Annotated in this window: 50 protein-coding genes and 1 tRNA gene (1 of these 51 only partly in view); 22 read left to right on the forward strand and 29 right to left on the reverse strand. The window is 64.2% G+C overall.

What is annotated here, in order from left to right:
• From PQR02_RS10745 to mpl, 14 genes are all read right to left on the reverse strand, one after another.
• On the reverse strand, positions 1–701 hold the 5' portion of the coding sequence (locus PQR02_RS10745) for an arabinose ABC transporter substrate-binding protein (protein WP_408229523.1). Its footprint begins 298 nt before the window's first position; only the first 701 of its 999 coding nucleotides appear in the window; the start codon lies at positions 699–701; its stop codon lies beyond the left edge, outside the window.
• A gap of 133 nt (positions 702–834) precedes the next feature.
• On the reverse strand, positions 835–1,611 hold the full coding sequence (locus tag PQR02_RS10750) for an SDR family oxidoreductase (protein ID WP_408229526.1): 777 nt from the start codon (positions 1,609–1,611) through the stop codon (positions 835–837).
• A complete protein-coding gene (locus PQR02_RS10755; RefSeq protein WP_408229529.1) occupies positions 1,608–2,288 on the reverse strand; it encodes a 2-dehydro-3-deoxy-6-phosphogalactonate aldolase in 681 nt (226 codons plus the stop codon). Before PQR02_RS10755 ends, PQR02_RS10750 begins: the two co-directional genes overlap by 4 nt.
• A 36-nt stretch (positions 2,289–2,324) precedes the next feature.
• Positions 2,325–3,386 (reverse strand): 2-dehydro-3-deoxygalactonokinase, encoded by a 1,062-nt coding sequence (locus PQR02_RS10760; protein ID WP_408229532.1) that lies wholly within the window; start codon positions 3,384–3,386, stop codon positions 2,325–2,327.
• Complete coding sequence (locus PQR02_RS10765; protein ID WP_408229535.1) at positions 3,383–4,339, reverse strand: IclR family transcriptional regulator; 957 nt, start codon at positions 4,337–4,339, stop codon at positions 3,383–3,385. The genes PQR02_RS10760 and PQR02_RS10765 overlap by 4 nt, the downstream gene beginning before the upstream one ends.
• A 446-nt stretch (positions 4,340–4,785) precedes the next feature.
• On the reverse strand, positions 4,786–6,111 hold the full coding sequence (locus PQR02_RS10770; protein WP_408229662.1) for an MFS transporter: 1,326 nt from the start codon (positions 6,109–6,111) through the stop codon (positions 4,786–4,788).
• Between the two features lie 40 nt (positions 6,112–6,151).
• Positions 6,152–7,375 carry a tricarballylate utilization 4Fe-4S protein TcuB gene (tcuB, locus tag PQR02_RS10775; protein WP_408229538.1) on the reverse strand — a complete coding sequence of 408 codons (1,224 nt, stop codon included), beginning with the start codon at positions 7,373–7,375 and terminating at the stop codon, positions 6,152–6,154.
• The gene (gene tcuA / locus PQR02_RS10780; protein ID WP_408229541.1) at positions 7,362–8,798 is read right to left on the reverse strand and encodes an FAD-dependent tricarballylate dehydrogenase TcuA; all 1,437 of its coding nucleotides are present in this window, start codon (positions 8,796–8,798) and stop codon (positions 7,362–7,364) included. The genes tcuB and tcuA overlap by 14 nt, the downstream gene beginning before the upstream one ends.
• 247 nt (positions 8,799–9,045) lie before the next feature.
• A complete protein-coding gene (locus tag PQR02_RS10785; protein ID WP_408229544.1) occupies positions 9,046–9,966 on the reverse strand; it encodes a LysR family transcriptional regulator in 921 nt (306 codons plus the stop codon).
• Between the two features lie 38 nt (positions 9,967–10,004).
• On the reverse strand, positions 10,005–10,727 hold the full coding sequence (gene mtgA, locus PQR02_RS10790) for a monofunctional biosynthetic peptidoglycan transglycosylase (RefSeq protein ID WP_408229547.1): 723 nt from the start codon (positions 10,725–10,727) through the stop codon (positions 10,005–10,007).
• Between the two features lie 49 nt (positions 10,728–10,776).
• Entirely contained in the window at positions 10,777–11,640 is an 864-nt protein-coding gene (gene aroE / locus PQR02_RS10795; RefSeq protein ID WP_408229550.1) for a shikimate dehydrogenase, read from the reverse strand.
• Entirely contained in the window at positions 11,637–13,757 is a 2,121-nt protein-coding gene (locus tag PQR02_RS10800) for a ribonuclease catalytic domain-containing protein (protein WP_408229553.1), read from the reverse strand. The genes aroE and PQR02_RS10800 overlap by 4 nt, the downstream gene beginning before the upstream one ends.
• 212 nt (positions 13,758–13,969) lie before the next feature.
• A complete protein-coding gene (locus PQR02_RS10805; protein WP_408229556.1) occupies positions 13,970–14,572 on the reverse strand; it encodes a YqiA/YcfP family alpha/beta fold hydrolase in 603 nt (200 codons plus the stop codon).
• Complete coding sequence (mpl, locus tag PQR02_RS10810) at positions 14,569–15,963, reverse strand: UDP-N-acetylmuramate:L-alanyl-gamma-D-glutamyl-meso-diaminopimelate ligase (protein WP_408229559.1); 1,395 nt, start codon at positions 15,961–15,963, stop codon at positions 14,569–14,571. Before mpl ends, PQR02_RS10805 begins: the two co-directional genes overlap by 4 nt.
• 200 nt (positions 15,964–16,163) lie before the next feature.
• On the opposite strand from mpl, the gene PQR02_RS10815 reads away from it, so the two are divergent.
• The 10 genes from PQR02_RS10815 to PQR02_RS10860 all read left to right on the forward strand — a co-directional run bounded on the left by PQR02_RS10815 (position 16,164) and on the right by PQR02_RS10860 (position 24,443).
• Positions 16,164–16,817, forward strand: coding sequence for a UDP-N-acetylmuramate--alanine ligase (locus PQR02_RS10815; RefSeq protein ID WP_408229562.1), 654 nt, complete (start codon positions 16,164–16,166; stop codon positions 16,815–16,817).
• A gap of 11 nt (positions 16,818–16,828) precedes the next feature.
• Positions 16,829–17,380, forward strand: coding sequence for a TlpA family protein disulfide reductase (locus PQR02_RS10820; RefSeq protein ID WP_408229565.1), 552 nt, complete (start codon positions 16,829–16,831; stop codon positions 17,378–17,380).
• Between the two features lie 194 nt (positions 17,381–17,574).
• Complete coding sequence (gene aroQ / locus PQR02_RS10825; RefSeq protein ID WP_408229568.1) at positions 17,575–18,030, forward strand: type II 3-dehydroquinate dehydratase; 456 nt, start codon at positions 17,575–17,577, stop codon at positions 18,028–18,030.
• A 68-nt stretch (positions 18,031–18,098) separates the two neighbouring features.
• Positions 18,099–18,566 (forward strand): acetyl-CoA carboxylase biotin carboxyl carrier protein, encoded by a 468-nt coding sequence (gene accB, locus PQR02_RS10830; RefSeq protein WP_149673415.1) that lies wholly within the window; start codon positions 18,099–18,101, stop codon positions 18,564–18,566.
• A gap of 115 nt (positions 18,567–18,681) precedes the next feature.
• A complete protein-coding gene (gene accC, locus PQR02_RS10835) occupies positions 18,682–20,049 on the forward strand; it encodes an acetyl-CoA carboxylase biotin carboxylase subunit (RefSeq protein WP_408229572.1) in 1,368 nt (455 codons plus the stop codon).
• A gap of 3 nt (positions 20,050–20,052) precedes the next feature.
• Positions 20,053–20,955 (forward strand): 50S ribosomal protein L11 methyltransferase, encoded by a 903-nt coding sequence (prmA, locus tag PQR02_RS10840; protein ID WP_408229575.1) that lies wholly within the window; start codon positions 20,053–20,055, stop codon positions 20,953–20,955.
• 48 nt (positions 20,956–21,003) lie between these two features.
• On the forward strand, positions 21,004–22,332 hold the full coding sequence (locus PQR02_RS10845) for a zinc-ribbon and DUF3426 domain-containing protein (protein ID WP_408229578.1): 1,329 nt from the start codon (positions 21,004–21,006) through the stop codon (positions 22,330–22,332).
• Between the two features lie 72 nt (positions 22,333–22,404).
• Positions 22,405–22,905, forward strand: a complete 501-nt coding sequence (tpx, locus tag PQR02_RS10850) for a thiol peroxidase (RefSeq protein WP_149673419.1) — start codon at positions 22,405–22,407, stop codon at positions 22,903–22,905.
• 97 nt (positions 22,906–23,002) lie between these two features.
• Complete coding sequence (locus PQR02_RS10855) at positions 23,003–23,941, forward strand: carbohydrate kinase family protein (protein WP_408229583.1); 939 nt, start codon at positions 23,003–23,005, stop codon at positions 23,939–23,941.
• A gap of 25 nt (positions 23,942–23,966) precedes the next feature.
• Complete coding sequence (locus PQR02_RS10860; protein WP_408229586.1) at positions 23,967–24,443, forward strand: outer membrane lipoprotein; 477 nt, start codon at positions 23,967–23,969, stop codon at positions 24,441–24,443.
• Between the two features lie 231 nt (positions 24,444–24,674).
• Here the strand turns inward: PQR02_RS10860 and PQR02_RS10865 are convergent, their stop codons facing one another.
• From PQR02_RS10865 to PQR02_RS10895, 7 genes are all read right to left on the reverse strand, one after another.
• A complete protein-coding gene (locus tag PQR02_RS10865; RefSeq protein ID WP_408229589.1) occupies positions 24,675–25,337 on the reverse strand; it encodes a histone H1-like DNA-binding protein in 663 nt (220 codons plus the stop codon).
• 30 nt (positions 25,338–25,367) lie between these two features.
• On the reverse strand, positions 25,368–25,685 hold the full coding sequence (locus PQR02_RS10870; RefSeq protein WP_408229592.1) for a hypothetical protein: 318 nt from the start codon (positions 25,683–25,685) through the stop codon (positions 25,368–25,370).
• A gap of 86 nt (positions 25,686–25,771) precedes the next feature.
• Positions 25,772–27,004, reverse strand: coding sequence for a ribonucleotide-diphosphate reductase subunit beta (locus tag PQR02_RS10875; protein ID WP_408229595.1), 1,233 nt, complete (start codon positions 27,002–27,004; stop codon positions 25,772–25,774).
• Positions 27,005–27,655: 651 nt separating this feature from the next.
• Positions 27,656–30,655: a ribonucleoside-diphosphate reductase subunit alpha gene (locus PQR02_RS10880; RefSeq protein ID WP_408229598.1), complete on the reverse strand. Its 3,000-nt coding sequence runs from the start codon at positions 30,653–30,655 to the stop codon at positions 27,656–27,658.
• A 528-nt stretch (positions 30,656–31,183) separates the two neighbouring features.
• Positions 31,184–31,780 (reverse strand): 1,6-anhydro-N-acetylmuramyl-L-alanine amidase AmpD, encoded by a 597-nt coding sequence (gene ampD / locus PQR02_RS10885; RefSeq protein WP_408229601.1) that lies wholly within the window; start codon positions 31,778–31,780, stop codon positions 31,184–31,186.
• Positions 31,777–32,067, reverse strand: a complete 291-nt coding sequence (locus PQR02_RS10890) for a PP0621 family protein (RefSeq protein WP_408229604.1) — start codon at positions 32,065–32,067, stop codon at positions 31,777–31,779. Before PQR02_RS10890 ends, ampD begins: the two co-directional genes overlap by 4 nt.
• Before the next feature lie 10 nt (positions 32,068–32,077).
• A complete protein-coding gene (locus tag PQR02_RS10895) occupies positions 32,078–32,995 on the reverse strand; it encodes a cytochrome C assembly family protein (RefSeq protein WP_408229607.1) in 918 nt (305 codons plus the stop codon).
• Between the two features lie 81 nt (positions 32,996–33,076).
• Here PQR02_RS10895 and ffh point away from each other — a divergent pair, with 81 nt between their 5' ends.
• Complete coding sequence (ffh, locus tag PQR02_RS10900; RefSeq protein WP_408229610.1) at positions 33,077–34,444, forward strand: signal recognition particle protein; 1,368 nt, start codon at positions 33,077–33,079, stop codon at positions 34,442–34,444.
• A gap of 141 nt (positions 34,445–34,585) precedes the next feature.
• Positions 34,586–35,137 carry a hypoxanthine-guanine phosphoribosyltransferase gene (locus PQR02_RS10905; RefSeq protein ID WP_042320806.1) on the forward strand — a complete coding sequence of 184 codons (552 nt, stop codon included), beginning with the start codon at positions 34,586–34,588 and terminating at the stop codon, positions 35,135–35,137.
• A gap of 159 nt (positions 35,138–35,296) precedes the next feature.
• Here PQR02_RS10905 and PQR02_RS10910 read toward each other — a convergent pair whose 3' ends face one another.
• Together PQR02_RS10910 and PQR02_RS10915 are read right to left on the reverse strand one after the other, a co-directional pair.
• A complete protein-coding gene (locus PQR02_RS10910; RefSeq protein ID WP_408229613.1) occupies positions 35,297–35,896 on the reverse strand; it encodes a MarC family protein in 600 nt (199 codons plus the stop codon).
• Between the two features lie 12 nt (positions 35,897–35,908).
• Complete coding sequence (locus PQR02_RS10915) at positions 35,909–37,645, reverse strand: proline--tRNA ligase (RefSeq protein ID WP_408229616.1); 1,737 nt, start codon at positions 37,643–37,645, stop codon at positions 35,909–35,911.
• A 302-nt stretch (positions 37,646–37,947) separates the two neighbouring features.
• Here PQR02_RS10915 and PQR02_RS10920 point away from each other — a divergent pair, with 302 nt between their 5' ends.
• Entirely contained in the window at positions 37,948–38,688 is a 741-nt protein-coding gene (locus PQR02_RS10920) for an RNA pyrophosphohydrolase (RefSeq protein ID WP_408229665.1), read from the forward strand.
• A 76-nt stretch (positions 38,689–38,764) separates the two neighbouring features.
• A complete protein-coding gene (locus PQR02_RS10925) occupies positions 38,765–39,322 on the forward strand; it encodes a CNP1-like family protein (protein WP_408229619.1) in 558 nt (185 codons plus the stop codon).
• Between the two features lie 117 nt (positions 39,323–39,439).
• Here PQR02_RS10925 and proB read toward each other — a convergent pair whose 3' ends face one another.
• From proB to rplU, 4 genes are all read right to left on the reverse strand, one after another.
• A complete protein-coding gene (gene proB, locus PQR02_RS10930; RefSeq protein ID WP_408229621.1) occupies positions 39,440–40,558 on the reverse strand; it encodes a glutamate 5-kinase in 1,119 nt (372 codons plus the stop codon).
• A gap of 70 nt (positions 40,559–40,628) precedes the next feature.
• Complete coding sequence (gene cgtA / locus PQR02_RS10935; protein ID WP_408229624.1) at positions 40,629–41,753, reverse strand: Obg family GTPase CgtA; 1,125 nt, start codon at positions 41,751–41,753, stop codon at positions 40,629–40,631.
• Positions 41,754–41,982: 229 nt separating this feature from the next.
• Positions 41,983–42,246, reverse strand: coding sequence for a 50S ribosomal protein L27 (gene rpmA, locus PQR02_RS10940; protein ID WP_149673435.1), 264 nt, complete (start codon positions 42,244–42,246; stop codon positions 41,983–41,985).
• Between the two features lie 25 nt (positions 42,247–42,271).
• Positions 42,272–42,583 (reverse strand): 50S ribosomal protein L21, encoded by a 312-nt coding sequence (gene rplU, locus PQR02_RS10945; protein WP_007180329.1) that lies wholly within the window; start codon positions 42,581–42,583, stop codon positions 42,272–42,274.
• A 239-nt stretch (positions 42,584–42,822) separates the two neighbouring features.
• On the opposite strand from rplU, the gene PQR02_RS10950 reads away from it, so the two are divergent.
• The 7 genes from PQR02_RS10950 (at position 42,823) to PQR02_RS10980 (ending at position 47,860) form a co-directional block, all read left to right on the forward strand.
• The gene (locus PQR02_RS10950; RefSeq protein ID WP_408229628.1) at positions 42,823–43,815 is read left to right on the forward strand and encodes a polyprenyl synthetase family protein; all 993 of its coding nucleotides are present in this window, start codon (positions 42,823–42,825) and stop codon (positions 43,813–43,815) included.
• Positions 43,816–43,863: 48 nt separating this feature from the next.
• A tRNA-Pro gene (locus PQR02_RS10955) sits at positions 43,864–43,940 on the forward strand.
• Positions 43,941–44,106: 166 nt separating this feature from the next.
• Complete coding sequence (locus PQR02_RS10960; RefSeq protein WP_408229631.1) at positions 44,107–45,678, forward strand: tyrosine-type recombinase/integrase; 1,572 nt, start codon at positions 44,107–44,109, stop codon at positions 45,676–45,678.
• 142 nt (positions 45,679–45,820) lie between these two features.
• The gene (locus PQR02_RS10965) at positions 45,821–46,069 is read left to right on the forward strand and encodes a DUF2442 domain-containing protein (protein WP_408229634.1); all 249 of its coding nucleotides are present in this window, start codon (positions 45,821–45,823) and stop codon (positions 46,067–46,069) included.
• A gap of 199 nt (positions 46,070–46,268) precedes the next feature.
• Positions 46,269–46,517 (forward strand): hypothetical protein, encoded by a 249-nt coding sequence (locus PQR02_RS10970; protein ID WP_408229637.1) that lies wholly within the window; start codon positions 46,269–46,271, stop codon positions 46,515–46,517.
• 417 nt (positions 46,518–46,934) lie between these two features.
• Positions 46,935–47,510 (forward strand): hypothetical protein, encoded by a 576-nt coding sequence (locus tag PQR02_RS10975; RefSeq protein WP_408229639.1) that lies wholly within the window; start codon positions 46,935–46,937, stop codon positions 47,508–47,510.
• A gap of 92 nt (positions 47,511–47,602) precedes the next feature.
• The gene (locus PQR02_RS10980) at positions 47,603–47,860 is read left to right on the forward strand and encodes a hypothetical protein (RefSeq protein WP_408229641.1); all 258 of its coding nucleotides are present in this window, start codon (positions 47,603–47,605) and stop codon (positions 47,858–47,860) included.
• A gap of 39 nt (positions 47,861–47,899) precedes the next feature.
• Here the strand turns inward: PQR02_RS10980 and PQR02_RS10985 are convergent, their stop codons facing one another.
• Positions 47,900–48,598 carry a hypothetical protein gene (locus PQR02_RS10985; RefSeq protein ID WP_408229644.1) on the reverse strand — a complete coding sequence of 233 codons (699 nt, stop codon included), beginning with the start codon at positions 48,596–48,598 and terminating at the stop codon, positions 47,900–47,902.
• A gap of 392 nt (positions 48,599–48,990) precedes the next feature.
• Here PQR02_RS10985 and PQR02_RS10990 point away from each other — a divergent pair, with 392 nt between their 5' ends.
• Positions 48,991–49,554, forward strand: a complete 564-nt coding sequence (locus PQR02_RS10990; RefSeq protein WP_408229647.1) for a Uma2 family endonuclease — start codon at positions 48,991–48,993, stop codon at positions 49,552–49,554.
• 127 nt (positions 49,555–49,681) lie between these two features.
• On the opposite strand, the gene PQR02_RS10995 is transcribed toward PQR02_RS10990, so the two are convergent.
• On the reverse strand, positions 49,682–50,287 hold the full coding sequence (locus tag PQR02_RS10995) for a M48 family metalloprotease (protein ID WP_408229668.1): 606 nt from the start codon (positions 50,285–50,287) through the stop codon (positions 49,682–49,684).
• Between the last annotated feature and the right edge of the window lie 55 nt (positions 50,288–50,342).

Genomic DNA, 50,342 nt, shown 5'->3' on the forward strand with positions numbered 1-50,342 from the left:
CCTTCGTCGTTCAGCGCGTAGGCAACCCAGTGCTTGTACTGCGGGTTCTTCGTCAGCGCGATGTTGGCGGCGTTGAACGCGTTTTCCGTGTCGGTCTTCGCTTGCGGCGCGGCGATGATGTTCGCCTTCGGGAAGCCGGCGGCCACCAGCGCGTCGGTCGCGCCAGTGGTCCGGTCATGCGCGGTCGGCAGCTGTTCGTAGGTCACGTCGATCGCGCCGACGTCCTTCATGTCCCAGCCGCGCTTCTTGATTTCCGCAGCCAGACCGTCGCCGACCTGCTTGCCGATGTTGTACGCCGAAATGCCCATGTGCGGCACCGATGCGATCGGCTTGCCCGCGCCATCGACCAGACGGTCGTCCACCGTCATCATCTTCAGGCCGTCGGCCTTCGCCTTCGCGACGATGCCCGGTCCGAGCTTGACATCAGGCGTGCAGATCACGAAGCCTTGCGCCTTCTGCGCCGACAGATTGTCGATTGCGCTCATCACCTTCTCACCCGACGGCGCGCCGATCTTCACCAGCGTGAAGCCCTTTTCCTTGGCGGCGATCTCGGCGAACTTCCATTCGTCCTGGAACCAGGGTTCTTCAGGCTGCTTCACGAGGAAGCCGATCTTGACCGGGTCGGCGGCTTGCGCGACCGGCGCGCTGAAGAGCACACCCGTCGCCGCTGCTGCCAGCGTGAGGAAAATTCTACGTTTCATGATGCGTGTCTCCTGACTAATTGATAACGAGAAGGTAAGCGGCCGCGTCTTCTTGTACCGGTGATGACACACGCGGCCAGCGCGTCGTCCGGTGTACTCTTTGCGCCCCTGCGCAACCTGCGTGCTGCAAAAATCAGTCGTGGTATAGCGCCGAGCGGCCGCCATCCACGGTGATGCAACTGGCGTTGATGAACGGCGCTTCGTCCGACGCGAGAAACACCGCGGTCATCGCCACTTCTTCCGGGCGGCCGATGCGCTTCATCGGTTGCAAGTCGAGCGTCGCCTGCTGGGCGGCGGCCGGATCGGCTTGCTGGTTCCACCAGTCGTGCGTCAACTGCGTTTCGATGTAGCCCGGCGCGATCGCGTTGACCCGTACGTTGCGCGGCGCGTATTCGATGCCGAGCGCGCGCGTCAGGCCGATCACACCGTGCTTGGCGACCGGATACGGGAAACAGCCCGGAATGATCTTGAACGCGTGTGTCGATGCGATGTTGACGATGCTGCCCGCGCCGCGTTCGACCATGCCCGGCAACACCGCGCGGCAGCCGTTCCACACGCCGTCGAGATCGACCGCGAAGCAGCGGCGCCAGTCGTCGTCGGTCATGGTCAGCGGATCGCAGAACACGTTGATGCCGGCGTTGTTCACCAGCACGTCGAGCGCGCCGAAGGCCTGCTCCGCCTCGCTCACCGCCTGCCGGACCGACGCCGACTGCGTGACGTCCGTGTGCAGCGCGAGCACGCGTGCGCCGGTTTGCGCCTTGATATGCTCGGCCGTCTGCTGCGCGGTGTCGATCTCCAGTTCCGCCAGCACGACCGACGCGCCCTCGCGCGCGAACGCGAGCGCGATCGCCGCACCGATGCCGCGCCCGGCGCCGGTGATCAACGCGGCTTTGCCGGCGAGTCGCTTCATTTCTTCACGCCCGCGCGGGCGATCCGCAAACCGTTGATGAACGCCTTCGCATGCGAGGCGGTCACGGCCGCGCTCTGGCCCGGCTTGTACAGCGCCGAGCCGAGGCCGAAGCCGTTCGCGCCGGCGCTCAGAAACGGCCCCATGTTGTCCGGCGTGATGCCGCCGACCGGCACCAGCGGCACCTGCGCCGCGATCACCGCGCGCCACGCCTTCACGACCTGGCAGCCGAGCTGTTCGGCGGGGAACATCTTCAGCACGTCCGCGCCGTTCTTCAGCGCGACGAACGCTTCGGTCGGCGTGGCGACGCCCGGCGCGCAGGCGAGGCCTTGCGCTTTCGCGGCGAGCACGACCTCAGGGTCGCTATGCGGCATGACGATCAGTTCGCCGCCCGCCTGCTTCACGTCGTTGACGAAACCCGGATGCAGCACCGTGCCCGCGCCGACGATCGCATCGGCCGGCAGCACCTTGCGGATCGCGGCGATGCTGTCGAACGGCTGCGGAGAATTCAACGGCACTTCGACGATGCGAAAGCCCGCTTCGTACAGCGCCTGGCCGTGATCGGCCGCATCGGCGGGCGTCACGCCGCGCATGATCGCGATCAGCGGACAGATTTCGAAGGCCGCGATCAGCCCCGCGTGCGGCATGTACGGAGCGGGCAGATTAAGGTGAGGTTGCATGTCGGTTCCTTGTTTCGTGAGCGGCGGTGCGGCCGGTCAACCCGCACGCGCCGCGTGGGCGGCCGGATTGACGAGCCCCGCCTGCGACGCGACGCGCCATAGGCCGCGCTCGGTGGCCTGCTTCACCAACGTCGCCTGGGTGCAGCCGAATTGCGTGAGCGCGAGGCGATAACGCTCGCACAACGCTTCATTGCCGATCAGGCGCAGGCTCTGCGCGGCAAGCGTGTTCTGCTGTTGCGTCAGCACGGCTTCGAGGCCGGCCAGTTCATGTCCGATCAGCAAGCCCGACAGATAGTCGGGCTGCGCGTCGCGCGCGAGCTGTCCGGTGAGGCCGAGCGTGCGCGCGCTGAAGACGGTCGCGAGCAGACCCGCCTGGCCCTTCTCGCGGGCAATGCTCACACCATGCAGGAATGCTTCGGTATCCGGACGATCCGGCGTCACCATCGTGCGCCCGAGGATCGTATGCTCGCGCAGCGCCGCGAACACTTCGCCGGTCATGAACGTATGAAAACGCTCGATCCGCCCCGCCTGCACGACCGCCCATTTCGCGTGCGTGCCGGGCAGGCCGATCAGCGCGCGCCTGCCGATGTCGGCGGCGTTCGCGTCCTCGCTGAGCGCGCCGAAAATCTGCGTCTCTTCGCCGCGCATCACGTTGGGCAGTTCGCCGCGTTGCAGGACGCCCGGCACGATGTGCAGCGTCGCACCGCACGCCGCCTTCACGCGGACGATGCCGGCCACCAGCGCATCGGCGTTCGCCGGCGCGTCCACATACGGCGCTTCGACCCAGCCCTGCGCGCTGCCGACCATCCCCGCCGCGATCACCGGCACGGCCGGAGCGTATTGGAGCCAGACGCCGCACGCGTCGTCGAAGGCCGCGTCGAAGCCGCCCTGTTCCGCGCGGCGCGGCAGATTCATGATGCCGGCCGTCGACGCGCGCGTTGCCAGCACCTGGCCGTCGGCGTCGAAAAGATAGGCGCGCAGCGAGGTCGTGCCCCAGTCGAGCGCGATCAGCGCGGCGTGCGCGAGGCCGGCAGCGGCGTCGGCGACGCCCGCAACCGGGTGAGCGCTTGCCGGTGTGGGAGAACCCGCTCGTTTCATCGCTTGATCCTGCGGGTGGTCGGCTGCGGAGCGCGCCAACCGAGTTCTTCCGAGATCGCGCGGGCTTCGCGCTGCACGACCGGAATCAGTTCGTCCATGCGTTCGAGCGGCATGTACGGGATCGTGCTCGCCACCGACAGCGCCGCCACCACCGCCCCCGACGCATCGCGCACCGGGGCCGCGACGCAACGGATCGCCGCTTCGTTTTCTTCGAGGTCGAAGGTGTAGCCGCCGGCGGCGTAGCTGGTCATGCGCTGCATGAAGGTCGGCGCGTCGGGGCGGTTGTCCGGCTTGAACGTGACACTGGCGAGCGCGCGGCGCGACGCGTCGAACAGCGACTGCCAGACATCCGGCGTGAGGTCGAGCATCATCGCCTTGCCGATTCCCGTCGACGCCAACGGCATCCGGTGACCGACGCGCGAGCGCATTTCGAGGCCGCGAGTGCCGGGAATCTTGTCGATGTACAGCACGTCGTCGCCATCGCGCACGCCGAGGTGGATCGTGTCGAGCGTCTGCTCGGCAAGCGACTCCAGATGCGGACGCGCCACCGCGGTCAGCGGCATCTGCTCGAGCGCGATGGTGCCGAGCTCGATCAGCTTCGGGCCGAGCAGGTAGCCGCCTTGCACCTGACGCAGATAACGCGCCTGCACGAGGCTGCTGACCAGCCGGTGCGTGGTGCTGCGGGTCGTGCCGAGCGCAGCGCCGAAGGTCCGCAGGTCACGCACGCCGGCGGCAGCGGCTTCGAGAATCGCCAGGCCGCGCAGCAGCGTTTGCGTGCCGGCCTGTTGCGGCGTGATGTCCAGCAGCGTGCTAGGCAGCGCGATGCCGTCGACGGCGGGCGGTTGAGCGCCGGCGCGCGGCGTCCTGGCCGCCGGAGCCTGAGGCGCCGCCGCGCTGGTCGCTTGATCGGCTTCGGACGTGCTCTCGGCGTGAGTGGGCATCGCTTTGTTCATGGCGATTGGCTGTGGGTGGTTTTTGCGCTTACCGCGCGGGGCCGGAGGAAAAGCCGTGAAGATTCGCGATGCGGCGGGCGCAATGGCTCCGCCTTTGACTGGTAGGCATGGTTTGGCCTCGTCTCCGGTTTTTTGCTTGTCGCTGTTCGCGTGGTCAGATTGCTGGGCTCTCTGACTCGCGTTGCATTGTGGTTTGGATTGTAGGGCTGTTTTTGAGAAATCTCCAATATGTGAATGTGAGATTCATATAATGGGATTTGTTAGTTTTGAGGGATTCGGGCCGCGCGCACTCCGACCTCGTGCGAGTGGCTTTGGTTCGCCCGCCCGGAGCGCAAAAAAGCCCGCACGGAAGGCGGGCCTGGCAGGCTGGCGGCGCAGTTGCAGCGGACGCTTGCGCCAGTTTGGCGTGGTTCGCTGGCGCGGGCCGTTGACATGGATTTCGCGGGTTACGTCGACGTCACGCCACCCCGCCAGCTGCTTCCCACCCCACCCCGCCGATAAAGCACCAACGTCGCGACCAATCCACACACAGCCGCAAAGCTGAGCCAATACCCTGGCGCTGCCCTGTCGCCCGTCACCTGAATGAGATAAGTCGACACCGCCGGCGTGAATCCACCGAAGATCGCCGTAGCAAGGCTGAACGCGAGCGAGAAGCCCGCCACCCGAACGTTCTCCGGCATCACCTCGGTGAGCGCGGCAACCATTGCGCCGTTGTACATGCCGAAGAAGAACGAAAACCACAGCAGCACGGTCAGCATGCGCACGAAGCTGGGCGACGCCGCCAGCCACCATAGCGCCGGATACGCGGTCAGAATCGCAAGCACGGTAATCGCGATCAGAATCGGCCGGCGACCGATGCGATCCGACAGCGCGCCGCCAATCGGCAGCCAGATGAAATTGCCGATGCCGACGCAAAACGTGACGATCAGACTGTCGGCGGTCGAGAGCTTCAGCACGGTCTTGCCGAAGGTCGGCGTATAAACGGTGATCAGATAAAACGTGGTGGTGGTCATCGCGACGAGCAGCATGCCCGCGAACACGACCTTCCAGTTCTGCAACAGCGTGCCGAACACCTCGCGCGCGTTGGGGCGATGCCGTTGCGCCTTGAATTCCTCCGTCTCCTCCAGCGAGCGGCGCAAAGCAAATAGCAGCGGCACGATCGCGCAGCCGATGAAGAAAGGAATGCGCCAACCCCATGCACCAATCGTCGCGGCTGTCATCCAGTGATTGAGGCCGTAGCCGAGCGCCGCCGCGATGACGATCGCCACTTGCTGGCTCGCCGACTGCCAGCTCGTGTAGAAACCCTTGCGGCCCGGCGTCGCGATCTCGGCGAGATAGACGGACACGCCCCCGAGTTCCGCACCCGCGGAAAAGCCCTGCAATAGCCGTCCCAGCAATACGAGACCTGGCGCCAGCATACCGATCGATGCATAACCCGGCACACATCCGATCAGGATCGTCCCGCTCGCCATGATCGCGAGCGTCACGATCAAGCCCTTGCGCCGGCCCACCTGGTCGATGTACGCGCCAAGAAAAATCGCCCCGAGCGGTCGCATGAGGAACCCCGCGCCGAACACCGCGAACGTGAGCATCAGCGACGCGAAATCGCTGTTCGTCGGGAAGAACACCTTCGAAATGTACGGCGCGTAAAAGCCGAATAGAAAGAAGTCGAACTGCTCCAGAAAGTTGCCACTGGTCACGCGCAATACCGCGCCGACCTTCGACACTCGGGACGTGGCCGCGTCATTCGCGACTGGGGCTGTGGGGTTCATCATTCAGGTCTCCGTTATTTTCTTTGCGACGCTTCGGCGCTCAGTCGGCGCCGGCTTGCAAGCCGCTGCTGCGGCGTTTTTCGATCGCGGACTTGAGCAAGGCCGCACTGCGATAAATGCCGTGCGCGAATTTTCCATACGGCAGCGTGGCAAAGAGCGCCATCACCACACCCAGGTGCGACGCGAGCAACGCGGGCATCGCCGGCGTGTCGCGGCCGAGCAGTAGCGCGAGGCCCGTGGCGCTCGTCAGCAGCAGCAACGCGATGAAGCCGCGATCCATCGGCCGTTGTTTTGCATCACCGCTCTCGGGGTTGCGCCGCAGGTTGAGCCACAGCAGACCGGCCGGGCCGATCAGCAAGCCGATGCCGCCCAGCGAGCCCAGCACGACCGGCAGACTGAGCATCGGATAAGGCGCCTCTTCATGCAGCACGTAGTGGTAAAGCGTCGCCACGGCCGTAGCGGCGAAGCACAGCATGAAGCCGTAGAACGTGAAGTGATGGAAACGCCGGCGCGCGAGCGTGAAGCGGTCGTCCGATTCGTTGCAGCCGTCGCCGTGTCCGCCGTCGAGGTAGGTGAGGGCCAGCACGTTCCTCGTCGCCTCGAAGATCGCCGGCGCCGACGCCGTTCCCGCCGACACGTCCCGCCAGAATCGCGTCACGCCGATACCCAGCGCAAACACCGCGAATCCGAATATCGCGCCGAAGATCGCGGCAAGCAGGTGATGGGAGAAGATCGCGTAGAAGCCGGATGGCTGTGCGCCGTCACGGTAGCCGAGCAGCGAGCCCGTCAGCGCGGTGCCGAGTATCAGGAACAGCGCAAGCCCGGCCGCCAGCGCCAGTGCCACGGTCAAGCCGTTGCGTTTGTACAGTGCGCCCATCATCGGCGGCCACGCGTACTCGGTGTAGGTTTCGAGCCGCACTTTCGCCATCGCCTGCGGGACGTTCACCGCGAATTCGTGAGGGGGCGCGTACTGGCAAGCGTGATAGCACGCGCCGCAGTTGTGGCAGAGGTTGGCCAGGTAGTTCACGTCGGCCTTGCCGAATTCGAGCCGGCGTGTCATCGCCGGGAATACCGCGCAGAAACCTTCGCAGTAGCGGCACGCGTTGCATATTTGCATCTGCCGCGCGACCTCGGCTTCGTCGCCGCTCAACGGAAGAACCCGGATGACTCTCGACCGCGGATCGCGTTCAGAAGGATAGTCGGCGCGGCCGGGAGAGTTCGCCAACTCCTGCGCTTCACGCGCAAGCGCTTCAATTTTCTGCACTGAGAACTCCTGATGATTCGCGCGCGGATCGAGCCGCTTCTGCCGACCGTGCCGCCCGCGCAGCCTCGGTGCCGGCGATGCGTCCAAACGCAGTGCCGATCGACATCCCGACCCCTGCCGTATAGCCTTTGCCGAGCACGTTGCCCGCCATCATCTCGCCCGCGACGAAGAGGTTCTGGCTCGGCTTGCCGCCAAAATGCACCTGAGCGCGGTCATTGACCTTCAGGCCCAGATAAGTGAACGTGATGCCGGGCTTGAGCGCGTAGCCATAGAACGGCGGCGTGTCGACAGGCCGGGCCCAATGGGTCTTCGGTGGGACGAGAGCCTCGGTGTGGCAGTCGTCGAGTGCCGTGTGGTCGAACGTGCCGACCCGGCATGCGTCGTTGTATTCGGTGACGGTTTGCACGAACGCCGCTTCCGGAAGACCCAGCTTGCGCGCTAGTCCCGCCAGGGTGTCCGACTGCTCGCCGGGAAACACCGGCGGCATGAAGCGGCCGACCGCCTTGGCGTCGATGATCGAGTAGCCGGTCTGGCCAGGCTGCTGGGCGACGAGGCGTCCCCAGATCGCGTAACGCTTGGGCCAGAAGTCCTCGCCCTCGTCGTAAAACCGCATGGCGTCGCGATTGACGACCACCCCCAGCGACACACAGTCGATCCGCGTGCAGATGCCGCCGTCATAGAGCGGCGCACGCGCGTCGATCGCGACGCAATGCGACTGCGACGGGTCGCCGATCGCATCCGCGCCGGCGTCGATCATGTACTTCAGCAGCACGCCCTTGTTAAAACGCGTGCCGCGGATCAGAAAGTTATCCGCCGGCCATTCGCCGCGCTCGTTCTGCCCCCAGGCCTCTCTCAGCCATTCGCGATTGGATTCGAAGCCGCCTGCCGCCAGCACGCACGTACGCGCCTCGAAACGACGGCCCGCACTGCGCGCCGCGACGAAGCGGCCGCCGTCCAGCTCGATCGAGTCGACCGGTGTGTCGTAAAGAATCTGCACGCCCAATGCTTTGGCGCTGCGGTAGTACGCGTTGACGAGCGCTTTGCCGCCGCCCATGAAGAACGCGTTAGTGCGCGCGACGTGCAGCGCGCCGGACAACGGCGGCTGAAACCGCACGCCGTGCTTGCGCATCCACGGACGGCAGGTTGCGGACGCCCGGATCACGAGACGCGCGAGATGCTCGTTCGTGATGCCACCGGTCACCTTCAACAGGTCGCGCCAGTATTCTTCTTCGGGATACGTTTCGACGAGCACGTCCTGCGGCGCATCGTGCATGCAGCGCAGGTTACGTGTGTGTTGTGAGTTGCCGCCCCGCCACTCGCGCGGGGCCGATTCGAGCAGCAATACCGACGCGCCCGCTTCGCGCGCCATCAGCGCAGCGCACAGCGCGGCATTGCCTCCTCCGATTATGAGCACATCGACCATCTAGCTTGTCTCCTGTCGATCGGAGTTGGCGCTTTAGCGCTTACTCCGATCCCATGCAATCGCGGTCGATCGGAGTTGGCGCTTTAGCGCTTACTCCGATCCCATGCAATCGCGGTCGATCGGAGTTGGCGCTTTAGCGCTTACTCCGATCCCATGCAATTGCTGTCGAGGCGAACTGTAATCATCGACGGCGAACGCCGCCATCAGCAAACCGGCTAGGGGTCTTCAGTTTTTGTGAACAGGCGGCTTATCTGAGTTTCGCGCCGGGCCAGCGGCCCTCGCTCACCAGCGTGCGGGCGACATCCGCGAGCACGACGCGCGCCGCCAGCGCGGCGGGCGACAATTCGTCATCGGACACGCTGACCAGCAGATTCGCCCTGACCGCATCGGCGTCCACGATGCGGCTACTGGCGAGCATCGCGTTCTCGGAACGCGCAAGCGCCGCGCCGGGCTGGATGGTCGCGCCAAGACCGCCGCGCACCGCGTCCATCAGCATCGCGAGACCGTCCGCTTCGGCGGCGAGATGCGGCTCGTACCTGGCGCGCTTGAAAGCGGTGGTCAACAACGCCCGCAAGCCATGCGAGCCGCTTGGCAGGATTAGCGGAAGCTGGCCGAGCTTCGACAGACGCACCTCGGGTTCCGTCGGCATGCCGGGCAGATCGCGCGGGCCGATCACGAACAGCCGCTCGTCGAGCAATGGCATCACGCTCCAGCGTTGGGTGGGCGCCTCCTGAAACAGGATTGCCAGATCGATGGTCCGCGCGCCGAGCATCGACGCGAGATAGCCGGACAGGCTTTCGACCATGCGCAGGCGGATGTCCGGATAGCGATCGCGCATCGCACGCACGAACGGCAAGCCGAGCACGCCGGTGGTGCTGGGCGGGAGTCCTACGCTGACGTGTCCGGACAGGCGAGCTTCGCGCGCGGCGAGCGCGGCGGCGTCGATATGGCGCAGCGCCAGTTGCGCCTGCCGCCAGAACGCGCGCCCGGCGTCGGTCGGCACGACGCCGCTCGACGTGCGCTGCAGCAGGCGGGTCGACAGTTCGCTTTCGAGCCGGCCGATCTGCTGGCTCAACGCCGATGTGACGACGCCCAGTTCGAGCGCCGCCTTGCCCATGCTGCCGTGTTCGATCACGCTGATAAAGTAACGTAGCTGTCGCAGTTCCATCGGAATTTCCCGCGCGGCGCGGCGCGTGCAAAAAATGCTTATTCCGGCAATTCGGCCGCGCCCATGCGCCGCGCGATCACGCGCGCGCGTTGAGCCAGATAGGCGGATCCCCGGTGCTCGTCGAAATATTTGGGCCGCGGCAGCATCACCGCGAGGCGCGCCGACTGCGCCGCGTTCAGCTTGCTCGCCGATGTCTTGTAGTAATACTGAGCGGCGGCCTCGGCCCCATACACGCCGTTGCCCCACTCCACGGAGTTCAGATAGATCTCGAAGATGCGTTGCTTATCCATCAAGGTTTCGAGCATCCAGGTGATGATCAGCTCCTGGCCCTTGCGGATATAACTCTTCTCACGCGAGAGAAACAGATTGCGCGCGAGCTGCTGGGTGATCGTCGAACCGCCGCGCACGATCCTGCCCTTCGCCTTGTTGCGCTCCCACGCTTGCAGGATCGCGTCGGTCTCGTAGCCGTTGTTGTTGACGAAATTCGCGTCTTCGGAAGCGATGGTCGCGCGCTTCAGATTGCGCGAGATCTGCTCATACGGCACCCACGTATGCTGCACCGACAAATCCGGCCGATCCTGCGCCAGGCGCCAAGCGTCCGAGCGCATGAACGCGGTCGAGCGCGGATTCACGTAATTCCACACCGCGATCTGCGTGAAGTAGAACGCCTGCGTTGCGAGCCACGCGATCACCAGCACGGCGCCCAGATAAACCATCCATCGCACCGGACCGGGCCGGCTTGCGCGCCGCGTTGCTGTCATCGTGCGTTCAGTTCTCGAGTGAGTGAGTTCCGCCAGGCGCCGCGCTGGTCTAAGGGTGCGAGGGCGCCGTCAGCAGCGCCCGCAGTTCGGCGAGCACCGGCGCGCCGGCCGGCCGCACACCGCGCCACACGTAAAACGATTCGGCGGCCTGTTCGACCAGCATGCCGAGACCGTCGGCGCCGCGCGCGCCGAGCTTGCGCGCGTGTTCCATGAAGACCGTCGGATGCGCGCCGTACATCATGTCGTACGCGAGCGCGCCGGTGCCGAACGCACGGTCGTCGCATTCGGGCAACGACGCGTCGAGGCTTCCCGCCGTCGCGTTGACGATCACGTCGTAGGTGCCCGCTTCGATCGCGCGCGCGCTGCCGCCCGTCAGACGGCACCCGGCGTCGCGCGCGGCCTGCGCGAACTGATCGACCAGCGCTTCGGCCTTCGCCGCAGTGCGGTTGACGATCGTCAGCGTGTGCGGCATGCGCTCCAGCATCGGCAGCACCACGCCGCGCGCGGCGCCGCCCGCGCCGAGCAACAGAATGCGCGCGCCCTTCAGCGATACGCCGATATTCACCTCGATGTCGCGCACCAGACCGAAGCCATCCGTGTTGTCGCCGTAAACGCCGTTCGCGTCGATGCGCAACGTGTTCACCGCGCCGGCCGCCGCCGCGCGCGGCGAAAGCGTGTCGGCGAAAGCGTGCGCGTCGAGCTTGAACGGCACGGTCACGTTCAGGCCGCGCCCGCCCGCTTCGATGAACGCGCGCACGTGCGGCACGAACGCGTCCACCGGTGCGAGCAGGTGCCCGTATTCGACCGGCTCGCCGGTTTGCGCGGCGAAGCGGCCGTGGATGAACGGCGACTTGCTGTGACCGACCGGGTTGCCGATGACCGCGTAGCGGTCGCGGGTGGCGGTGGTGCTCATCGTCCCGGCTCCGCGATGTGCTGATCGGCGGCGGAGCTTGCGTCGGTGTCGCCGTCGTCCGCCGCACTTGCGTCGTCGGCGGTGCCGTCGAGTTCGGCTTCGGCTTTGGCCTCGGCTTCGCCTTCCGCGCTGGCGTCGGGTGCGTCGATGATTTCCTCGTCGCCTTCATCGCCCTCGTCGGCTTCCTCGGCTTCGCCGCCGCTCGTCACGGTCGGCGCGTCGAGCACGTGCAGGAGACGCACGGACGCTTCGACAGTCAGCTCGTCGAGCGACATCACTTCCATCTGCAAACGCGTGCCGCGGGCGTGCACGCCGAGACCCGGCACATGCAGCAGCAACGGAATCTCTTCGAGGCGCACCAGATCGCCCTTCACCACCGACGCCACAACCTGCTTGCGGTTCTCCTGCTTCAGCCAGCGCAGACACCAGAAGTACTCCATGCGACGCTGATGATCGGCGTACGCGGTGTAGGTGTCGTCGAAGCCTTGCACGACGGCGAACAGATCGGCGTCTTTGGGCTTGAACGGCGCGGCCAGTTTCGCGGTCACGCCGTGCTGCACGCAGGCGATCAGCTGCCACTGGTTCACCAGGTCGACGTAACGGCGCAGCGGCGAGGTGCTCCACGCGTATTGGGTGACACCGAGGCCCTCGTGCGGCGCGGCGTTGGTCTGCATGCGCGTGCGCTTCGGGCCGCTCGGCGCGCCAAACGCGCGCTGCGTGCGGTAGATGCCCGGCACGCCGTGGTCATGCAGGAACGCGCCCCACGACGAGTTCGCGAGAATCGCCAGCTCGGCGACGATCGTGTCGAGCGGCGAACCGCGCCGGCGCGGCGTGATCGTGATGTGCTCGCCTTCCACATAGAAGTTGAAGTCGGTGTTGCGCTGCACTTCGCGGCGCAGACCGTAGCCGGCGCGCGCAGCCTGGCGTTTTTCGAACAGCGCCTGCGCGAACGGCCACAGCACTGCAATGTCGTCCTTGTGCGGATAGTCGCCGGTGCCGGCGGCGAGCGCCTCTTCGGTGACGAGTTCGTCGAGCGTGTTGTGGCGCAGATTGCTCTTCACGAACACGCGCTCGGCGCGCGTTTCGCTCACGACGATCTCCTGCGTCTCGCGATTGACGATCACATACAGCGAAAGCGCCGGCCGCAAGCCGCCTTCAGCCAGCGTGAACGCTTCGACGACGCTATCGGGCAGCATCGTGATCTTGTCGCCCGGCATGTAGACGGTGGACAGACGCGTGCGCGCGATCGCGTCGACCTCGTCGCCACGCTGGATGCCGAGCGCCGGCGCGGCGATGTGCACGCCGATCCGCACGCGGCCGTCGGCGAGGTGCTCGACGGAGAACGCGTCGTCGATTTCCGTGGTGGTAATGTCGTCGATCGAGAATGCCTCGACGTCCGCTTCGGGCAGATCTTCCGGCAAGCCGCCGACGGTGACCGGCGCAAAGCCGGTGCCGTGCGGGAAAAATTCGGCGAGGAACTTCGCTTCGTGCAGCGCGCGCGCCGACGGAATCGCGCCGCATTCGAGCATCAGGCGCGCCTGCGAAATGCCGCGCGCCGCCGCCGCGCCCTCGAGCGCCTTGTATTCGATCGTGTTCTTGTCGGGCTTGGTGAGCAACGCGAGCGCGGTCTTGCCGATGAAGGCTTCGGGCAGCCGCCCGGCTTTCAGTTCCTCCTCGTAGCCTTGCTGCACCAGCGCCTGCTGACGTTTGCGCTCCAGACCGGCGAGCGCCATCTTCAGCTGTTCCTGCGGCGCGCGCTGATACATGCCGCGGCCCTTGCGGCGGAAGTACACCGGCGCGCCGTGCATGCGCAGCACCAGCGCGGCGCGCTCGATCGAACCGAAGCTTTCGCCGAAGTACTCGGCGCCCAGCGTGGCGAACGGGAATTCGTCGTCAGGCGCGCACTCCCACAGGAAATCGAGGTCGATGTCCTGCGCGGCGGCGTCGGCCTGCTGCATCAGTTCGGCCGCGCTCGGCTTGTCGAATTCGATCAGCACGTCTTTGGCGCGCACCTTCGCGCGCCGGCCGCCCGGCAACTCGACCTGAAACGCGTCGCCCTGGCGCGACAGCACGCTGCCCGCCTTGAAACTGCCCGATTCCTCGAAGAAAACGTTCACTCAATACTCTCGTTCTGTCTTGCATCTGCCGGCGCGCCCCGATCCGTTTCAGCGATCGGTCACTGCGTGCGCGGCACGGCAACGTGTTCGTGGTTGTGGATCCGCGGCGCGATACGCGGGCGCCGGCGGGTTGAATCTGGTGACGGGGAGCGGCCTGCGAGGACCGCTCGCCTTAGTTTGCGTCTGTTTGCGGCTGTTTGCGGCGCTTGGCCTCAGGCCGCCTCGCGCGGCGCCGGCGGCTCGACGTCTTCGGCGTCGCAAAACGCCAGCACTTCGTCGACGTACTCCGCGAACTCGCTGATCGCGTGGTCGCTTCCTTCGATCAGCGTAGTGCGTGCGCCCGGATAATGGGCGAGCATTTCGCGGTAGTCGAGCACTTCGTCGCCGGTGGCGGCCAGCAGATAGTAGCGTTCGGGCCGCGTGATCGACGCGACGCCGAGCGCGCGCAGCTCGTCCAGATGATAGGGCTCGACGACGATGCTGCCGCCGCCGTGCCACAACGGCTGCGCGCCGAGATACGCACTCAGATCACGCTGCGGGACGACCGCCGGGTTCAGCAGCACGGCCGGCCAGCCATGTTTCTCCGCCAGATGCGTGGCGAAATAGCCGCCCAGCGAGCTGCCGATCAGCGTCACGCGATTCGTGCCGGCCGCAGCCACCAGCGATTCGGCGAGCGCCACCGTCTCAAACGGCGAGACGGGCAGCATCGGGCAGCACCACTCGTCGGCGCGGCCCAGTTCGGCAAGACGCGCCGCCAGCACGCGCGCCTTGAACGAATTGGGTGACGAGCGGAAACCGTGCAGATAGAGAATCACGAAGTGCCTCGCGCGGAAAGGGCGTCGAGCAGTTTCTGATGCACGCCGCCGAAGCCGCCGTTGCTCATCACCAGAATCTGATCGCCGGGGCGCGCTGCGTGGACCACTGCTTTGACCAGCGCGTCGAGATTGTCGAAGGCCTGCGCCTTGCCGCCGAGCGGCGCGAGCGCTTCCTTGAGATTCCAGCCGAGCGCGTCGCGTCCGCTCGGCGCGCCGTAGCCGAACACGAGATCGGCATCGGCGAGGCTGGCGGGCAATTGCGCTTTCATCACGCCCAGCTTCATCGTGTTCGAGCGCGGCTCCAGCACCGCGAGAATCCGCGTGTTGTCGCGGCCGACGCGCGCGCGCAGGCCGGCCACCGTGGTGTCGATCGCGGTCGGGTGATGCGCGAAATCGTCGTATACGGTCACACCGTCGACGCTGCCGCGCACTTCCATGCGCCGCTTCACATTGCGAAAGCTCGCCAGCGACTTCGCGGCCTGCGCCGGCGGCACGCCCACGTGCCGCGCGGCGGCGATCGCGGCCAGCGCATTCATGCGATTGTGCTCGCCCTGCACCTGCCACTCGACCACGCCGACGCGCTCGCTGTTGTGATACACCGCGAAGCGCTCGTCGACCGGCACGCCGGTTTCGGCGGGCAAGGTTTCCCAGCCGCCCTGCACGCCGAAGCGCTCGACTTCGCTCCAGCAGCCGCGCGTCAGCACGCGCTCCAGCGCGTCCTCGCGGCCGTTCGTCACCACCCGGCCGATGCTGGGCACCGTGCGGATCAGGTGATGAAACTGCGTTTCGATTGCGGCCAGATCCGGGAAGATGTCGGCGTGATCGAATTCGAGGTTGTTCAGCACCGCGGTCTTGGGCCGGTAATGAACGAACTTGGAGCGCTTGTCGAAGAACGCGGTGTCGTACTCGTCGGCTTCGATCACGAAGAAGCTCGAATGGGTGAGCCGCGCCGACACGCCGAAATTCAGCGGCACGCCGCCGATCAGGAAGCCCGGGTTGAGGCCCGCGTCTTCGAGCAGCCAGGTGAGCATCGAACTGGTGGTGGTCTTGCCGTGCGTGCCGGCCACCGCCAGCACCCATTTGCCGTTCAGCACGTGCTCGCCGAGCCACTGCGGCCCGGACACATAGGGCAGACCGCGGTCGAGGATCGCTTCCATCAGCGGGTTGCCGCGCGATACGACGTTGCCGATCACGAACAGATCCGCGTTCAGGCCGTTCAACTGGTCCGCGTCGTAACCCTCGATCAGACGGATGCCTTGCGCCTCGAGCTGCGTGCTCATCGGCGGATAGACGCCGGCGTCGCAACCGGTCACGGTGTGGCCCGCGCCGCGCGCGAGCACTGCGAGACCGCCCATGAACGTGCCGCAGATGCCGAGGATGTGGATGTGCATAAGCCTGTCGTGCCGCGCGGGCGTTTTTTGCGAGGAATGGAGGTGCAAAAGCGGCCGGAACGACCGTCTGCAAAGGACGCTATTGTAACCGACAGCTTACGCTCGCCCATGAACGCGGGCCCGCGCCGCGCCGCCTGGGCGTTCGTCCCGTCCCGCCCCGCCCAGAAAGGCGCATCGTCAATCTCTAGTATGATTGACGGATGATTCGCAAATCACATTTCGATCCGCAGCGCGTGCGCGAGGAAATCGCCATCGCGGCTGCGCGCATGATCGCCGAAGACGGTCTGGACTACGCTACGGCCAAGCGCAAAGCGGCCCGGCAAGTCGTCGGCGAGACTCGTATTGCCGGCGAATGGCTGCCGGATAACGACCAGATCGAGGCAGAGATCCGCGAGTATCAGTCGCTCTTTCAGGGCGACAGCCAGCCGGCGCTGTTGCGGCGCCTGCGCCTCATCGCGATCGACTGGATGGAGCGGCTCGCGCCGTTCAACCCCTATCTGACCGGCGCGGTGCTGGGCGGCACGGCGGGGGAACACTCGGACGTGCATCTGCAGGTGTTCTGCGACAACCCGAAGGAAGTCGCCATCTATTTCCTGAACGCCAACATTCAGTACGACGTGTCGGAAACGCGGCATTTCGCCGGACGGGGCTATGTCGAGACACTGAGCTTCCTGTGGCGCCCGGAGAACGAAGGGCGTAATGCGGAATCGGCCGGCATTCACGTCGCGCTGTACGAGACCGACGACCTGCGCGGCGCGGTCCGCGCCGACGCACGCGGCCGCACGGCCCGGGCGAACCTGCAGGCGGTCCAGGCGTTGCTCAACAGCGGCGAAGTCACCCCTTCCACTAATTAGACAGACCGACAATGACTACGAGACGGATTCTGGCGGGCGCGCTGGTTGTAATCGTCGCTGCGGGCGGCGGCGTGCTGGCCAACCATTGGCTCAACGGCGGGACCGAAGAAGTGGCCCACGCGGCCCAGGCCGGTTCGCAGCAAAGCCCGGTCGAGCAACTGTGGGCCGCGCCGGTCACGAACGTCGACGGCAAGGCGCAGTCGCTAAGTTTGCTCAAAGGGCACCCAATCGTCGTCAACTTGTGGGCGTCGTGGTGCGGCCCTTGCGTCGAGGAAATGCCTGCGCTGTCGCAACTTCAACGCGAGTACGCCAAAAAAGGCATCCAGTTCGTCGGACTTGGCGTGGATTCCGACAAGAACGTGCAAGCCTTCCTGCAGAAAGTGAAGGTGGCCTACCCGGTCTACGTGACCGGCTTCGGCGGCGCCGACCTCGCGCGCGCGTTCGGCAATAACGCGGGCGGCCTGCCGTTCACGGTCGTGATCGACGCCAAAGGCAATGTCCGCTCGACAAAATTAGGCCAGATCGACCCCGCGGCCCTCAGACAGACGCTCGACGCCCTTTAAGTTTCACATTCTTTTGGCGTTCAGTTCCGCGCGGAACGCGCAAAAATACGCGCATTTCAAGCGAAATTGAGAGAAGATGGGCGCCCCGCACGATGACGGTCCGACGCCGGCGTCGCTCCATACGTGTGGGAAACTAGACAAGTTTCTCTAATCAGCGCTAAAGTGCGCCCAATTCCACGGAAAAAGAAGCGACCATGACGCGACTGCTGGTACTGCACGGACCCAACCTCAACCTTCTCGGCACCCGGGAACCCGAGGTTTACGGTCACGTGAGCTTGCCGCAGATCGATCAAGCGCTGGCCGACCGCGCGGCGGACGCCGACGTCGAGCTGGCGTCGTTCCAGAGCAATCACGAAGGCGCTCTGGTCGATCGCATCCAATCCGCGCGGGCTGAAAAAACCGATTTCATTCTGATCAATCCCGCCGCATACACGCATACCAGCGTGGCCATTCGGGACGCACTGGCGGGGGTCGGCATCCCGTTCGTCGAGATTCACCTGTCGAACGTGCATCGTCGCGAACCGTTCCGGCATCACTCGTATTTCTCCGACCAGGCTGAGGGCGTGATTTGCGGCCTTGGCTGGAAGGGATATCTGTACGCGCTCGAATTCGCGCTCGACCGGCTCGCGGCCGGCTCGTCGCGCGGCTGAATCCAAATACGTCTAATTTGAGCCGGCTCTCGCACGTGCCGGCACTACGCATTGAAAGGGGCTTCCTGATGGATCTACGTAAACTGAAAACTCTGATCGACCTCGTCTCGGAGTCCGGTATTTCCGAACTCGAAGTGACCGAGGGCGAAGGCAAGGTGCGCATCGTCAAGAACGCGCCGCCGGTTTACGTGCAGCCGTCCGCCTCCTATGCGCCGCAATACGCGCAGCCGGCTCCCGCCATGGGCGCCGAAGCGCCGGCGGTCGCCGCCGCCCCGGCTGCGCCGGCGGTTGCCGCGCCGCAAGGCCACGTGGTGACCTCGCCGATGGTCGGCACCTTCTACCGCGCGCCGTCGCCGGGCGCGGACCCGTTCGTCCAGGTGGGCGACACCGTCAAGGAAGGCCAGACGATCTGCATCATCGAAGCGATGAAGCTGCTCAACGAAATCGAGTCGGACAAGTCCGGCGTGGTGAAGGAAATCCTCGTCGAAAACGGCCAGGCGGTCGAGTACGGCCAACCGCTGTTCGTGGTCGGCTAACGCGGCACGCAGTGTTCGCCGCCCGCGCGCCGCTGTCGAGAGGCGCGCGACCGATCCTCTGAGGCGGCCGGTGTTGTGAGCAACCCGGCGCCCATTGATGAGTCGAAAACCCGCTATGTTTGAAAAAATCCTCATTGCCAATCGCGGCGAGATCGCGCTTCGTGTCCAGCGCGCCTGCCGCGAACTCGGTGTCAAGACGGTCGTCGTCTATTCGGAAGCCGACAAGGAAGCCAAATACGTGAAGCTCGCCGACGAGGCGGTCTGCATCGGCCCGGCACCGTCGAATCTGAGCTATCTGAACATGCCCGCGCTGATCAGCGCGGCTGAAGTCACCGACGCCGAAGCGATCCACCCCGGCTACGGCTTCCTGTCGGAGAACGCCGACTTCGCCGAGCGCGTCGAGCAGTCCGGCTTCACCTTCATCGGCCCGCGCCCGGAAACGATCCGGATGATGGGCGACAAGGTCACGGCCAAGCAGACCATGATCAAGACCGGCGTGCCGTGCGTGCCGGGCTCGGAAGGCGCGCTGCCGGACGATCCGAAAGAGATCGTGAAGATCGCCCGCCAGGTCGGCTATCCGGTCATCATCAAGGCCGCCGGCGGCGGCGGCGGCCGCGGCATGCGCGTGGTCCACACCGAGGCGGCGCTCGTCAACGCGGTCAACATGACCCGTGAAGAAGCCGGCCGCGCGTTCGGCAACCCGCAGGTCTACATGGAGAAATTCCTGGAGAACCCGCGGCACATCGAAATCCAGGTGCTGTCCGATTCGTTCAGGAACGCAATCTGGCTCGGCGAGCGCGACTGTTCGATGCAGCGCCGTCACCAGAAAGTGATCGAAGAAGCGCCGGCGCCAGGCATCGCGCGCCGTCTGATCGACCGTATCGGCGATCGTTGCGCGGACGCCTGCAAGAAGATGGGCTATCTGGGCGCGGGCACGTTCGAGTTCCTGTACGAAAACGGCGAGTTCTACTTCATCGAAATGAACACGCGCGTGCAGGTCGAGCACCCGGTGACCGAGCTGATCACGGGCGTGGACATCGTGCAGGAACAGATCCGCATCGCGGCCGGGGAAAAGCTCGCATTCCGTCAGCGCGACATCACGTTCAGGGGTCATGCGATCGAATGCCGGATCAACGCCGAAGATCCGTTCAAGTTCATTCCGTCGCCGGGCCGTTTGACCTCTTGGCATATGCCGGGCGGCCCCGGCATCCGCGTCGATTCGCACGCGTACAACGGCTATTTCGTGCCGCCGAACTATGATTCCATGATCGGCAAGCTGATCGCTTACGGCGCCACGCGCGAACAGGCGATCAAGCGGATGCGCATCGCGTTGTCGGAAATGGTGGTCGAAGGCATCCAGACCAACATTCCGTTGCACCGCGAGCTGATGCTGGACGCGAAATTCGTCGAAGGCGGCACCAGCATTCACTATCTCGAAAACCGTTTGGCCGCGAAGCTGCAGGCCGCGCCGGAAGAAGCGTAAGTCATGAGCTACCGGGAACTGATCGCCGAGTTGGCACGCGAGCACGCGGAGGAGTTTTCCGATGCGCTGCTCGAGTTGGGCGCGCTGTCCGTATCGGTCGAAGACGCGGACGCCGACACGCCCGACGAGCAGCCGCTGTTCGGCGAGCCCGGTCTCACGCCCGATCGCACGGCGTGGCAGCGTTCGCGCGTGATCGCGCTGCTCGCGCCGGAACACGAACCAGCGTTGCTGCTGACCGCTGCCGCGAACGAGGTCGGGCTGGATACCGCGCCGTCGTTCACCGTGCGGGAAGTCGAAGAGCAGGACTGGGTGCGGCTCACGCAGTCGCAGTTCGATCCGATTCCGATCGGCGAGCGCATCTGGGTCGTGCCGTCGTGGCACGATGCACCGGACCCCGAAGCATTGGTGCTGGAACTGGACCCGGGCCTCGCGTTCGGCACCGGCAGCCATCCCACTACACGCCTGTGCATGGAATGGCTGGAGCAATCGGTCAAGCCTGAGCAGTCCGTGCTCGATTACGGTTGCGGCTCCGGCATCCTCGCGATCCTCGCGAAAAAGTGCGGCGCGAATCCGGTGTATGGCATCGACATCGACCCGCAAGCGGTCGAATCGGCGCGTCACAACAGCGAGCGCAACCGCGCCGAGGTGACGTACGGTTTGCCGGACGAATGTCCCACCGGCGAATTCGATATCGTGGTCGCCAATATCCTCTCCAATCCGCTCAAGCTGATGGCGTCGATGCTGTCGTCGAAGGTCAAGCCGGGCGGCCGGATCGCGCTGTCCGGCATTCTGGCGCGCCAGGCGGAGGAAGTCGCGCAGGTGTACGCGCGCTGGATCGATATCGGCGTATGGCGCGAACACGAAGGTTGGGTGTGTCTGACGGGAACACGTCGCGAAAGCCATTAGAATAAGGCGTATTGTCTAATCAACGGCCTACTGGCTTATCGGCTCAATATGCTCCTGGCGACGCGTTGCCCCTTCTGCGAAACCGTCTTCCGTCTTCAGCCGGCGCAGCTCGCGCTGCGCCGCGGCCTCGTGCGCTGCGGGCATTGCCACGAAGTTTTCGACGCATCGAGCAGCCTGTTCGACATCACCGAGGGCGGTGACTTTTCCACCGCCAAACCGGTCGCCGCTGCCGCGGCGATCGAAGCGCTGTCGGGCGTACGTCATAAACGCCCCGACTTCAGCGCGCAAGGATGGGATCCGGGGGCGCCCACGCCCGACGCGGCCATCGACAATCGTCTGCTGCACAACGCCGGCAATGTGCCGCTGGCGCCGGTCTCGACCGGCGCGGGCGTTGCGCTCACGCCGGGCCACCCCGCCGAGCCGGAATTGCCGGCCGGTGCTTTGACGACCCCGCTGCCTCCCGACCACGAACCGGTGCTGGCCGACGCGCCGCTCGAACCCTTTGCCTATCGGCCCGAGGAAGAGCCTCCGCTGGAGGAAGCGCCGCGGGTTTGGCACAAGACCGAGCACCCGTCCGAACCCGCTGTGGACCAGAAGGCGCGGATACATGGCATCCCCGATAACGAACCGCATTTTGGCACGGCCGGCTTAGGCACGGCCGGCTTAGGCGCGGCCGGCGCCGCTGGTTTCGGCGCGGCGCGTGCAGGCTCGGCTCCCTTCAGCGCCACCGCTGCCGGCGGCGGCTCGGGCACCGGCGGTCCGGGCGGTCCGGGCGGCCCCGGCATCGGCGGCCCGGCTGCCGCCGCTGCCAGCGGCGAGCCCTTCTCCGTCAATCCCGTGAACGACGGCAACGATCCGTTCCCCGTGATGCGCGAAAGCCGCCCCGCCGAAGCGCGGCGCACGGGCTGGGCGATCGCCGCGTCGGTGGTGGGACTGCTGTTGGTCATCGCGCTGCTCGCGCAACTCGCGTGGTGGCAACGCGAAACGGTGCAGGTGTACTTCCCGCGCTCGCAGACGCTGTACGCGAAGGCCTGCGCACAGCTCGGCTGCGAGGTGTCGCCGCCGCACGACATCGACGGCTTGCAGGTCGAGCCGTCCGATCTGCGGCAGATCGACGGCCCGCACAAGCTCGAGCTGAAGATGCCGCTGCACAACCGCTTCAACATCGCGCTCGCCTATCCCGCCATCGAACTCACGCTGCTCGACGACCAGAACAACGTCGCGGTGCGGCGCGTGCTCTGGCCGCAGGACTACGTTCCACCCGGCACGTCGATCGCGGCCGGCCTGCCGGCGCACACGACGCAGACCATGATCGTGCATCTCGATACGGGCATGGCGATCGCCTCCAATTTCCGCGTTCAGATTTTTTATCCGTAACGCACCCTCGCGCGCCCGGCCATGATCGGGCGCTTCACTGTCATTTCTGACGAATTTTCGGAGCACTACAACATGAGCCAAGTCACTCTGGGCGGCAACCCGATCGAAGTAGCCGGCACGTTTCCGTCAGTGGGCCAGAGCGCGGCCGCTTTCTCGCTGGTCGGCAAGGATCTGAAGCCGGTGTCGCTCGCCGATTTCGCCGGCAAGCGCAAGGTGCTGAACATCGTCCCGAGCCTCGACACGCCGACCTGCGCCACCTCGACCCGCAAGTTCAACGAAGCCGCCGCCAAGCTGACCAACACGGCGGTGATCGTCGTGTCGGGCGACCTGCCGTTCGCGGCCTCGCGCTTCTGCACGACCGAAGGCATCGAGAACGTCGTCACCGCCTCGACGTTCCGCGGCCACGAGTTCGCCCAGGCCTACGGCGTCGACGTGACGAGCGGTCCGCTGACCGGCCTGACGGCGCGCGCCGTGGTGGTGATCGACGAGAACGACAAGGTCGTGCACGCTGAACTGGTCGGCGAAATCAAGAACGAGCCGAACTACGACGCAGCACTCGCCGCGCTGAAGTAAGCCTTTCGCGCACGAGCCACGGCGCCGCGCCTCGTGCGCGGCGCCGTGGCATCGTCGCGCGCCCTCTCTCCAACGCTTTTTCACAGGAACGCTCGCCTTGGCTACGCTCATTTGCGGCTCGCTCGCCTACGACAACATCATGACTTTCGAGGGACGCTTCCGGGAGCACATTCTGCCCGAGCAGGTGCACATCCTGAACGTCAGCTTTCTCGTGCCGACCATGCGCCGCGAGTTCGGCGGCTGCGCGGGCAACATCGCTTACGCGCTGCATCTGCTCGGTGGCGACGCGCGCATCATGGGCACGCTCGGCTCGGTCGACGCGCAGCTTTACCTCGACCGCTTCGAGCAACTCGGGCTGTCGACGCAAAGCGTGCTCGTCGTGCCGGACGCCTACACGGCGCAGGCGATGATCACCACCGACCTCGAAAACAATCAGATCACCGCGTTCCATCCGGGCGCGATGATGCAGTCCCATCTGAACCGCGCCGACGAAGCGAAGGGCATTACGCTCGGCATCGTCGGACCGGACGGCTACGACGGGATGATCCAGCATTCGGAACATCTGGCGGCCGCCGGCGTGCCGTTCATCTTCGATCCGGGCCAAGGTTTGCCGCTCTTCGACGGCGACACGCTGCGCCGCATGATTGAACTTGCCACGTATGTAGCTGTCAACGATTACGAAGCCAAGCTGGTGAGCAACAAGACTGGCTGGTCGATCGAAGAGATCGCCGGCAAGGTCGAAGCGTTGATCGTCACGCTCGGCGAGCAGGGTGCGCAGATCCATCATGCCGGCGGTGTCGAAGCGATTCCGGCGGTCAACGCAAAGCAGGTGCTCGACCCGACAGGCTGCGGCGATGCATTCCGCGGCGGCTTGCTTTACGGCATCGAGAACAGGCTTGGCTGGGCCACCACGGGGCGCCTGGCAAGCCTGATGGGTGCCCTGAAGATCGAGCATCAGGGCCCGCAAAACTACGCGCCCAGCCGGGCGGAAATCAACGAGCGGTTCGAGGGGGCATTCGGATACAGCCTGCCTTAAGACCGCGAGCCATGGGAGCCAGGGAATGAGGACAACGAGTCGCCTGATCGTCGCCACCTTGATCGCCGGGTCGCTGGCGATGTCGGGATGCGCGAGCAACAGTAGTTCTCCCAACGTCTTCACGGCGTCGCAGGCACAGCGCGAACAAACGGTCCGCATGGGCACGGTCGACAGTGTGCGCGCAGTGCGCATCAGTTCGAACAACGGCCAGCCGAGCGGTCTGGGCGCGGTCGGCGGCGGCGCGCTGGGCGCGCTGGCCGGCAGCACGATCGGCGGCGGCCGCGGCTCGGTCGCCACGGGCATCGTCGGCGGCATAGGCGGCGCGGTCGCCGGCAATGCGATCGAGAACAGCGTTGCGATGCGCGACGGTGTCGAGATCACCGTGCGGCTAGACAACGGCGACATGCGTGCGATCACGCAAACCACCTCCGGCGAAATCTTCCGCGCGGGCGATCGCGTGCGGCTCCTCTCCAGCGGCGGTATCACGCGCGTCACGCACTAAAATTTCCCCTCTCGCGCGGCCGCCTACGGGTAGCCGCGACGACCTCACACGCATGCCCTCCCCTGTGCATGCGTGTTTTTTCTTCTGCACGCTCGCGCAGAAACCGCGGGCAAAAAAAATCCCGTCGCCGAGACCCGGCCACGGGATTCTGAACGGGTAGCGCTCATCACTTGCCTGAGCGCTACCCGATCATCGGACACATCCTGCGACGTGTCGAAGTGCTACGACTGCTTACGGACGGCTGCCCGTCGGGAACGGCCATGCCGCTGCCGGGTTCAGCGCGGTCTTCACCGTCGCCGCCGGTGCGCTCGAAACAGCAGTCGCAGCGGGTGCAGGCGCAGCCTTCTTGGCGACAGCCTTCTTCGCAGGCGCAGCCTTCTTCGCAGGAGCGGCGGCCTTCTTCGCGGCAGCCTTCTTGGCAGGCGCAGCCTTTTTAGCAGCAGCCTTTTTAGCAGCAGCCTTTTTCGCGGGCGCAGCCTTTTTAGCAGCGGCCTTTTTCGCAGGCGCAGCTTTCTTCGCTGCGGCCTTCTTCGCCGGAGCTGCCTTCTTCGCTGCGGCCTTCTTCGCCGGTGCTGCCTTCTTCGCTGCTGCCTTCTTCGCTGCGACCTTCTTCACTGCGGCTTTCTTGGCCGGCGCTGCCTTCTTGGCCGCGACCTTCTTCACAGCGACTTTCTTCGCTGCAACTTTCTTGGCTGCAACCTTCTTGGCCGGCGCAGCTTTCTTCGCTGCAACCTTCTTAGCCGGTGCTGCCTTCTTCGCTGCAACCTTCTTTACTGCGACTTTCTTCGCAGCGACTTTCTTCGCCGGAGCAGCCTTCTTTGCCGGAGCAGCCTTCTTGGCCGCGACCTTCTTTGCTGCGGGTTTCTTAGCGGCGGCTTTCTTTGCAGTTGCCATCATTTTCTCCTTCAGGTTTTCAGATGAGAGTCAGTTCAAACTACACCCTTCGTCAAAACCCGCTTCCCGCGGACGCTTCTCAGGGCGCGCGCTACGAAGCGGGCTATTCATCGGCGTACGCAGGTGCTGCGCGCTTACGCTAATGAATGCGGTAAGGCGCGCCGTGCCAACAGGCACCGCGCGCCAGATCTGGTCGGCGTTGAACCACAACGCCGGCAATTGCTTGATCGAGCCGCTGGCGGTGACGCCAGCGGCTTTGTCCGGGGGGAAGTTTGCCCATCCCACTGAAGGGTCCGCAAAGTGCCTGTCATGTTTGTGGGCCGCTAGGGCACCGGGCACGCTTTGCATCAGGCGGTTCTGCTCCTAACCAAATTTGCCGCGGCCGAAGCCGGCGGCATCCCCATCGATGAATGCATCTGCGACACGAACCCGGCTTACTCCCAGGTCAGCGCACCGCCAGTTTGATATTCGATCACTCGCGTCTCGAAGAAGTTGCGCTCCTTCTTCAGGTCGATCATCTCGCTCATCCACGGGAACGGGTTTTCCTCGTTCGGGTACAGCGGATCGAGACCGATCTGCTGGCAACGGCGGTTGCAGATGAAGCGCAGATAGCTCTTGAACATCGACGCATTGAGGCCGAGCACCCCGCGCGGCATCGTGTCTTCTGCGTAACGATATTCAAGTTCGACCGCTTGCTGGAAGATCTCGCGGATTTCCGCGCGGAACTCAGCCGTCCAGAGTTGCGGGTTTTCGAGTTTGATCTGGTTGATCAGGTCGATGCCGAAGTTGCAGTGCATCGACTCGTCGCGCAGGATGTACTGGTACTGTTCCGCCGCGCCGGTCATCTTGTTCTGGCGGCCGAGCGCCAGGATTTGTGTAAAGCCGACGTAGAAGAACAGGCCTTCCATCACACAGGCGAACACGATCAGCGAGCGCAGCAGGGTCTGGTCTGCCTCGAGCGTACCGGTCTTGAAGGCCGGGTCGGTCAGCACGTGGATGTACGGAATCAGGAATTCGTCTTTCGCGCGGATCGAGGAAACCTCGTGATACGCGTTGAAGATTTCGCCTTCGTCGAGGCCCAGCGATTCGACGATGTACTGGTAAGCATGCGTGTGGATCGCCTCTTCGAACGCCTGGCGCAGCAGGAACTGGCGGCATTCGGGCGCCGTGATGTGGCGATAGGTGCCCAGCACGATGTTGTTGGCGGCCAGCGAGTCGGCCGTCACGAAGAAGCCCAGGTTACGCTTGACGATGCGGCGCTCGTCTTCGGTCAGCCCGTTCGGGTCTTTCCACAAGGCGATGTCGCGCGACATGTTCACTTCTTGCGGCATCCAGTGGTTGGCGCAACCAGCCAGATACTTTTCCCAGGCCCACTTGTACTTGAACGGCACCAACTGATTGACGTCGGTCTGGCCGTTGATGATGCGCTTGTCGGCGACATTGACCCGCGCTTCGGAAACGGCAGCCGTTCCGGCAGCGTGGGCAACGTGAGTGACGGGAGCGACAGCGATGTCGTTCGCGAACACGTCTTGAGCCGAGGGAGCATGAGGAGCGGAACGCGTTCCGATTTGCGAACCGACAGCCGATCCCGCTGCGTTGCGCAACGCATTCTGTTGCGCGCCGCTCGAGGGAGTTACGGCAGTGATCTCGTCATCCCAGTTGAGCATAAATGTCACCATCAATTTAGAACGGTTTGTACCATCTTTTCACGAGCGATAAAAGAGTTCGCTGATGAAAAATCCTGTTTTCGATTCGCGTTGCTACGTTCATACAACACTTTGTTCAACGGACTCTGCGTGACGCATCGAGTGAGGCGTGTTGAACGCGTGTTGCCGACGTGCTTCGCGAGCTCGAAGAGCAACCTGTCGAAGCGACATTTCGCTGCTCTATCTATCTGTATTGCGCAGCGTGTTCGCAGCTCTTGCGGTTGCTGACCGTGTTGCCTCGCGTGGTTCGTCGCTGTGCTTCGCGCAGCGCCGCGTGAGCCGCGCTGTCTGCTTCAACAGCGCTCGCGAGGTGAAGCCCGATGTGATGTCGAGCGATGCATGCGGCCGCTCAGGTTGATCGGCCCATCGATCGAAGCGTTTGCTACGCGCACTGTGTCGCGCGCTTCGTGTGGTGCTGCTGACGACTCCTGCCTGACTTCGCTGCAGCCGATGAGCGGCGCGACTTCAGATCCCATCGCTTGCTTCGGTCCCACTCGCCGCTCACCGGCTTGACTTCACTTCTGCCGCATCTCTATAGATACGCGGATCGCTGCATGCGGGTCATCACCTACAACCCGTCAGCAAGCAGCGATCCTGCTGCTTGCCGCGTGCTTACTGGCAAGCCTCGCACTCTTCAAAGCCTGGGTCGCCCGGGCGCATCATGCAGACCGGACCATCCGCTTCGGGCGCTGCTTCGACCGCAACCGCGGGTGCTGCCGCGGCAGCCTGGATGCCGCCCACCGCGCCACCCGCTGCGCCGCCGCTCACGCCGAAGCCACCGGCTGCGCCGCCTGCGGCACCGCCCGAGCTGCCGCCTGAGCTCACCGCGTTCAACGCGCCGTGCGCGACCGTCGATTTCTCGACGTGCGTCGCCGCCATCGTGCGCAGGTAGTAGGTCGTCTTCAGACCGCGCACCCATGCGAGCTTGTAGATCTCGTCGAGCTTCTTACCCGATGCGCCGCCCATGTAGATGTTCAGCGACTGCGCCTGGTCGATCCACTTCTGACGACGCGAGGCCGCCTCGACCAGCCACACCGGATCGAGTTCGAACGCGGTCGCATAGATCGCGCGCAGGTCGGCCGGGATGCGGTCGATGCGCGAGAGCGTGCCGTCGAAGTACTTCAGGTCGGCGACCATCACCTCGTCCCACAGACCGCGCGCCTTCAGGTCACGCACCAGGTAGTCGTTGACCACCGTGAATTCGCCCGACAGGTTCGACTTCACGTACAGGTTCTGGAACGTCGGCTCGATGCAAGCCGACACGCCGATGATGTTCGAGATGGTCGCCGTCGGTGCGATTGCGACGCAGTTCGAGTTGCGCATGCCGTAGGTGGCGATGCGCGAACGCAGTTCGGTCCAGTCCATCGACTCGCTCGAATCGACTTCGACATAGCCGCCGCGCGCGTCGGCGAGCAGCTTCACCGAGTCTTGCGGCAGGATGCCGCGATCCCACAGCGAGCCGCGGTAGCTCGAGTAGCGGCCGCGCTCTTGCGCCAGTTCGGTCGACGCGTAGTAAGCGTAGTAGCACACCGCTTCCATCGACGTGTCGGCGAAAGCGACCGCCTCTTGCGACGCGTACGGCGTGCGCAGCAGGTGCAGGCAGTCCTGGAAGCCCATGATGCCGAGGCCGACCGGACGGTGCTTCAGATTCGAGTTACGCGCCTTGGCGACCGCGTAGTAGTTGATGTCGATCACGTTGTCGAGCATGCGCATCGCCACGCTGACGGTGCGCTTCAACTTGTCGTGGTCGAGCGCCCGCGTGCCGTCGGCCTGTTCCTTCAGGTGCGCGACGAGGTTCACCGAGCCCAGGTTGCAGACCGCGATTTCGGCGTCGCTGGTGTTCAGCGTGATTTCCGTGCACAGGTTAGACGAGTGGACGACGCCGACGTGCTGTTGCGGCGAGCGCACATTGCACGGGTCCTTGAACGTGATCCACGGATGACCGGTTTCGAACAGCATGCCCAGCATCTTGCGCCACAGTTGCGCCGCCGGAATCTTCTTGAACAGCTTGATCTCGCCGCGCGCAACCTTGTCTTCGTAAGACGTGTAAGCCGCTTCGAACTCGGCGCCGAACTTGTCGTGCAGGTCCGGGCACGTGGACGGCGAGAACAGCGTCCAGTCGCCGCCTTCCATCACGCGCTTCATGAACAGATCGGGAATCCAGTTCGCCGTGTTCATGTCGTGCGTGCGGCGACGGTCGTCGCCGGTGTTCTTGCGCAGCTCGAGGAATTCTTCGATGTCCAGGTGCCACGTTTCCAGGTACGCGCAGACCGCGCCCTTGCGCTTGCCGCCCTGGTTCACGGCGACCGCCGTGTCGTTGACGACCTTCAGGAACGGCACGACGCCTTGCGACTTGCCGTTGGTGCCCTTGATGTGCGAGCCGAGCGCGCGCACGCGCGTCCAGTCGTTGCCGAGGCCGCCGGCGAACTTCGACAGCAGCGCGTTTTCCTTCAGCGCTTCGTAGATGCCGTCGAGGTCGTCGTCGACCGTGGTCAGGTAGCACGACGACAGTTGCGAGCGGCGGGTGCCCGAGTTGAACAGCGTCGGTGTGGACGACATGAAGTCGAAGCTCGACAGCACGTTGTAGAACTCGATCGCGCGCGCTTCGCGGTCGATCTCGTTGAGCGACAGGCCCATCGCGACACGCATAAAGAATGCCTGCGGCATTTCGATGCGCACGTTGTCGTGATGCAGGAAGTAGCGGTCGTACAGCGTTTGCAGACCGAGGTAGCCGAATTGCAGGTCGCGGTTGTTGTCGAGCGCGGCGCCGAGGCGTTTCAGGTCGAACTGCAGCAGCTTGTCGTCGAGCAGCTCGGCTTGCACGCCGCGCTTGATGAACTGCGGGAAGTACTCGGCGTAGCGCTCGCCCATCCCGGCTTGCGTGACTTCTTCTTCGAGGATCTCGCGGCGGATCGTGTGCAGCAGGATGCGCGCGGTGACCTGGCTGTACGCGGGGTCCTTTTCGATCATCGTGCGCGCAGCCAGGATCGCCGAGTCGTAGACCTGGCTCATCGGCACGCCGTCGTACAGGTTCTTCACCGTTTCAGCGATGATCGGGTCGGCGCTCACGGCGTCGCCCAGGTTCGCGCAAGCGGATTCGATGATGCCGCGCAGAGCAGCGAGATCCAGCGGGCGCGTGACGCCGTTGTCGGTGACGTTCAGACCCGGCGCGCTGGCGGCGACCTGCTCGTCATGACCGCGCGCTTGCGTGCGCTTCTCGCGATACAGCACGTAAGCACGCGCGACGTTGTGCTCGCCGCCGCGCATCAGCGCGAGTTCGACCTGATCCTGAATGTCTTCGATATGGAACGTGCCGCCGTTCGGGCGGCTACGCACGAGCGCGCGCACCACGTTCTGCGTGAGTTGCTCGACCAGTTCGCGCACCCGCGCCGATGCCGCGCCCTGACCACCGTTGACGGCCAGGAATGCCTTCGTCACGGCGATGGCGATTTTCGACGGTTCGAACGACACCACGCTGCCGTTGCGACGGATCACCTTGTAGTCGGCGTAGGTCGTCTGCGGCGCGAGCGCTTGGGCGCCTTGTGCCTGGCCGAAGGCCTGGCCAGTCGGTGAGCCCTCGTACCGGGTCGTCACGTTGTCGGTGGTTTGCATGTGCAAAGCTCCTGGTCCTGGAAATGTTGCGGGAAAATCCGCGGATTAAATCGAACGCTGCGCTGGCGCGTGCGCAAGCGATGAGGTGCAGGAAAGGGACCGGCCGGCCCGGTTGGCGGGATGCAACTGCGATGAAGCCTGGTTCGAATTCGTAACGGTCTTCATCGTGCGTGTCGCGATCACTTGCTAGCCCCTTTCCTGAATGCTTCTGGATGCCGCCGGTGGTCCTACCGGCTGCGCCACAGGAATTTTTTTCGCTGCCTGGAATGCGTGCGGCGCCATGCTCGAAGAGCGGGGCGCCGCATAACTTATGCACTCAGTTATGCACAGGGTTATGCACACCAAACACAAGATATAGTGCGAAACTGAATTTGTGGCACCAAGTATAGTGGAGATTCAAGACAGATCAAATCGTTTTATTTGCCTTCAAAGTCTTGACATCCGGACCTGCCGGCGCACGGCCGACTCCCCGGAGAACAAGACGGCGCCTTGCTCTCCTCGCATCACGCGAACTCGCGGGAAGGGTCGTTACGGCGTTTCGGAAAACTTGAGATAGGGGAAATACCGATCCGCGAGGGACGTGTCGCGTTGCAGACGATGCCACTCGAAATGAGGCCCCGGATCGGTCTTGCGGCCGGGCGCGATGTCCGAGTGACCGGCGAGCGCTTCGACCGGATAGCGCGCCTTCAGCGCGTTCACCAGCGCCCCGAGCGTGCGGTATTGCGCCGCTTCGAAGGCAGTGGTGTCGCTGCCCTCCAGCTCGATGCCAATCGAAAAATCATTGCAGCGCTCGCGGCCGAAAAAATTCGACGGCCCCGCGTGCCACGCGCGCTCGTTGCACGACACGAACTGTTCGAGGCCGCCGTCGCGATGAATCACGAAATGCGCGGACACTCGCACGCCGCGCAGGTGCGAGTCGTAGTACGGGTGAGCATCGCAGTCCAGCGTGTTCTGGAACAGTTCGGCGATCGCCGTGCCGCCGAACTCGTTGGGCGGCAGGCTGATGTTGTGGACGACGATCAGCGTCGGCGCGGCCCCCACAGGGCGCGCTTCGAAATTCGGCGATGGCAGTTTGCGTGCGGCGGCGACCCAACCGTCTGCGTCGACGGTGAACTCGACGCTCATCGGGCATCGCGGCCCGTGGGCCGTGCGCCGTGGCGCTGCGCGTGCGCGGCGCTGCAGAACGGCTGGCCGGCAACCACCACCGAGTCGCTCTTCGGCGCATGCACGCCGCACTCGGCGCAACGGATCATCGGCTCCGGGAGTTGCGGGGCGTCGGAGGGACGCGCGCCGCCGTTTGCGCCTTTGGCGCCGGCGCCGCGCTGGGATGCTTGCGCGTCATGACGACGCAGCGCCTTCACCAGCCATTGACCGACGATGAACAGCAGGATCAGCAGAAATATTTGTCGCATAGGGACACGCTCACACTACGGCGCGGTGCAACAGCACCTCGAAAACAAAACGGCTGCCGACGTACGCCAGCAACAACGCGACGAACGACGCCAGCACCCAGCGCAATGCCGCGCGGCCGCGCCAGCCGGATACCTTGCGCGCGGTCAGCAGCGCGCCGAACATCACCCACGAAAGAATCGCGAAGACAGTCTTGTGATCGAGCCGCAACGCGCGGTCGACCAGTTGCTCGCTGAACAGGATGCCCGACACGAGCGTGAGCGTCAGCAAGATGAAACCTGCGCCGATCAGACGGAACAGCAGCTTCTCGAGTGTCAGCAGCGGCGGCAAGGTGTCGAGCCAGCTGACCAGCCAGCCGTTGGCCGCCGTGCTCGTATGCCGCTGCGCGATGCCGCCGCGCATCGCATGCAGCCGACGCTCGACGAGCAGCATCAGAATCGCGTGCAGCGCCGCGATCGCAAACAGACCATAGGCGATGTTGGCGATCAGGAAGTGCAGCTTGAACAGCGGCGCCGCCGAATACGGCAGCACGCGCACGCCGTTGAACGCGAGCGGCAACAGCGACGCGACGCACGCGAGCGGCAACACCAGCAGACGCAGGCCGTCGAGCGGAAAGAAGAAGCTCTCGATCCAGTAGATGCCGGCGCCGAGCCAGAACATCGCCGACAGCGCGAACGCAAAGCCGAACACCATCGCGTTCTGCGGAAAGATGGTGGTATGCAGCAGCACGCCGTGCGCGAGCAGCGCGACGAACAACAGCGCGCGGCCCGGCGTGCTCATGCCCGAGGCGGCCGACGCACTCGCGGCGGCGGGCATCGGCGGCACGCTCTCGAGCATGGGGCGCGCGGTGGCCTGCCGGTGCGAGCGCCAGCCGGCCACGGCGAGACCGCCGTAGAGGAGCGCGGTGAGGGCATACAGTACAATATCCATATTCGAAGTTTACACTAGGCCCCAACTCCGCGACGTCTTCCACGTCGCGCGCCGCCCGGGCCGCACTGTTCATCGCTCCCCATGCTCGACAATCTGACTCAACGGATGGCGCGCGTCGTCAAGACGCTGCGCGGCGAAGCCCGGCTCACCGAGGCGAACACCCAGGAAATGCTGCGCGAAGTCCGCCTCGCGCTGCTCGAAGCCGACGTGGCGCTGCCCGTCGTGCGCGAGTTCATCGCCAAGGTGAAGGAAAAGGCGCTCGGCGAGGAAGTCATCAGCAGCCTGTCGCCGGGTCAGGCGCTGGTCGGCGTGGTGCAGCGCGAGTTGACCGCGATCATCGGCGGCGACTACGAAGGCAAGGCGGTCGAGCTCAATCTCGCCGTCACGCCGCCGGCCGTCATCCTGATGGCGGGTCTGCAAGGCGCGGGCAAGACGACCACGGTCGGCAAGCTCGCGAAGCTGCTGCGCGAGAAATACAAGAAGAAGGTGCTGACCGTCTCGTGCGACATCTACCGCCCCGCTGCTATCGCGCAGTTGAAGACGGTGACCGAGCAGGTCGGCGCGGACTTCTTCCCGTCGGAACCGGACCAGAAGCCGGTCGATATCGCGCGCGCCGCAGTGGATTGGGCCAAGCGCCATTATCACGACGTGCTGCTGGTCGACACGGCAGGCCGTCTCGGTATCGACGAAGCGATGATGCAGGAAATCGCCGCGCTTCACCGTGAGCTGAAGCCGTCGGAAACGCTGTTCGTCGTCGATGCGATGCTCGGCCAGGACGCGGTGAACACGGCCAAGGCGTTCAGCGACGCGCTGCCGCTCACCGGCGTGGTCCTTACCAAGCTCGACGGCGACTCGCGCGGTGGCGCAGCACTGTCCGTGCGTCACGTGACGGGCAAGCCGATCAAGTTCGTCGGCGTCGCGGAAAAGCTCGACGGCCTCGAAGTGTTCTACCCGGATCGGATGGCGAACCGGATTCTCGGGATGGGCGACATTCTTGCGCTCGTCGAAGAAGCACAACGCGGCGTGGACGTCCAGGCCGCGCAGAAGCTCGCCGACAAGGTCAAGAAAGGCGGTGACTTCGACCTTAACGATTTCCGCGCGCAGCTCACGCAAATGAAGGGCATGGGTGGTCTGTCTTCGCTGATGGACAAGCTGCCCGCGCAGTTCCAGCAAGCCGCCGCCGGCGCCGACATGAGCCAGGCCGAAAAGCAGATGCGCCGCATGGAAGGCATCATCAATTCGATGACCCCGCTCGAGCGCGCGAAGCCCGATCTGATCAAGGCCACCCGCAAGCGCCGCATCGCCGCGGGCGCGGGCGTGCAGGTGCAGGAAGTCAACCGCATGCTGAACCAGTACGACCAGATGCGCACGATGATGAAGAAGCTCAAGGGCGGCAATCTGCAGAAGATGATGCGCGGCATGAAGGGCATGTTGCCCGGCATGCGCTAAGCTTGACCATAACGGCGGCCGCGCTTGCGCGCAGAAATCGCGGAACGCGCGGCTGACTTAGGGTTCGTGCGGGTTTATTCTGTACCGCAGGCCGCCGTTCTCACCCCCCACTATGTACACAGTTATCGCCCGTCAGACGTCATGAACCGCGAAGAAGCCCTCCACATTTTCAGCCACTCCGAAGAAATCGTTTCGGCCAGCGACGTCAACGCGTCGATCAGCGGCATGGCTGCCGCCATCCGCGACGAGATGAGCGAGGACTTCCCGCTCGTGCTGTCGGTGATGGGCGGCGCCGCGGTGTTTACCGGCATGCTGCTGCCGCACCTCGATTTCCCGCTCGAGTTCGACTACATCCATCTGACCCGCTACCGCAATACCACCAAGGGCGGCAACGAGATGCAATGGCGCGTCGCGCCGGCCGAGTCGGTGAAAGATCGCGTCGTGCTGGTGCTCGACGACATCCTCGACGAAGGCGAGACGATGGCCGCGATCCGCGACCGCATTCTCGCGATGGGCGCCAAGCGCTTCCTGAGCGCCGTGCTGTGCGAGAAGATCATTCCGAAGGCCAAGCCGCTGCGCCCGGATTACTGCGGCTTCGAAGTGCCGGACCGCTACGTGTTCGGTTGCGGCATGGACGCGAAGGGTTACTGGCGCAACCTGCCGACTATTCGGGCGTTGACGGAAGGCGCTTGAATTGCGCGTTCGGAGTTGCCGCGCTCACGCGGCGTACCGGTTGAGAAATCCGGCGTAGAAAGAGAGCGGCCCGCGTGGGCCGCTTTTTGTTGGCGCGATGCGAACAGGAACGCGAGAGCGTGCATCTCTCGCGCTGAAAACCGCCAGCCGCGCTCGGCCTCACAACTGATGCACGAAAGCCCGGACACCGCCCAGTATCATCTCGACCGAGATCGCCACCAGCACCAGCCCCATCAGCCGTTCAAAGGCCGTCATCGTGCGTTCGCCTAGCCACTTCTGAATGCGCTCGGCCAGCATCAGCACGATCGCGCAGACGAGCATCGTGACGGTCAGCGCGCCGATCCATTCGAACATCTTGCCGGGTGCCTGCGACGTCAGCAGCATCACCGTTGCCAGTGCCGACGGCCCGGCCAGTGCGGGAATCGCGAGCGGCACGATTAGCGGCTCGCCGCCGCGCGCGTCGCCGCCGAAGGGACCGTCCGGATGCGGGAACACCATTCTGAGCGCGATCAGAAACAGCACGATCCCACCGCCGATGCGCATCGACTGATCGCTCAGACTCATCATGCGCAGGAAGCCCTGCCCCAACACCATGAAAAGCAGCAGGATCGCGAATGCGATCGCCACCTCGCGCAGAATGACAACCGTGCGACGCTCGGGCGACACGCTGCGCAGGCAACTGATGAAGATCGGAATATTGCCGAGTGGATCGGTGATCAGAATCAGCAGGACGGTCGCAGACAGGAAGGTGTACTCCACTGTCCGCTCCGCTTAACCCGCCAACGCTGCGCGAATTTTACCGATGACCGTCTGCGCCGCTTCCTCGACCGGCAGCAGCGTCGCCTCTGCGTCGCGGCGGCCCTGGTATTCGAGCTTGCCTTCCTTCAGACCACGGTCGCCGATCACCAGACGATGCGGCACACCGATCAGCTCCCAGTCGGCGAACATCACGCCCGGGCGCTCGCCACGGTCGTCGAGGATCACGTCGATGCCCGCTTCGACCAGGGCCGCGTACAGCTTGTCGGCCTGCTCGCGCACGGCTTCGCTGCGGTCATAGCCCATCGGGCACAGCACGACTTCGAACGGCGCGATCGACTCGGGCCAGATGATGCCCTTCTCGTCGAAATTCTGTTCGATCGCGGCGCCGAGAATACGCGTGATGCCGATACCGTAGCAGCCCATTTCCATCGGCTGCGGCTTGCCGGTTTCGTCGAGGCAGTTCGCGTTCATCGCTTCCGAATACTTGCGGCCGAGCTGGAACACGTGGCCCACTTCGATGCCACGGCAGATGTCGATCTCACCCTTGCCGTCCGGCGACGGATCGCCCTTCTTCACGTTGCGAATGTCGGCGACGACCGGCTCCGGCAGATCGCGGCCCCAGTTCACGCCGGTGGTGTGGTAGTCCACCTCGTTCGAGCCGACCACGAAGTCGCTCATGTTCGCGACCGTGCTATCCGCGACGACCTTGACCGGCTTCTTCGTGTTGATCGGACCGAGGTAGCCCGGCGGCGTGCCGAAGGTCTCGATGATCTCGGCTTCGGTCGCCATGCGGAAGTCGGCCAGATCGGGCAGCTTGCTCGCCTTGATCTCGTTCAGATCGTGGTCGCCACGCAGCATCAACAGCCAGATGGTCGGCTCGGCGCCTTCGTTTTCCGTTGCCAGGACGATCGACTTGATCGTGCGTTCGAGCGGAATGTTCAGCAGTTCGGCGACGGCCTCGCACTTCGCCTTGCCGGGCGTGGCGATCTTCTTCATCTCTTCAGCCGGCGCCGCCCGTTGCGCGTAGAGCGGCAGCGCTTCGGCCGCTTCGACGTTCGCCGCGAAGTCCGAGGTCGGGCAGTAGGCGATCGCGTCTTCACCGGTGTCGGCGATCACGTGGAATTCGTGCGAGCCGCTGCCGCCGATCGAACCGTTGTCCGCCGCCACTGCGCGGAAGTCCAGACCGAGGCGCGTGAAAATCCGCACGTACGCTTCGTACATCTTGCGATACGACTCGCGCAGACCTTCGGCGTCCTTGTCGAACGAGTACGCGTCTTTCATGATGAACTCGCGGCCGCGCATCACGCCGAAACGCGGACGGATCTCGTCGCGGAACTTCGTCTGCACCTGATAGAAGTTCACCGGCAACTGGCGGTAGCTCTTGATCTGGTTGCGCGCGATGTCCGTGACCACTTCTTCGTGCGTCGGTCCGAGCACGAAGTCCGATTGCCTGCGGTCCTTGAAACGCAGCAACTCGGGGCCGTACTTTTCCCAGCGGCCCGATTCCTGCCACAACTCGGCCGGCTGCACCGACGGCATCAGCAACTCGATCGCGCCTGCCCGATTCATTTCTTCGCGCACGATGTTTTCCACCTTGCGGATCGAGCGCAGGCCGACCGGCAGGTAGTTGTAGATACCGCCGGCGACGCGGCGGATCATGCCGGCGCGCACCATGAGCTTGTGGCTGACGATCTCGGCGTCGGCGGGAGCTTCTTTCAGCGTGCCGATAAAGAAACGGGAAGCTTTCATTCAGATTATCCAAAAGCGGCGGCACCGGAGGGACCGCCCGAAAGGTGAAAACAGTGGGGAATCGACACAGATCCGGCGCAGAGCCGGCACGGTTTGCGTGACAACCGCCAGCGCTGCCCGCTCGCAGTCCCGAAGCCATAACGCAAAGCTTTTTGCACAACGGGCAAGGCACGGAAAGACTGACAGGCTACCGCAAACGCGGGCCTTTTGCGGCGAATCGCACCATTCTGGGTCGATTCGGTGCGTCGGGCCCGTTATCTGTTTATAATCAAAGCAATTTTAAAGGATTCGAAGGTGGTTGTATGCTGGATCGTGAAGGCTTTCGCCCGAACGTCGGCATCATCCTCTTGAACGCGCACAACGAGGTGTTTTGGGGCAAACGGCTCCGTGAACATTCCTGGCAGTTTCCGCAAGGGGGCATCAAGTACGGAGAGACCCCCGTGCAAGCGATGTATCGGGAGTTACACGAAGAAACCGGGTTGCTTCCTGAGCACGTCAAGGTGATCGGTCGCACGCGCGACTGGTTGCGTTACGAGGTGCCTGACAAGTTCATCAAGCGCGAAGTACGCGGTCATTACCGCGGCCAGAAACAAATCTGGTTCCTGCTTCGGATGGTAGGGCGCGACTGCGACATCTGCTTGCGCGCCACCGACCACCCTGAGTTCGATGCGTGGCGCTGGAACGAGTACTGGGTGCCGCTCGACTGTGTGATCGAGTTCAAGCGGGATGTGTATCAGTTGGCGCTGACGGAGTTGTCCCGTTTCATGCGCCGAGCTGCGCCGCGTGCGGAAAAACCTGGCGGGCACCATGTGCCGCGTTATCCACGGATAGCGTCGGCAATGGAAAGTCCACCGGATTCCACGGTAATGACGGTGACTTCCCTAACATCCGTCGGCATCGAAACATCGGTTCACGTCACGCTCGCGTCCGATTGCGGTCCGGGCGCCAGGTCAGCGGCCGAAGTGGGCGCTGGTCCGGAGCACGAAGACGAATCGGCTGGCGAAACCGCCGGCTCGGTGTTCCGCCCGGGCGTGCGCAATTAACAACTCTGTGCGGCTGTCCACGCCGCCTCTACTGGCGCGGCTCCTCGAGCCGCGCCAGTGTTTCGAGGAAACCATATTGAAAGCACTTGCACTCGTCGTGGCGTGCATCGCCACCGGCGCCCTGCTGGCTGGCTGTTCGAGCGCCGGCAAACCCACCAATAAGGACGACAGCGCGTTTGTCTACCTGCTGGACCGCAAGGGCAACTGGGTTGAAAACAAGGTGGATACCTTGCCACCGCTGCCGCAAGACTCGAGTCTGCTGCCTTTCGAAGTGTCGGGCAATACACCACTGCAGTTCGCGATCGATCGGAACTCGCTCAGCGTGGGCACCGACGGTGTGGTTCGCTACACCGTGGTCGTGACCAGCCCGAGCGGCGCTCGCAACGTGAATTACGAAGGGATCCGCTGCGACACCTATGAATGGCGTCTGTATGCTGGCTTGAACGCGGATCACGACGGCTGGGACAGGACGGTCGCGAACGAGTTCTCGCGCATCGAGAACGGCGCGCTGAATGCGTATCACGCGGCGCTCTATCAGGATTACATGTGCGCGAACAAGATACCCACAGGCAATGCCAAGCAGATTGTCGAGAACATCCGCTACAAGCGCACTGCGACTTCGTTGGTTCACTGAGACGCGTCTCGCTAGCGCGTGCTTCAAGTCTGGGCGCGTCGCGGATATGAAAAAGCCGTTCCAGCCATCGCTGGAACGGCTTTTTTCATAGGCCGCCCGCTCTTGCCCGCCGGAGAATCAGACCAGCACCAGGTTGTCGCGATGGATCAACTCGGGCTCCAGCATATAGCCGAGCACCGATTCGATGTCGCCGCTCGGCCGCCGCTGGATCAGCTTGGTTTCCGCGCTGCTGTAGTTTGTCAGGCCGCGCGCCACTTCACGCCCTGCGGCGCTCAGGCACGCGATCACCTCGCCGCGCGCAAACGCGCCCTGCACACCGACAATGCCGATGGGTAACAAGCTCTTGCCGCCGGCGGTCAGCTTTTCAACCGCGCCGTCGTCGATCACCACATGACCTCGCACCTGCAGGTGGTCGGCCATCCACTGCTTGCGCGCCGCCATCCGCGCGGTGCGCGCGATCAACTGCGTGCCGATCGCCTCACCCGAGGCCAGGCGCGACAGCACATCCGCTTCGCGCCCGCTCGCGATCACAGTATTGGCGCCGCTGTGAGCCGCGCGCTTCGCGGCGAGAATCTTGGTCAGCATGCCGCCGCGACCGAGGCTCGAACCCGCGCCGCCCGCCATCGCCTCGAGATCCGGCGCACCGGCATCGGCCTGCTGAACGAGCGTGGCGTTCGGATCCTTGCGCGGGTCGGCGGTGAAGAGACCTTGCTGATCGGTAAGGATGACGAGCGCATCGCCTTCAATAAGATTGGCGACCAGCGCGCCCAACGTGTCGTTGTCGCCGAACTTGATTTCGTCGGTGACGACCGTGTCGTTCTCGTTGATGATCGGCACCACGCCCAGACGCAGCAGCGTGAGCAACGTGGAGCGCGCGTTCAGATAGCGCTCGCGGTCGGCGAGGTCGGCGTGCGTCAGCAAAATCTGCGCGGTCTGAATGGCGTGCTCGGCAAAGCGGCTTTCGTACACCTGCGCCAAGCCCATTTGACCGACGGCCGCGGCCGCCTGCAATTCGTCGATTTCGCGTGGCCTTTTGGTCCAACCGAGCCGCTGCATTCCTTCGGCGATGGCGCCGGAACTGACCAGCACCACTTCCTTGCCTTGCGCGCGCAGGGCGGCGATCTGCGCGGCCCAACGGCCGATCGCAGCATGATCGAGGCCGCGCCCGTCATTCGTGACGAGGCTCGAACCGACTTTCACTACCAATCGCCGTGAATCTGCGATGACGGAACGCATTGTGCGCGGTCTCCCAAGATGACGCGTGATGCAAGCCGGCAGCCCGCCCAGGCGCGCCGGCGCTCGAGCTTTACTTTTCCTGCGGGTCGGCGCCGGAGCCGTCGGCCGCAGCCGGTGATTGCGGTTTCTCGCGGAAACGCACGTCGGCGGCGAGATCTTCGGCTTCAGCCGCGCGTTGCGCGTCCGAATGCGCGGCGATGTGGTCGAACACCGCATAGCAAAGATTCTCGCAACCCTGGCCGGTCAGCGCCGAGATTTCGAACACCGGGCCGTCCCAGCCGAAGCCTGCGAGGAAGGCCGAAACACGCGCTTCACGCTCGTCTTCGGGCACCATGTCGAGCTTGTTGAGCACGAGCCAACGCGGCTTTTCATACAGCAGCTCGTCGTACTTGCGTAATTCGTTGACGATCGCCTTGGCTTCGGCGACCGGATCGACCGCTTCGTCGAACGGTGCCAGGTCGACGATGTGCAGCAACAAGCCGGTACGTTGCAGGTGACGCAGGAACTGGTGACCGAGGCCAGCGCCTTCCGCCGCGCCTTCGATCAATCCGGGAATGTCGGCGATCACGAAGCTGCGACTCGGCCCGACGCGCACCACGCCGAGATTCGGCGCGAGCGTGGTGAACGGGTAGTCCGCGATCTTCGGCTTGGCGTTCGACACTGACGAGATGAACGTCGACTTGCCGGCGTTCGGCATGCCGAGCAGACCGACGTCAGCCAGCACCTTCAACTCGAGACGCACCATGCGGCGCTCGCCGGGCTTGCCGTCCGTCTTCTGGCGCGGCGCGCGGTTCGTGCTGGATTTGAAATGCAGATTGCCGAGACCGCCCGCACCGCCCTGCGCGATCTGCACGCTCTGGTTGTGCTCGGTCAGGTCGGCGATCAACTCGCCGGTTTCCATGTCGGTGATCGTGGTGCCGACCGGCATGCGCAGCGTGATGTCGTCGCCGCCCTTGCCGTAGCAGTCCGAGCCGCGGCCGTTTTCGCCGTTGCGCGCCAGATGCTTTTTCGCGTAGCGGTAGTCGATCAGCGTGTTGATGTTGCGGTCCGCGACCGCAATCACGCTGCCGCCCCGCCCGCCGTCGCCGCCATCAGGGCCGCCGAACGGAACGAATTTCTCGCGGCGCATCGACGCGCTGCCATCCCCTCCGTCGCCGGCGATGACTTCAATCCTCGCTTCGTCAATGAACTTCATGCGTAACTCCGTCCCGTGGTGTGCTGCCAGATGGTGCTGCCAGATTTGTTGCTATCGGATGCTGCTATTTTGCCGCGCCCGCCGCGCGTTGATCAATCGACCGAACGGCATAGCCGTACCGGCATCGACGATCGACTCCGCGACCCGGCGAAAGCGCCGCAATAAAAAAGGCCCCGCGAAGAACTTCGCGGGGCCTTTTCCGGTCCTGAAGCCCGTGCCAGTCTAAAACTCAGACTGCTGCCGGGACGACGTTGACCATGTGCTTCTTCGCTGCGCCTTTCGTCGAGAACTGGACGTGGCCGTCCGTCAGCGCGAACAAGGTGTGATCCTTGCCGATACCGACGTTGTCACCAGCGTGCATACGCGTGCCGCGTTGACGCACGATGATGCCACCAGCGTTGATAGCCTGGCCGCCATAAACCTTCACGCCGAGACGTTTCGATTCAGAGTCGCGGCCGTTGCGGGATGATCCGCCTGCCTTTTTGTGTGCCATTTGATTTGCTCCTTAACCGGTGCGCTTACGCGTTGATCGCGTCGATGCGCAGTTCGGTATAGTTCTGGCGGTGGCCGCCATGCTTCTGGTAGTGCTTCCGGCGACGCATCTTGAAGATGGTCACTTTTGCGTGACGGCCTTGCGACACGACGGTAGCCTTGACGGAAGCCCCACTGACCAGCGGCGTACCGAACTTAATCGATTCGCCTTCGCCCACTGCGAGAACCTGGTCGAGCGTGATTTCAGCGTCAATGTCTGCCGGTATCTGTTCTACTTTAAGTTTTTCGCCGACGGCAACTTTATACTGCTTGCCACCGGTTTTTATGACCGCGTACATTGAGAACCTCACTCTGTATTCATTTTTCCCACGCACCGCGCGCGGAAACCCGTGATTATACATAGAGTTAGCTGCTCGGTCAAAACTCATTGAGAGCCACCCTGCGCAGCGCCCGGCACCTTGTCGCAGCGCTGTCGCGCAAGGCCCGGCGGCTGCCCCGAATGCGCCGCGCCGCAGCCTGCGACCCGGAACGGCCGCGATTCGCCTTATAATTCGCGGCACTACCCAATTCAGCCATCATGTCGTCGACTGCCACCCCCTCCTCCAACGCCGCCAGCCTGCTCGCTCCGATCGCCGAAGACATGCAGCAGGTCAATCGCGTCATCCGGCACCGCCTTGCGTCCGACGTGATGCTGATCAACCAGATTTCCGAATACATCATCAGCGCCGGCGGCAAACGGCTGCGGCCCGCGCTGCTGCTGCTGGTGGCGGGCGCATTGGGCGAAACCACGGGGCACCGGCACGAGCTGGCTGCGGTCGTCGAATTCATCCACACCGCGACGCTGCTGCATGACGACGTGGTCGACGAATCCGATCTGCGGCGCGGCCGCCAGACCGCCAATGCGCTGTTCGGCAACGCCGCGAGCGTGCTGGTTGGCGATTTTCTCTACTCGCGCTCGTTCCAGATGATGGTCGGCGTGGGCAAGATGCGCGTGATGGAGATCCTGTCGGAGGCAACCAACGTCATCTCGGAAGGCGAAGTGCTGCAGTTGCTGAACATGCACGACGCGGATGTCGACGAAGCCCGCTACATGCAGGTGATCCGCTACAAGACCGCCAAGCTGTTCGAGGCGGCCGCGCAGCTCGGCGCGGTGCTGGCCGGCGCGGACGCGAAAACCGAGGCAGCCGCCGCGGAATTCGGCCGCCGCATCGGCACCGCGTTCCAGATCATGGACGACTGGCTCGACTACACGGGCACGGCCGAGTCGATGGGCAAGAACGCGGGCGACGATCTGCGCGAAGGCAAGCCCACGCTCCCGCTGATCTATCTGATCGAACGCGGCACGCCGGAGCAGTCGGCACTCGCGCGCGAAGCGATCGAGCACGGCGGCACAGACCGTTTCGACACGATTTTCGAGGCAATCACGCGCTCCGGCGCGCTGGATCACACGCTCGATTGCGCGAAGCAGGAAGCCCAGGCAGCAGCAACGGCAATTTCTTCATTTCCCAGTTCCATTTTCAAAGATAGCCTGCTAGAATTGTGTTCTTACTCGACGGCAAGACAGTCTTGAACGAGACTGAAACGCCGGATTAGTCTGAATCGAGTTCGCAGCACAAATCGGGGTGTAGCTTAGCCTGGTAGAGCGCTACGTTCGGGACGTAGAGGCCGGAGGTTCGAATCCTCTCACCCCGACCAGATTTCTCCTTGTCAATCAAGGACATCAAGCCCAGCCGACGCTGGGCTTTTTTGTTTCCGGCGGTTGTGCGTGAAATCTGCGTGAACCGCCCCGTCCCGCCCCGCCATCCGCCGGTATAACCCGCGCTCCCTATACGAGTTTTTCCACCACCGGAGAGACTCCCGCATGGCCAGCATCAACAACCGCAGCCGCTATTTCGTGCGCGTCAAGAAACCTGTCGACCTCAACCGCGACTTCCCCTTCAACCGGGTCAACGATGCCAAGGCGTACTATGCCCACCTGGTTGCGCAGAAGTACAAGCCGACGCTCGGCCAGTACGAAGACTGCTGGGAGGTCCGCATCCAGCAGAAGGGGCACGCAAATTTCAGCACCACCGCGCGCTCCCTCAAAGAAGCCAACAACATTGTCGATACCATCCGGCTGGAGCGTGAGCGAGGGCTCTTTCGCGACTACACCAAGGCCCATCAGGTCACGTTCGTCGACCTCATCCGGCGCTACATGGCCGAGGAAGGGCCAAAGCACAAGGGGTGGGAGAAGGTCGAAAAATACAAGTGCCTCGGGTGGCTCGAAGATGTGAAGGGCGGCCTGGCGAAACGCGACACGAAGCGCAAGGCGGAAGTTGCGGAGCACGGGTGCGCCACCACCGCGCGTGGCGCAATGCGCAAGGCGGCGACGGGTCTCGAATGGATGGAGAAGCCGTTCGCAAAGGTACAGACCACCGACATCGAGGACTACATGCGAGACCGACAGCAGGACGGCATTGCCGAGGCGACAGTGGACCGGGAGATTGACGTGCTGTCGGCCATCTGCAATGTCGCCATCAACGTCTGGAAATTCAGCGTCGACGAGAATCCGATGACGGGCGTGCGCCGTCCGCGCTATTTCAACGAGCGCGACCGACGTCTGAAGGCGGGCGAGGAGAAGCGGCTGCTTGCGTCCGCCCGCGAGGAGGACCGGCTCCGTTCCGTTGAGTTGCGGGTCGAGACGCTGATGCTGGCTGCGCGCGACCAGGGCGCGCGCCTGCCCACCGTTTACCAGAAGAAGAAATACATCAAGACCTCGCTCGCGGCCTGCCGCCTGCAGGCCGAGCAGGATTACGTCCACGTCCCGCTCTATGAGGCGTTCGTCACGTTCCAGCTCATGACTGGCGCACGGCGGGGCGAATCGCTCAACTTGCCGTGGGAATACGTGGATTTCGAGGAGCGCACCGCGTACCTCGAGGAGACCAAGAATGGCCGCCCGCGCAAGCTCCCATTGCGCGAGGACCTTATCGCCATCCTCGCGACGCTGCCGCGTGACGACGTCCGCGTCTTTCCACTGGGCACCGACGCGCTATCGGACGCGTGGAGTAGCATCACCGCACGCGCCGGGCTGGCCGACCTGCACATCCACGACCTTCGGCACGAAGCAATTTCGCGCGTGGCCGAGACTGGCCGGTTCTCGCTGGTGGACCTGCAGGCATTCTCCGGGCACCGCGACACGCGCATGCTGCTCCGGTATGCGCACCTGTGCACGAAACAGCTCGCACGCCGGCTTGACGAGGCATTCGACGCACAGGCTTTCAAGGACCATCCAGAGCGCGGCTACAGAGGCCGTCGGCGCCTGACGGGAACAGGGCTGACGCTCGCCCAGGTGCTGGATGATGCGGATGGCTCGCAACCCGCTGCACCGGCGCTGGCGCCGCCCGGCGCTCCCATGCTCGACGAATTGCGACCGCTTGAGAATCCATTGCTCTGAAAGCATCGCGCGGCCTCGCCGCGCGCCAATCACAATATCCGAAGCTAGACGACCCCACCCGTTTATATTCTGTTCGCCGGGCGCCGAGAAGGAGGCTGAGTGCCACCGGACCGGCGCCCCACAGCGGCAAGGAGTTCTCCAGATGGTCACGCGCGCTCTTGGCGTTTCTTTCGCGGATGATAGCTTCACCGTCCAGCTATCCGACGGGCGGTCACTCACGGTGCCCCTGAACGACTTTCCCAAACTCGCAACCGCCACACCGGCACAGCGGCAACGCTTTCGCATCGGCCCGTCCGGCCTGGGGCTGCATTGGCCTGCGCTGGATGAGGACATCAGCGTTGCAGCGCTCATCCGTGGGGTCGGCGACCTGACATCAAAGTCGCGCCGATAGCCAACACGCCGGGTACGACTTGCCCGTGAACGTTCGGCGCGCATCGGAGCCCCCGCGCTGCATGCGATGCGAGCACCTCGGGCTGCTCGCGACAGCGTCAAATGAAGCGGCTGACGGCATCAGGACGGTCGGGGCCGAGACTCCCGACGGCCTGTGCCTATACGGAGATGCAGACGCGCAATCATTGGAGGCCCCATGCGTGTTCGTCAACTCATACAGGCACTTGCTACTGTTCCCGCCGACCTGCCCGTCATCAATGCGTCGGGCGAAACGCCCGTTCATCAGGCTTGAGACTCAATGGCGCATCTTCACGCTCACCCGCATCTACCAGGAGTGCGTCGAGCATCACGACCACGCGGCGTCGGCACGCGCCCGCGTCGAAGTGCTCAAAGCGCTAGGTCACCCAATCGTCAGCGTCGCCCCCACGCCGGTCCTGGTACTGGCCTGATACCACCCTGATTCTCGCCCGCCATCGGCGGGCATGATTCTGGGTCGTCCACCCGTCGGCCACAGCCCACTGACATGGGAACCGGCTAAGGTAAGTCGAAACAATTCCCCTGCTGCCGCCTCGCCCAACCCCTGCCCTTTGCTGGTCCTCACCGCTACGGAACTCACTCGCGTGCCACGCTGTAGCAACCGCGCCACGCCCAAATTGCTCCAATTATTTATACGCGCACGTTTTATACAATTAATCCCAGCATGGTTATTTGACTGCCAATAAGACATGAAAAAATATTTTTTCCCGGTTTTCCCATTTATTTTCCAATGAAAATCAGGTTTTACCTGATTCTATACACGTTTTATACGTTGACCACCCGGGAAACGGGCCCATAAAATGCGCCCATCAATTCAATGGGAGCAGAAAATGAATGCGCTGGTATTCGGTCGGGCCCGGGTGGACGCCGACTATTTTCATGGGGCGGTGACGGGCGGAGGCGCCCACGGCCCGGGCATCTGCCAGCGGGTCACCGGCATTGCGCCGGACGGCAGGTTGACGCTCGGCTATCTGCCATTTCATGAAGGCCGGAGCCAGTCCCGGCGCAGCGGGTCCGTGTCGTATGAGCTAAGCGGCGATGGCCTCTACCGGGCGTATGGCTACGCGCAGAACAGCCGCCGCGAGGGGCCGGAAGTCTACTTCGAGCTCGCGGGCGAAACGCTGATGCAGCTGACTCGTGCCGCGCTGGACCTACGGTTGCGCACCCTGCATCCCGAGGAATATGCCCTGATGGAGCAAACGCGGGAACGCATCCAGCGACACGCCGAGGGGGAGGGCCTGCCCGAGTTGGGCGGCTCACCGAAACAAATCCAATGGGCGCTCGCAATACGAGATGCCTTTTCCCGAAATCATCCGGGCCACCCTTTGCTCAGACGGGCGACCACCGCGAAATACTGGATTGAAAGACGGCACAGTCTCCGGACGCACCAGACGACCATAAATTAATCTGACCTGGCAATTAATCGATGAAAGAGACCAGTGCGTTGAACGTCTCATCTATTTTTCTCATGCACAAATAATCCTTAAGGAAACCAGCCATGCAACAATTCCGCTTGAAAGATTTTGTGAACAGCGACGGCCGGCGGATGCTCGACGACGCGGGTCGCCAGGGCATCGACGGCGTGACCGGACTCGGGTCGTCGACCGAAGTGCGCTGCGGGCTCGTATTGCAGGCACTCGTCGAGCATGCACCCTATCTCGCCGATTTTCAGCTCGACGACATCGCGAACTGGGTCAACCAGATTCGTGGCGGCGTGCCGTGCGAGAAAAAACACGCACGGCCCATCAGCGGCTAGCTGCCCTCTCCGCCCAGCACAAGGACGCTGCGTTCAAGCTCACGACGGCAATCCGGCGGGCGGTCGCTCGGCCTCGTGCCTCGCCGCGAGGTCGAGCAAGGTCATCGCCGGCGTGCCGTAGATGGGCAAGCGCGTCATGATGGGAAGCGTCGACTGCGGCGCAAGCGGCTCCGAGTTCGGATGGAATTTGCGCCACAGCTTGCGCGATTCCCATTCGAGCCTCGCAACCTGAGCCCGAACGCCGGCAAACATTGGCATCGCGCGCAACGTCTCGAGATGCGCGACGAGCGCCGCGCGGTCGTGCTTCCTGCTGCGCTCCACCAGCATCGCCTCATGCGCACGGTAGGCGTCCTGCCCCAGGCGCCACGACCATGTTTCGTCCGTCGCGACCTCTCCGCCCTGGTGATAGCGTTTCTGCATGCGGAACAGTTCGTACGAACGCCACCGCAAGTGCTGTCCGCGTGCGCGCAAGTCCTGCACCGCACCGGGCATGGACGCCGCCCGGTCGAGCAGACCATGACGGCCACGCGTCGACATCAGCACCCAGCGCACGTGCCCGTCCTCGGGCAGCGCGACGAGATGCACCGACGCCTCCCCCCGCTGCTTGTAGTACACGCGCTGATGCGGAGCGCGCGAAACGTGAAAATGCGTGTCCAGCTTTACAGCCAGCCGGCGCAGGTGCCTCGGCAGCACCTCGTCGGCCGTCCAGGCCGTGTGGCCGGACTGCGCGTGCAGCATGAGGAGCTGCATCGCTGCCGTGTGACCTCTCGGGATTCGGATTCTCGCCAGCCTCTCCAGCTCGGACATCAGTTGCTCCAGGAGTTGTATTCACCTGTATAGCAACTGCCGTCGATGCGATGAGGTGGGCGTCTCACCGTACGAATGAACTGGGAGTCGAGAGCCAGGAGGAGGGATGCAAGCGCCGCCTTTCTCGTCGGCGCGCCAGAAGACGTTGCGTGCACCGGCATCGGGGGACATCAGATTCACCCCTCGCAGGGGCGCAAAGGGACGTTGCGGTACGTCACCCGCCATCCCTGGTCATTCCGGAAGGCGCGGCAGGAGACCGGCCCGGCCCCTCGCGCCCGATGGTATCGGTCGCCGCAAGCAGCCGCCACCAACCAGTTCGGGCTATGCTGGAGGCCGATTCTTCAATGCTGAATGGGGGCGTCATGCACACGGAGGACCGCTTGCCGACGTCAGAGCTCCTCGCTCGCTGGCGCGCGCTGCAGAACGGTGATATTGCAATCGAGACAGACTGGTACGAGCTCAACGAGCGCGGCGACATCGTGGTCACTCCGCCTCCAACAAATCGGCATCAGGCGATTGCCGGCGACATTGCATCCCAGTTGTCGCGGCAGTTGGGATTGCTGGCAGTTCCTGCGGTGCCGGTACTCACGTCAGGTGGCATTCTCGTTCCGGATGTTGGCTGGATGCCGATGGAGCGCTGGGAAACGGCGCTGAGGAGCGACCCGCTGCCGTTCGCACCGGCCATCTGTGTTGAGGTGCTGTCGCCGTGCAATCACCACCTCGAGATGTCCCGGAAAATCCGCGCCTACCTCGATTGCGGCTCGAGCGAGGTCATCATCATCGGGATGCAGGGTGAGATTCGTTTCTGGGGACGGGACGGAGAGTCCTCGGCCTCAAGCTTTCCCCTGTCGTTGAAGGTGCACCCATCGCTTCTGTCCGCGCGTTGAAAGGCACGGTGCACCGAAGCGCCTTCATAACCGAAAGCATCTGTCAGGGTTTGGCGCCGGGGCTGGGCCGCTTCGCTACGTCCCCGACCCCGACGCCGCCAGACGCGGCTTCGCTGAACGAATGCGTTCACCGGCTGGCACCCTTGAGTCCCAGCGCCGACAAACGCGCTTCCGGCGTCGGATGCTGCGGGTCAGGCGTCAGATGCGAGAGCGCCGAATCGGCGCCAGCCTTGGCGTCAAACCCGGCTCTGGCCGCAAGCGCAAAGCCAAACTGGTCAGCTTCGAGCTCCTCCTGCCGGAATAGCGCCCATTCCTCCCTTGCGTAGCGGGTCACCTGCGTCCAGCGCGTGACGGCTCCGCCGGCGTCGGCTATCAATGCCGCGTAGCGCTGCGGCAGATGCCCGAGCGCCACATGCCCCATCTCGTGCGCGTAAACAAAGGCGAGCTCGTTGTCGTTGCTGTCGTCCACGAACTCCTTGGCCACCAGGATGCGGTTGCCCATCAGCGCCATCACGGGCCAGCCGAGCTTCGGGTACGAAAAAACGAGGACGTGCCACGGACCATTGCCCAACGCGGCGGACAGTCGGTTCGCGATGTGCCCCGCGCGTTCGACAGCCAGGTCACCCGGAGCAATCGCGAGCTTCGACAGCGCGCGCCAGGTGTCGTCGCAGTACTGGCCCGCGATAAAGGCGGCATCGCTCACGTTGCCGCTGACATCCGCCGTGGCCGGCATGCTCAGCAAGCCCGCCCCGCCCCGGGGGCCCCCCAGGTAATATTTAACGAAGGCG

Source organism: Paraburkholderia sediminicola, from assembly GCF_046026895.1.
GTDB lineage: Bacteria > Pseudomonadota > Gammaproteobacteria > Burkholderiales > Burkholderiaceae > Paraburkholderia > Paraburkholderia sediminicola_C.

Excerpts from the sequence above, each read along its gene's own strand:
- PQR02_RS10770 (WP_408229662.1), bottom strand. The coding sequence starts at position 6,111 with ATGAACCCCACAGCCCCAGTCGCGAATGACGCGGCCACGTCCCGAGTG.
- PQR02_RS10860 (WP_408229586.1), top strand. The coding sequence starts at position 23,967 with ATGAGGACAACGAGTCGCCTGATCGTCGCCACCTTGATCGCCGGGTCG.
- PQR02_RS10965 (WP_408229634.1), top strand. The coding sequence starts at position 45,821 with ATGGTCACGCGCGCTCTTGGCGTTTCTTTCGCGGATGATAGCTTCACC.
- PQR02_RS10975 (WP_408229639.1), top strand. The coding sequence starts at position 46,935 with ATGAATGCGCTGGTATTCGGTCGGGCCCGGGTGGACGCCGACTATTTT.
- PQR02_RS10960 (WP_408229631.1), top strand. The coding sequence starts at position 44,107 with ATGGCCAGCATCAACAACCGCAGCCGCTATTTCGTGCGCGTCAAGAAA.
- aroE (WP_408229550.1), bottom strand. The coding sequence starts at position 11,640 with ATGAGCACCACCGCCACCCGCGACCGCTACGCGGTCATCGGCAACCCG.
- prmA (WP_408229575.1), top strand. The coding sequence starts at position 20,053 with ATGAGCTACCGGGAACTGATCGCCGAGTTGGCACGCGAGCACGCGGAG.
- PQR02_RS10905 (WP_042320806.1), top strand. The coding sequence starts at position 34,586 with ATGAACCGCGAAGAAGCCCTCCACATTTTCAGCCACTCCGAAGAAATC.
- rplU (WP_007180329.1), bottom strand. The coding sequence starts at position 42,583 with ATGTACGCGGTCATAAAAACCGGTGGCAAGCAGTATAAAGTTGCCGTC.
- PQR02_RS10820 (WP_408229565.1), top strand. The coding sequence starts at position 16,829 with ATGACTACGAGACGGATTCTGGCGGGCGCGCTGGTTGTAATCGTCGCT.
- PQR02_RS10915 (WP_408229616.1), bottom strand. The coding sequence starts at position 37,645 with ATGAAAGCTTCCCGTTTCTTTATCGGCACGCTGAAAGAAGCTCCCGCC.
- PQR02_RS10815 (WP_408229562.1), top strand. The coding sequence starts at position 16,164 with ATGATTCGCAAATCACATTTCGATCCGCAGCGCGTGCGCGAGGAAATC.
- accC (WP_408229572.1), top strand. The coding sequence starts at position 18,682 with ATGTTTGAAAAAATCCTCATTGCCAATCGCGGCGAGATCGCGCTTCGT.
- PQR02_RS10750 (WP_408229526.1), bottom strand. The coding sequence starts at position 1,611 with ATGAAGCGACTCGCCGGCAAAGCCGCGTTGATCACCGGCGCCGGGCGC.
- PQR02_RS10985 (WP_408229644.1), bottom strand. The coding sequence starts at position 48,598 with ATGCTGCACGCGCAGTCCGGCCACACGGCCTGGACGGCCGACGAGGTG.
- PQR02_RS10845 (WP_408229578.1), top strand. The coding sequence starts at position 21,004 with ATGCTCCTGGCGACGCGTTGCCCCTTCTGCGAAACCGTCTTCCGTCTT.
- PQR02_RS10880 (WP_408229598.1), bottom strand. The coding sequence starts at position 30,655 with ATGCAAACCACCGACAACGTGACGACCCGGTACGAGGGCTCACCGACT.
- PQR02_RS10895 (WP_408229607.1), bottom strand. The coding sequence starts at position 32,995 with ATGGATATTGTACTGTATGCCCTCACCGCGCTCCTCTACGGCGGTCTC.
- PQR02_RS10950 (WP_408229628.1), top strand. The coding sequence starts at position 42,823 with ATGTCGTCGACTGCCACCCCCTCCTCCAACGCCGCCAGCCTGCTCGCT.
- PQR02_RS10890 (WP_408229604.1), bottom strand. The coding sequence starts at position 32,067 with ATGCGACAAATATTTCTGCTGATCCTGCTGTTCATCGTCGGTCAATGG.
- mpl (WP_408229559.1), bottom strand. The coding sequence starts at position 15,963 with ATGCACATCCACATCCTCGGCATCTGCGGCACGTTCATGGGCGGTCTC.
- mtgA (WP_408229547.1), bottom strand. The coding sequence starts at position 10,727 with ATGACAGCAACGCGGCGCGCAAGCCGGCCCGGTCCGGTGCGATGGATG.
- PQR02_RS10765 (WP_408229535.1), bottom strand. The coding sequence starts at position 4,339 with ATGAACAAAGCGATGCCCACTCACGCCGAGAGCACGTCCGAAGCCGAT.
- PQR02_RS10990 (WP_408229647.1), top strand. The coding sequence starts at position 48,991 with ATGCTGGAGGCCGATTCTTCAATGCTGAATGGGGGCGTCATGCACACG.
- PQR02_RS10920 (WP_408229665.1), top strand. The coding sequence starts at position 37,948 with ATGCTGGATCGTGAAGGCTTTCGCCCGAACGTCGGCATCATCCTCTTG.
- rpmA (WP_149673435.1), bottom strand. The coding sequence starts at position 42,246 with ATGGCACACAAAAAGGCAGGCGGATCATCCCGCAACGGCCGCGACTCT.
- PQR02_RS10760 (WP_408229532.1), bottom strand. The coding sequence starts at position 3,386 with ATGAAACGAGCGGGTTCTCCCACACCGGCAAGCGCTCACCCGGTTGCG.
- aroQ (WP_408229568.1), top strand. The coding sequence starts at position 17,575 with ATGACGCGACTGCTGGTACTGCACGGACCCAACCTCAACCTTCTCGGC.
- PQR02_RS10755 (WP_408229529.1), bottom strand. The coding sequence starts at position 2,288 with ATGCAACCTCACCTTAATCTGCCCGCTCCGTACATGCCGCACGCGGGG.
- cgtA (WP_408229624.1), bottom strand. The coding sequence starts at position 41,753 with ATGAAGTTCATTGACGAAGCGAGGATTGAAGTCATCGCCGGCGACGGA.
- ffh (WP_408229610.1), top strand. The coding sequence starts at position 33,077 with ATGCTCGACAATCTGACTCAACGGATGGCGCGCGTCGTCAAGACGCTG.
- PQR02_RS10865 (WP_408229589.1), bottom strand. The coding sequence starts at position 25,337 with ATGGCAACTGCAAAGAAAGCCGCCGCTAAGAAACCCGCAGCAAAGAAG.
- proB (WP_408229621.1), bottom strand. The coding sequence starts at position 40,558 with ATGCGTTCCGTCATCGCAGATTCACGGCGATTGGTAGTGAAAGTCGGT.
- PQR02_RS10980 (WP_408229641.1), top strand. The coding sequence starts at position 47,603 with ATGCAACAATTCCGCTTGAAAGATTTTGTGAACAGCGACGGCCGGCGG.
- tcuA (WP_408229541.1), bottom strand. The coding sequence starts at position 8,798 with ATGGTCGATGTGCTCATAATCGGAGGAGGCAATGCCGCGCTGTGCGCT.
- PQR02_RS10875 (WP_408229595.1), bottom strand. The coding sequence starts at position 27,004 with ATGCTCAACTGGGATGACGAGATCACTGCCGTAACTCCCTCGAGCGGC.
- tpx (WP_149673419.1), top strand. The coding sequence starts at position 22,405 with ATGAGCCAAGTCACTCTGGGCGGCAACCCGATCGAAGTAGCCGGCACG.
- PQR02_RS10785 (WP_408229544.1), bottom strand. The coding sequence starts at position 9,966 with ATGGAACTGCGACAGCTACGTTACTTTATCAGCGTGATCGAACACGGC.
- PQR02_RS10995 (WP_408229668.1), bottom strand. The coding sequence starts at position 50,287 with ATGCCGGCCACGGCGGATGTCAGCGGCAACGTGAGCGATGCCGCCTTT.
- accB (WP_149673415.1), top strand. The coding sequence starts at position 18,099 with ATGGATCTACGTAAACTGAAAACTCTGATCGACCTCGTCTCGGAGTCC.
- PQR02_RS10870 (WP_408229592.1), bottom strand. The coding sequence starts at position 25,685 with ATGCAAAGCGTGCCCGGTGCCCTAGCGGCCCACAAACATGACAGGCAC.
- ampD (WP_408229601.1), bottom strand. The coding sequence starts at position 31,780 with ATGAGCGTCGAGTTCACCGTCGACGCAGACGGTTGGGTCGCCGCCGCA.